The organism is Streptomyces sp. NPDC085927, assembly GCF_044540975.1.
GTDB classification, from domain to species: domain Bacteria; phylum Actinomycetota; class Actinomycetes; order Streptomycetales; family Streptomycetaceae; genus Streptomyces; species Streptomyces hirsutus.
In genome coordinates this window covers 98,268-155,085 of record NZ_JBITSN010000015.1, presented here as the reverse complement: position 1 = coordinate 155,085, position 56,818 = coordinate 98,268, and the positions used below count along the sequence as shown (strand labels likewise).

49 protein-coding genes (1 of these 49 running past the window's edge) are annotated in these 56,818 nt (G+C 71.8%); 28 read left to right on the top strand and 21 right to left on the bottom strand.

Translation table 11 applies throughout. The annotated features are described in order from the left end of the window. From ACIF80_RS30445 to ACIF80_RS30435, 3 genes are all read left to right on the top strand, one after another. Positions 1-808, top strand: partial view of a DUF2252 domain-containing protein gene (locus tag ACIF80_RS30445; protein ID WP_399810460.1) — the 3' portion only. It extends 656 nt beyond the left edge of the window; only the last 808 of its 1,464 coding nucleotides appear in the window; its start codon lies beyond the left edge, outside the window; it ends in the stop codon at positions 806-808. Between the two features lie 251 nt (positions 809-1,059). Further along, positions 1,060-1,914, top strand: a complete 855-nt coding sequence (locus ACIF80_RS30440; protein WP_399810459.1) for a hypothetical protein — start codon at positions 1,060-1,062, stop codon at positions 1,912-1,914. Positions 1,915-1,987: 73 nt separating this feature from the next. Further along, on the top strand, positions 1,988-2,317 hold the full coding sequence (locus ACIF80_RS30435; protein ID WP_055630269.1) for a rhodanese-like domain-containing protein: 330 nt from the start codon (positions 1,988-1,990) through the stop codon (positions 2,315-2,317). Between the two features lie 356 nt (positions 2,318-2,673). Here the strand turns inward: ACIF80_RS30435 and ACIF80_RS30430 are convergent, their stop codons facing one another. The 5 genes from ACIF80_RS30430 to paaA are packed head-to-tail and all read right to left on the bottom strand — an operon-like array spanning position 2,674 to position 6,299. Next, complete coding sequence (locus tag ACIF80_RS30430) at positions 2,674-3,732, bottom strand: 2Fe-2S iron-sulfur cluster-binding protein (protein ID WP_399810457.1); 1,059 nt, start codon at positions 3,730-3,732, stop codon at positions 2,674-2,676. Then, a complete protein-coding gene (paaD, locus tag ACIF80_RS30425; RefSeq protein WP_399810455.1) occupies positions 3,732-4,292 on the bottom strand; it encodes a 1,2-phenylacetyl-CoA epoxidase subunit PaaD in 561 nt (186 codons plus the stop codon). Before paaD ends, ACIF80_RS30430 begins: the two co-directional genes overlap by 1 nt. Next, positions 4,286-5,020: a 1,2-phenylacetyl-CoA epoxidase subunit PaaC gene (paaC, locus tag ACIF80_RS30420; protein WP_399810453.1), complete on the bottom strand. Its 735-nt coding sequence runs from the start codon at positions 5,018-5,020 to the stop codon at positions 4,286-4,288. The genes paaD and paaC overlap by 7 nt, the downstream gene beginning before the upstream one ends. Continuing rightward, positions 5,017-5,304: a 1,2-phenylacetyl-CoA epoxidase subunit PaaB gene (gene paaB / locus ACIF80_RS30415; protein ID WP_399810452.1), complete on the bottom strand. Its 288-nt coding sequence runs from the start codon at positions 5,302-5,304 to the stop codon at positions 5,017-5,019. The genes paaC and paaB overlap by 4 nt, the downstream gene beginning before the upstream one ends. After that, positions 5,301-6,299, bottom strand: coding sequence for a 1,2-phenylacetyl-CoA epoxidase subunit PaaA (paaA, locus tag ACIF80_RS30410; RefSeq protein ID WP_399810451.1), 999 nt, complete (start codon positions 6,297-6,299; stop codon positions 5,301-5,303). The genes paaB and paaA overlap by 4 nt, the downstream gene beginning before the upstream one ends. Positions 6,300-6,675: 376 nt before the next feature. Here paaA and ACIF80_RS30405 point away from each other — a divergent pair, with 376 nt between their 5' ends. Genes ACIF80_RS30405 through ACIF80_RS30395 form a run of 3 tightly spaced genes read left to right on the top strand, consistent with a single transcriptional unit; the run spans position 6,676 to position 9,846 of the window. Further along, complete coding sequence (locus tag ACIF80_RS30405) at positions 6,676-7,638, top strand: DUF5819 family protein (protein ID WP_399810450.1); 963 nt, start codon at positions 6,676-6,678, stop codon at positions 7,636-7,638. After that, positions 7,635-8,999 carry an HTTM domain-containing protein gene (locus tag ACIF80_RS30400; protein WP_399810449.1) on the top strand — a complete coding sequence of 455 codons (1,365 nt, stop codon included), beginning with the start codon at positions 7,635-7,637 and terminating at the stop codon, positions 8,997-8,999. The genes ACIF80_RS30405 and ACIF80_RS30400 overlap by 4 nt, the downstream gene beginning before the upstream one ends. A gap of 10 nt (positions 9,000-9,009) precedes the next feature. Continuing rightward, a complete protein-coding gene (locus ACIF80_RS30395; protein ID WP_399810447.1) occupies positions 9,010-9,846 on the top strand; it encodes a TrmH family RNA methyltransferase in 837 nt (278 codons plus the stop codon). 22 nt (positions 9,847-9,868) lie between these two features. Here the strand turns inward: ACIF80_RS30395 and paaN are convergent, their stop codons facing one another. After that, a complete protein-coding gene (gene paaN / locus ACIF80_RS30390) occupies positions 9,869-11,560 on the bottom strand; it encodes a phenylacetic acid degradation protein PaaN (RefSeq protein WP_399810445.1) in 1,692 nt (563 codons plus the stop codon). A gap of 239 nt (positions 11,561-11,799) precedes the next feature. Between paaN and ACIF80_RS30385 the strand changes: the two genes are divergently transcribed. After that, positions 11,800-13,314, top strand: a complete 1,515-nt coding sequence (locus tag ACIF80_RS30385) for a 3-hydroxyacyl-CoA dehydrogenase (protein WP_399810443.1) — start codon at positions 11,800-11,802, stop codon at positions 13,312-13,314. Then, positions 13,311-13,901 (top strand): TetR/AcrR family transcriptional regulator, encoded by a 591-nt coding sequence (locus tag ACIF80_RS30380; RefSeq protein ID WP_399810441.1) that lies wholly within the window; start codon positions 13,311-13,313, stop codon positions 13,899-13,901. The genes ACIF80_RS30385 and ACIF80_RS30380 overlap by 4 nt, the downstream gene beginning before the upstream one ends. A 114-nt stretch (positions 13,902-14,015) precedes the next feature. Here the strand turns inward: ACIF80_RS30380 and ACIF80_RS30375 are convergent, their stop codons facing one another. After that, positions 14,016-14,501, bottom strand: a complete 486-nt coding sequence (locus tag ACIF80_RS30375) for an Lrp/AsnC family transcriptional regulator (RefSeq protein ID WP_399810439.1) — start codon at positions 14,499-14,501, stop codon at positions 14,016-14,018. A gap of 190 nt (positions 14,502-14,691) precedes the next feature. Between ACIF80_RS30375 and pdhA (ACIF80_RS30370) the strand changes: the two genes are divergently transcribed. The 6 genes from pdhA (ACIF80_RS30370) (at position 14,692) to ACIF80_RS30345 (ending at position 22,153) form a co-directional block, all read left to right on the top strand. Beyond that, positions 14,692-15,864, top strand: a complete 1,173-nt coding sequence (pdhA, locus tag ACIF80_RS30370) for a pyruvate dehydrogenase (acetyl-transferring) E1 component subunit alpha (RefSeq protein WP_399810437.1) — start codon at positions 14,692-14,694, stop codon at positions 15,862-15,864. Beyond that, a complete protein-coding gene (locus tag ACIF80_RS30365; RefSeq protein WP_399810435.1) occupies positions 15,861-16,865 on the top strand; it encodes an alpha-ketoacid dehydrogenase subunit beta in 1,005 nt (334 codons plus the stop codon). Before pdhA (ACIF80_RS30370) ends, ACIF80_RS30365 begins: the two co-directional genes overlap by 4 nt. After that, positions 16,865-18,400, top strand: coding sequence for a dihydrolipoamide acetyltransferase family protein (locus tag ACIF80_RS30360; RefSeq protein ID WP_399810433.1), 1,536 nt, complete (start codon positions 16,865-16,867; stop codon positions 18,398-18,400). Before ACIF80_RS30365 ends, ACIF80_RS30360 begins: the two co-directional genes overlap by 1 nt. Before the next feature lie 209 nt (positions 18,401-18,609). Then, a complete protein-coding gene (locus ACIF80_RS30355; protein WP_399810542.1) occupies positions 18,610-19,563 on the top strand; it encodes a DUF6457 domain-containing protein in 954 nt (317 codons plus the stop codon). Continuing rightward, complete coding sequence (locus ACIF80_RS30350) at positions 19,560-21,062, top strand: molybdopterin molybdotransferase MoeA (RefSeq protein ID WP_399810431.1); 1,503 nt, start codon at positions 19,560-19,562, stop codon at positions 21,060-21,062. Before ACIF80_RS30355 ends, ACIF80_RS30350 begins: the two co-directional genes overlap by 4 nt. Beyond that, positions 21,059-22,153, top strand: coding sequence for a potassium channel family protein (locus tag ACIF80_RS30345; RefSeq protein WP_399810430.1), 1,095 nt, complete (start codon positions 21,059-21,061; stop codon positions 22,151-22,153). The genes ACIF80_RS30350 and ACIF80_RS30345 overlap by 4 nt, the downstream gene beginning before the upstream one ends. Positions 22,154-22,245: 92 nt before the next feature. On the opposite strand, the gene ACIF80_RS30340 is transcribed toward ACIF80_RS30345, so the two are convergent. Next, positions 22,246-23,097, bottom strand: coding sequence for an ABC transporter permease (locus ACIF80_RS30340; protein ID WP_399810429.1), 852 nt, complete (start codon positions 23,095-23,097; stop codon positions 22,246-22,248). Continuing rightward, positions 23,094-24,158, bottom strand: coding sequence for an ATP-binding cassette domain-containing protein (locus tag ACIF80_RS30335; protein ID WP_399810427.1), 1,065 nt, complete (start codon positions 24,156-24,158; stop codon positions 23,094-23,096). Before ACIF80_RS30335 ends, ACIF80_RS30340 begins: the two co-directional genes overlap by 4 nt. A gap of 579 nt (positions 24,159-24,737) precedes the next feature. Between ACIF80_RS30335 and ACIF80_RS30330 the strand changes: the two genes are divergently transcribed. Beyond that, the gene (locus tag ACIF80_RS30330; RefSeq protein WP_399810426.1) at positions 24,738-25,559 is read left to right on the top strand and encodes a CAP domain-containing protein; all 822 of its coding nucleotides are present in this window, start codon (positions 24,738-24,740) and stop codon (positions 25,557-25,559) included. Between the two features lie 345 nt (positions 25,560-25,904). Then, a complete protein-coding gene (locus tag ACIF80_RS30325; RefSeq protein WP_399810424.1) occupies positions 25,905-26,885 on the top strand; it encodes an NAD(P)H-quinone oxidoreductase in 981 nt (326 codons plus the stop codon). Positions 26,886-26,914: 29 nt separating this feature from the next. On the opposite strand, the gene ACIF80_RS30320 is transcribed toward ACIF80_RS30325, so the two are convergent. Then, entirely contained in the window at positions 26,915-27,085 is a 171-nt protein-coding gene (locus ACIF80_RS30320; protein WP_399810423.1) for a hypothetical protein, read from the bottom strand. Positions 27,086-27,979: 894 nt separating this feature from the next. Between ACIF80_RS30320 and ACIF80_RS30315 the strand changes: the two genes are divergently transcribed. Beyond that, entirely contained in the window at positions 27,980-28,522 is a 543-nt protein-coding gene (locus ACIF80_RS30315) for a bacterial proteasome activator family protein (RefSeq protein WP_399810421.1), read from the top strand. A gap of 143 nt (positions 28,523-28,665) precedes the next feature. Here the strand turns inward: ACIF80_RS30315 and ACIF80_RS30310 are convergent, their stop codons facing one another. Next, the gene (locus ACIF80_RS30310; protein ID WP_399810420.1) at positions 28,666-30,342 is read right to left on the bottom strand and encodes a protein kinase; all 1,677 of its coding nucleotides are present in this window, start codon (positions 30,340-30,342) and stop codon (positions 28,666-28,668) included. 347 nt (positions 30,343-30,689) lie between these two features. On the opposite strand from ACIF80_RS30310, the gene ACIF80_RS30305 reads away from it, so the two are divergent. Next, on the top strand, positions 30,690-32,288 hold the full coding sequence (locus tag ACIF80_RS30305) for a protein kinase (protein WP_399810419.1): 1,599 nt from the start codon (positions 30,690-30,692) through the stop codon (positions 32,286-32,288). 79 nt (positions 32,289-32,367) lie between these two features. Here ACIF80_RS30305 and ACIF80_RS30300 read toward each other — a convergent pair whose 3' ends face one another. Further along, complete coding sequence (locus ACIF80_RS30300) at positions 32,368-33,399, bottom strand: phosphotransferase (protein WP_399810418.1); 1,032 nt, start codon at positions 33,397-33,399, stop codon at positions 32,368-32,370. A gap of 566 nt (positions 33,400-33,965) precedes the next feature. Between ACIF80_RS30300 and pdhA (ACIF80_RS30295) the strand changes: the two genes are divergently transcribed. Genes pdhA (ACIF80_RS30295) through ACIF80_RS30285 form a run of 3 tightly spaced genes read left to right on the top strand, consistent with a single transcriptional unit; the run spans position 33,966 to position 37,803 of the window. Further along, positions 33,966-35,285, top strand: coding sequence for a pyruvate dehydrogenase (acetyl-transferring) E1 component subunit alpha (gene pdhA, locus ACIF80_RS30295; RefSeq protein WP_399810416.1), 1,320 nt, complete (start codon positions 33,966-33,968; stop codon positions 35,283-35,285). 1 nt (position 35,286) lies between these two features. After that, positions 35,287-36,279: an alpha-ketoacid dehydrogenase subunit beta gene (locus ACIF80_RS30290; protein WP_381205006.1), complete on the top strand. Its 993-nt coding sequence runs from the start codon at positions 35,287-35,289 to the stop codon at positions 36,277-36,279. 15 nt (positions 36,280-36,294) lie between these two features. Continuing rightward, the gene (locus ACIF80_RS30285; protein ID WP_399810414.1) at positions 36,295-37,803 is read left to right on the top strand and encodes a dihydrolipoamide acetyltransferase family protein; all 1,509 of its coding nucleotides are present in this window, start codon (positions 36,295-36,297) and stop codon (positions 37,801-37,803) included. Positions 37,804-37,864: 61 nt separating this feature from the next. Here ACIF80_RS30285 and ACIF80_RS30280 read toward each other — a convergent pair whose 3' ends face one another. The 3 genes from ACIF80_RS30280 to ACIF80_RS30270 form a co-directional block, all read right to left on the bottom strand. Continuing rightward, positions 37,865-38,119: a type II toxin-antitoxin system RelE/ParE family toxin gene (locus ACIF80_RS30280; RefSeq protein WP_399810412.1), complete on the bottom strand. Its 255-nt coding sequence runs from the start codon at positions 38,117-38,119 to the stop codon at positions 37,865-37,867. Between the two features lie 368 nt (positions 38,120-38,487). After that, positions 38,488-39,486 (bottom strand): Bro-N domain-containing protein, encoded by a 999-nt coding sequence (locus tag ACIF80_RS30275; protein WP_399810410.1) that lies wholly within the window; start codon positions 39,484-39,486, stop codon positions 38,488-38,490. Positions 39,487-39,681: 195 nt separating this feature from the next. Then, on the bottom strand, positions 39,682-40,581 hold the full coding sequence (locus ACIF80_RS30270; protein WP_399810408.1) for a D-alanyl-D-alanine carboxypeptidase family protein: 900 nt from the start codon (positions 40,579-40,581) through the stop codon (positions 39,682-39,684). Positions 40,582-40,937: 356 nt separating this feature from the next. Between ACIF80_RS30270 and ACIF80_RS30265 the strand changes: the two genes are divergently transcribed. After that, positions 40,938-41,591, top strand: coding sequence for a GntR family transcriptional regulator (locus ACIF80_RS30265; protein WP_399810406.1), 654 nt, complete (start codon positions 40,938-40,940; stop codon positions 41,589-41,591). Next, the gene (locus tag ACIF80_RS30260; protein WP_399810405.1) at positions 41,588-42,904 is read left to right on the top strand and encodes a nitrate/nitrite transporter; all 1,317 of its coding nucleotides are present in this window, start codon (positions 41,588-41,590) and stop codon (positions 42,902-42,904) included. The genes ACIF80_RS30265 and ACIF80_RS30260 overlap by 4 nt, the downstream gene beginning before the upstream one ends. A 70-nt stretch (positions 42,905-42,974) precedes the next feature. Here the strand turns inward: ACIF80_RS30260 and ACIF80_RS30255 are convergent, their stop codons facing one another. Beyond that, positions 42,975-43,799: a maleylpyruvate isomerase family mycothiol-dependent enzyme gene (locus tag ACIF80_RS30255; RefSeq protein ID WP_399810403.1), complete on the bottom strand. Its 825-nt coding sequence runs from the start codon at positions 43,797-43,799 to the stop codon at positions 42,975-42,977. A 219-nt stretch (positions 43,800-44,018) separates the two neighbouring features. On the opposite strand from ACIF80_RS30255, the gene ACIF80_RS30250 reads away from it, so the two are divergent. After that, the gene (locus ACIF80_RS30250) at positions 44,019-44,837 is read left to right on the top strand and encodes a carbon-nitrogen family hydrolase (RefSeq protein ID WP_399810401.1); all 819 of its coding nucleotides are present in this window, start codon (positions 44,019-44,021) and stop codon (positions 44,835-44,837) included. A gap of 60 nt (positions 44,838-44,897) precedes the next feature. On the opposite strand, the gene ACIF80_RS30245 is transcribed toward ACIF80_RS30250, so the two are convergent. From ACIF80_RS30245 to ACIF80_RS30230, 4 genes are all read right to left on the bottom strand, one after another. Next, positions 44,898-45,389 (bottom strand): LURP-one-related/scramblase family protein, encoded by a 492-nt coding sequence (locus tag ACIF80_RS30245; RefSeq protein ID WP_399810399.1) that lies wholly within the window; start codon positions 45,387-45,389, stop codon positions 44,898-44,900. Positions 45,390-45,554: 165 nt separating this feature from the next. After that, complete coding sequence (locus ACIF80_RS30240) at positions 45,555-45,803, bottom strand: DUF6458 family protein (protein ID WP_386393832.1); 249 nt, start codon at positions 45,801-45,803, stop codon at positions 45,555-45,557. Between the two features lie 180 nt (positions 45,804-45,983). Beyond that, positions 45,984-47,357, bottom strand: coding sequence for a M18 family aminopeptidase (locus ACIF80_RS30235; protein ID WP_399810397.1), 1,374 nt, complete (start codon positions 47,355-47,357; stop codon positions 45,984-45,986). Between the two features lie 135 nt (positions 47,358-47,492). Next, positions 47,493-49,319: an acyl-CoA dehydrogenase gene (locus ACIF80_RS30230; RefSeq protein ID WP_399810540.1), complete on the bottom strand. Its 1,827-nt coding sequence runs from the start codon at positions 49,317-49,319 to the stop codon at positions 47,493-47,495. Positions 49,320-49,577: 258 nt separating this feature from the next. Between ACIF80_RS30230 and ACIF80_RS30225 the strand changes: the two genes are divergently transcribed. From ACIF80_RS30225 to ACIF80_RS30215, 3 genes are all read left to right on the top strand, one after another. Next, the gene (locus ACIF80_RS30225) at positions 49,578-50,057 is read left to right on the top strand and encodes an SseB family protein (RefSeq protein WP_388097988.1); all 480 of its coding nucleotides are present in this window, start codon (positions 49,578-49,580) and stop codon (positions 50,055-50,057) included. 215 nt (positions 50,058-50,272) lie between these two features. Continuing rightward, positions 50,273-51,253, top strand: coding sequence for a pirin family protein (locus ACIF80_RS30220; RefSeq protein WP_399810394.1), 981 nt, complete (start codon positions 50,273-50,275; stop codon positions 51,251-51,253). Between the two features lie 174 nt (positions 51,254-51,427). Further along, on the top strand, positions 51,428-52,516 hold the full coding sequence (locus ACIF80_RS30215) for an AI-2E family transporter (RefSeq protein ID WP_399810392.1): 1,089 nt from the start codon (positions 51,428-51,430) through the stop codon (positions 52,514-52,516). Between the two features lie 6 nt (positions 52,517-52,522). Here the strand turns inward: ACIF80_RS30215 and ACIF80_RS30210 are convergent, their stop codons facing one another. After that, positions 52,523-54,766 (bottom strand): SpoIIE family protein phosphatase, encoded by a 2,244-nt coding sequence (locus tag ACIF80_RS30210; RefSeq protein ID WP_399810390.1) that lies wholly within the window; start codon positions 54,764-54,766, stop codon positions 52,523-52,525. A gap of 156 nt (positions 54,767-54,922) precedes the next feature. Between ACIF80_RS30210 and aspS the strand changes: the two genes are divergently transcribed. After that, positions 54,923-56,686, top strand: coding sequence for an aspartate--tRNA ligase (gene aspS / locus ACIF80_RS30205; RefSeq protein ID WP_399810389.1), 1,764 nt, complete (start codon positions 54,923-54,925; stop codon positions 56,684-56,686). Positions 56,687-56,818 lie beyond the last annotated feature (132 nt).

The following is a 56,818-nucleotide window of genomic DNA, read 5'->3' as shown; positions in this document are numbered from 1 at the left end:
GGAGCTGGTCTCCCACACCGACGCACACGATCTGCTCGGCACGCTGGAGCGGGTCTACGCGAAGGCCCGTGCCAACACCAGCGGCCGTTTCGCGGCCAAGTCCACCGAGGCGACGGAGGACGGCGGGCGTCGCTTCGTCGACGCCGCGCCGGTGCTGCGTCGCGTCCCCGACGCCGAGGCCCTGGCGGTGGCCTCCTCCCTGGAGGAGTACGTCGGCACCCTCCAGCCCGACCGGCTTCCGCTGCTGGCCCGGCACGCGGTGCAGGACGTGGCGTTCCGTGTCGTCGGCACGGGCAGCGTGGGCACCCGCTCGTACGTCGTGCTGCTCCTCGACCACCGGGGTGAGCCCCTCGTCCTCCAGGTGAAGGAGGCCCGCGCCTCGGCGCTGGTGCCGCATCTGCTGACGGCCGGCTTCGACGTCCCCGACGCCGGTCACGAGGGCCGGCGCGTGGTCCTGGGCCAGAAGCGGATGCAGGTGGTCAGCGACAATCTGCTGGGCTGGACGACCGTCGAGGGGCGGCCCTACCAGGTGCGGCAGTTCCGCAACCGCAAGGGCAGCGTCGACCCCACGGCCCTGACCGCCGACCAGGTCGACGACTACGCCCGGATGACCGGCGCCCTCCTGGCCCGCGCCCACTCCCACAGCGCCGACCCCCGACTGATCGCGGGCTACTGCGGCAAGAACGACGAACTCGACGAGGCGATGGGCGACTTCGCCTTCCGCTACGCCGACCGCACGGAGGCGGACCACGCGGACCTGGTGACAGCGGTCCGCTCGGGCCGGATCGCGGCGGAGATGGGGGTCTGAGCACCGCTTCGCTTCTTCCGGAGGCTCTCCACCGGCCGGGTGAGGGTGTGGGGGGAGCCGGTGGGCCACGCGCCCTGGCCGCCCCCCCCCCCCCCGGCTGGTCCTTGGCCGGCTCCCGGTCGGTCTCTGGGGAGGGGCCCCGGTCGGCCGGGTGGGGAGGCCGGTCGGTCGGCTGCCGGGGGCAGGGCGGGCGGCGTCGGGAAGCAGGGTGGTGGGATTCGGGGGTGGCGGTGGTGGCCTACGCTGTTCGGGTGACGACCTCGGAGGGTGAGCAGAGCAGCGGCGGCGCCGGTGCGGGGCAGACGGTGGGCGGCAGTGGTCCGCAGCGGCCCGAGGCGCGGCTGGAGCAGGCCGTACGGGCCGCGGAACAGGCGCTGATCGAGTTCGAGATCGCGGTGGACACCTTCCGCATCGAGGTCGAGAACTTCTCCCGGCTGCACGAGCAGCGGCTCGGCCCCGTGTACGCCCGTCTCGAGGAGCTGGACGCCCGCATCCTGGAGGCCAAGGCCGCCCGCAGCGGCGATCTTGAGGACCGCCGGCTGGCCGACGACGCGCGCTCCCGGCTGCAGCCGATCCCCGGCGTGGAGGAGTTGCTGGGCGGTTGGATGGACGGCAGCGGTCTCTTCCCGGAGGCCGCGGCCATGCTCACCGACCAGCCCGTCCGGCCCCCGGAGCGGGTGCGGCCCAGCGAGGAGGCCCGCAAGCTCTACCGCGACCTCGCCCGCAAGGCCCACCCGGACCTGGCGCAGGAGGAGGCGGAACGCCGCCGCCGCGAGGAGTTCATCACCCGCGTCAACGCCGCCTACGCCCGTGGCAGCGAGGCCGAGCTGCGGGAACTCACCGCGGAATGGGCGGCGGGCCCGAAGCTGAAGGAGCGGGTCCCGAGCGCCGGCGAGGAGCTCTATGCCCGGCTCGAATGGCTCGCCCAGCGCAAGGAACTGCTCACGCTGGTCGCGAAGGAGCTCGAGGAGGGCGCCATCGGCTCGATGCTCCGGCTGGCCCCGGACGACCCGGACCGTCTCCTGGAGGAGATCGCCGAGCAGTTGCGCGCCGAGGTGGCCGAGCGCGAGGCGGAGCTGGTGGCCCTGGAGGCCCTGGAGAGCTGAGGTCCGGTCGGGTGGGCGTGAGCCCCGGGCCGGGGCTTCCGGTAGCGTCGGGGGCATGAGTTTTGCGACTGGGGTGCCCACGGTCGGGGTCTCGGACCTCAAGGACGGCGACTTCCTGCTGGACGTCCGCGAAAGCGACGAGTGGGCGTCCGGTCATGCCGAAGGGGCGCTGCACATCCCGATCAGTGAGTTCGTCGCCCGTTACGGCGAGCTGACCGAGGCGGCTCCGCAGGACGGCCGGGTGCATGTGATCTGCCGCTCCGGCGGACGTTCGGCCCAGGTCACGATGTATCTGGTCCAGCAGGGCATCGACGCCGTGAACGTGGACGGGGGCATGCAGGTGTGGGAGTCCGCGGGACGCCCCGTCGTCACCGACGACGGCCGGCCCGGACACGTCCTGTAGTACCGGAGAAGGGGTGGGCGGCCATTGCAGGCCGCGCATCGGGCACCGGGTATCGCGCATCGGGTCCGGGCCGGCGTCGCCGTACTCCGCTTCGAGCAACAGGCCGAGCAGGTCCGCGCCGGCCGGCTCGTCCCACGGGGCGCGGTCGAACGCGTCGGCGACGGGGCCCGAGGCGAGTGCCGGACCGGTCACCGCGTCCGGCGCGGCCCCGGAGAACATGCCCCGTGCCGCCGACGGCCCCGGAGCCCCCTGCCTTTCGCCGCCCTGACAGGGTGTCGAGACAGGACGGGTTCCGAGAGGCGGGGAACGGTCCGCACGGCGTGGACAGCGCTGCCGGGCCGGTGGCGGTGCGGCTGTCACCGGTCGAAGTCCAGCTCCACCCTCTCCGTCACCGGATGCGACTGGCATGCCAGTACGTAGCCCGCGTCGGTCTCCTCCGACTCCAGCGCGAAGTTGCGGTCCATCCGCACCTCGCCCGAGACGAGGAAGGCGCGGCACGTTCCGCACACCCCGCCCTTGCAGGCGTAGGGGGCGTCGGGACGGTTGCGCAGCACCGTCTCCAGCAGGGACTCGCCGTCCTGGACGGACCAGGTGCCGCCGCGTCCGTCGAGCAGGGCGGTGACGGTGCTGTGGGCGGGGGCCGGTGCCGTGGGGGCGGACGGTGCGCCGGTGTCCACGTGGAAGATCTCCTCGTGGATGCGGGAGCGCGCCACGCCCAGACCGCGCAGGGCCCGTGCGGCCCCCTCGACCAGCCCGTACGGGCCGCACAGGAACCAGCCGTCCACCTGCCCCACGGGCAGCAGGGCCGGCAGCAGGGCGGCGAGCCGCTCCTCGTCGAGCCGTCCGGACGGCAGCCCCGCCTGCTGCTCCTCCCGCGAGAGCACCGGAACCAGCTGGAACCGGTCGGGGTAGCGGTCCTTCAGGTCGGCGACCTCCTCCAGGAACATCGTCGAGGCGGCTGTCCGGTCGCTGCGGATCAGGCAGAACCGGGCCCCGGGCTCGCGCTCCAGAAGGGTCGAGACGATGGAGAGCACCGGGGTGATGCCGCTCCCGCCGACGATCGCCGCGTACCGGCCGGGTGCGGGCGGGAGGGTGAAGCGGCCCGCCGGGGTCATCACCTCCAGCTCGTCCCCGACGCCGATCTCCTTCAGGGCGTACGTCGAGAAGGCGCCGCCCTCGACCAGCCGCACCCCCACCCGCAGCGTGCCGGGCCCCGTGGCGTCGGGGGCCGGGGAGCAGATCGAGTAGGTGCGCCGGATGTCCTCGCCGTCGGTCCTGCGCCGCAGGGCCAGGTGCTGGCCGGGGGCGTAGCGGTACTCCTCGCGCAGGTCCGGCGGGACGGTGAGGGTGAGGGCGACGGAGTCGTCGGTGAGCCGGTCGACGGCGGCCACCCGGAGCCGGTGGAAGCGCGCCATCACAACTCCTTGAAGTGGTCGAACGGTTCACGGCAGTCCAGGCAGCGGCGCAGCGCCTTGCACGCGGTGGACGAGAAACGGCTGAGCAACTCGGTGTCGGCAGAGCCGCAGTGCGGGCACCGCACGGGATCCGGAGCGGGCTCGTCCACTTCGTTCGCCCGTGGGACGCGGGTGCGGGTCGGTCCGAGATCCACCGCGACCGCACCGGACGCCGGCCGTACGCGCGGCGGGGCGATGCCGAACTCCCGCAACTTGCGCCGTCCTTCGTCGGTGATGTCGTCGGTCGACCAGGCGGGCGCGAGCACTCTGCGGACGGTGACCTCGCGTACCCCGTGCTCGCGCAGCACCCGCTCTATGTCCGCCGACATCGCCTCGACGGCCGGGCATCCCGTGTACGTGGGGGTCAGCTCGACCTCGACGGTGTCCGTCCCGTGCGCGTGCACCGCGCGCACCACGCCCAGCTCGCGCAGGGTCAGCACGGGCAGTTCGGGGTCGGGCACCGAACCGGCCAGTTCGAGCAGCTCCGCCTCCAGCGGGGTGGTGGCCACCGGGGTCACCATGCCGCCCCCGGGTGGCTGCGGTGCAGGTGCTGCATCTCGGCGAGCATGCGGCCGAAGGGCTCGGTGTGCAGTCCCTGGCGTCCGGCGCCGGCCGTCCACGCGCCCGTGCGCGGGCCGTCGGGCACGGTGAGCGTGGCCCTGTGCAGCACCTGCGTGATCAGCTCCATCCAGGCCGTCTCCAGGGCCGGCCAGTCGACGCCCAGGCCCTCGACCGGCTGGAACATCTCGCCGGTGTACCGCCACAGCGCGTCCACCGCCCGCTGCATCCGGGTGTGGCCGGTGGCGGTGCCGTCACCGAGCCGCAGGGTCCATTGCTCGGCGTGGTCGCGGTGGTAGGCGACCTCCTTGACGGCCTTGCCGGCCAGCGGTGCCAGCGGGCCGTCCCCGGCGGCGAGTCCGGTGTGCAGGAGGTGCTGGTAGGTGGAGAAGTACAACTGGCGGGCGATGGTGTGGGCGAAGTCGCCGTTCGGCTGCTCGACCAGCTGGAGGTTGCGGAAGGCGCGCTCCTCGCGGAGGAACGCCAGCTCGTCCTCGTCGCCCGCCAGCGACAGCAGTACGCGGGCCTGGCCCAGCAGGTCCAGTGCGATGTTGGCGAGGGCGACCTCCTCCTCCAGCACGGGGGCGTGGCCGGCCCATTCGCCCAGGCGGTGGGAGAGCACGAGGGCGTCGTCACCGAGGGCGAGTGCGGCCGCCGTGAGGACGGTGTCCTGAGCGGGTGTCGTCGTCACAGGTGCTGCACCCCCTCGGGGATCTCGTAGAACGTCGGGTGCCGGTAGGGCTTGTCGGCGGCCGGGTCGAAGAACGGGTCCTTCTCGTCGGGCGAGGACGCGGTGACCGCGGACGACGGCACCACCCAGATCGAGACGCCCTCGCCGCGGCGGGTGTACAGATCGCGGGCGTTGCGCAGGGCCAGCTCCGCGTCCGGGGCGTGCAGGCTGCCGGCATGGGTGTGGGACAGTCCCCGGCGCGAGCGCACGAAGACCTCCCACAGGGGCCAGTCGGTGTCGGTCATGCGCGGATCGCTCCTGTCTCGCCGGTCGTGTGCTTGGCCGCGTAGGCGGCCGCCGACTCCCTGACCCAGGCGCCCTCTTCATGGGCGCGCCTGCGCCGGGTCAGCCGCTCCTCGTTGCACGGGCCGTTGCCCTTGAGGACGTTCCGGAACTCCGTCCAGTCGATCGGGCCGAAGTCGTGGTGCCCCCGGTCCTCGTTCCACCGGAGGTCCGGGTCGGGGAGGGTGAGGCCGAGCGACTCGGCCTGGGGGACGCAGATGTCGACGAAGCGCTGGCGCAGCTCGTCGTTGGAATGCCGCTTGATCTTCCAGGCCATCGACTGAGCGGAGTGCTGGGACTCGTCGTCGGGCGGGCCGAACATCATCAGTGACGGCCACCACCAGCGGTCCACCGCGTCCTGGGCCATCGCGTGCTGCTCGGGGGTGCCGCGGCTCAGGGCCAGCAGCAGCTCGTAGCCCTGGCGCTGGTGGAAGGACTCCTCCTTGCAGATGCGCACCATCGCGCGCGCGTACGGGCCGTACGAACAGCGGCACAGGGGCACCTGGTTGGTGATCGCGGCCCCGTCCACCAGCCAGCCGATCGCGCCGACGTCGGCCCAGGTCAGCGTGGGGTAGTTGAAGATCGAGGAGTACTTCTGGCGGCCGGAGTGCAGTTTGTCCAGCAGCTCGTCGCGCCCCGTGCCGAGGGTTTCGGCGGCGCTGTAGAGGTACAGGCCGTGTCCGGCCTCGTCCTGCACCTTGGCCATCAGGATCGCCTTGCGGCGCAGCGAGGGCGCGCGGGTGATCCAGTTGGCCTCCGGCTGCATGCCGATGATCTCGGAGTGGGCGTGCTGCGCGATCTGCCGGACGAGTGTGGCGCGGTAGGCGTCGGGCATCCAGTCGCGCGGTTCGATCCGCTCGTCGGCGGCGACGGCCGCGTCGAAGGCGCGCTCGTACTCCGTGCTGTCACCCGCGCCGTCGCCCGCGTCGGCGCCGACGCTGTCGACTGCTGTCGCCATGAGGTCCCCCTCGACCTGGGTTCTTCCTGGGTTTTCTCGGGTTCTTCCCGGAACACGCTCCCGACCGATCGTTCGGTTCGTGCGAGTCCATGGTGAGACGGGCACCGCGAGGTGTCAACAGCTGTGGATAACCTGCGGAGCGGCATCACTGGCGGGGTGGGATCGCCGGCGGGCCGCCCGGTGGGCGACCGGGCCGGCCGTGGATGTGGTGACGGCCACGGAGCGCGCGGGCCGCTGGGGCTGTGCCGCGACGGCCGGTGCTGAGTACCGTTCCCGTGCGACGCTGCGAAGCGGTGCGCGGGCGGCACGTCACCCTCGCACGCCGGACGGCGGCGAGCGGCCGGAATTCGGACCGGGACTGTGGGGACGGGGCGGGATGGACGCGTACGACGAGGGCTCGCACGCCCGGCACGGGGGGACCGGGCCGGGCGTACCGAGCGACCCTGCCCCGCCCTCCGTCCCGCCCGCTCGCGCACCGGCGCCCGCCGGCCAGGACGATCCCCGGCCTTCGGACGCCCCACCACCCTCCACCGCCCCACCGGCCCCGGATGTCTCCCCGCCACCCTCCACCGCCCCACCGGCCCCGGATGTCTCCCCGCCACCCTCCACCGCCCCACCGGCCCCGGATGTCTCCCCGGCCCCGGACGCGGACCCTCCGCCCCCGGACGCGGGCCCCCCGCCCCCCGAACCCCGTACCGGCGTGGCCGCCCTCCCTCTCCGGCACCAGATCGCCGCCGCCGTGGCGCTCGGGATCGTCGCTGTCGTCGTCTGTGCGCACATAGGCATGACGTTCCTCCACGTCGCGCCCGCGAACACGGTCTCCAAGGAGCACGCCGAGACGGTCGAGGACTGGATCTACCCGGAGTTCGAGCAGAACTGGAAGCTGTTCGCGCCGAACCCGTTGCAGCAGAACATCTCCGTCCAGGTCCGTGCCGAGGTCCTGACCCCGGACGGGGGAGTGCGGACCACCGGCTGGTACGACCTGTCCGCCGAGGACGGCCGGGCCATCGACGGCAACCTCCTGCCCAGCCACACCCAGCAGAACGAGCTGCGCCGCGCCTGGGACTTCTTCGTCGCCACGCACGACGGTGAGGCCCGGCCGGTGGGGATGCGCGGCACGCTGGCCGAGTCGTATCTGCGCCGGATCATGGTGATGCGTCTCGACCGGTCGGACGCGGCCGGGCCGGGCGGCGTCGTCGACCGGATCCAGGTCCGCTCCCGCACGTCCAACGTGCCGCCGCCGGAGTGGAGCGAGGAGGAGGTCTCCACGAAACCGGTGTACCGCACGCTGCCCTGGTGGCCGGTGCCGAAGGACGAGGCCCGGGGAGGCATCGGGTGAACCCCTTCCTGCTCAAGGTCTCCGGCGCCGTCGCGCGGGTCACCGATTCCGCCCTCGGCCCCCATCAGACCGCGGTGATCCGGATCGGCTTCAGTGCGACCTGGCTGCTGTTCCTGCTGCGCGAGTTCCCCCACCGCCAGGAGCTGTACGGGCCCGACGGCCCGTGGGACTGGGACCTCGCCGATCAGCTCGTCGGGTCCAACGGCGCCTTCACCGCGCTGCTGTGGTCGGACGGCCGGGGCTGGTTCGAGGCCCTCTATCTGCTCGCGGTGGTGTGGAGCGTCCTGCTGCTGCTGGGCTGGCGCACCCGCACCATGTCGGTGCTGTTCATGGTGGGCGTGCTGTCGCTGCAGAACCGCAGCGTCTTCATGGGCGACGGCGGCGACAACGTCCTGCACCTGATGGCGGTCTACCTCGTGTTCACGCGCTGCGGCCAGGTGTGGTCCCTGGACGCGAGGCGCGCCCGGCGCGCGGACGAGGCGCGGGCGCGTGAGGAGCGGCCGCGGGACCGGACGGGCCCCGCCCTGTGGGGGGTGCTGGGTTTCCTGCTGCTCCTGGCGACCTTGGCCGGCCGGATGGACGGCGACCGGTTCGTCCCGGCGCTGCTGTGGGCCGTATGGCTGGCGCAGGCGCTGTGGTGGCTGGTGGGGCGCTACGCGAGGACCCCGCATCCGCGCGGCCTGCTGGACGTCGTCGCCAACATCGTGCACAACGGCGCCCTGCTGGTGGTCATGGCCGAGGCCTGTCTGATCTATGCCACGGCCGGCTGGTACAAGATCCAGGGCTCCCGCTGGCAGGACGGCACCGCGGTGCACTACCCGCTGCACCTGGAGTACTTCTCCCCCTGGCCGGCCCTCGGCGACCTGCTGACCGCCAGCGGCACCCTGGTGATGCTGGTGACCTACGGGACGGTCGCCGTACAGGTCGCCTTCCCGTTCACCCTGTTCAACCGGCGGGTCAAGAACGTGCTCCTGGCGCTCATGATCACCGAGCACGCGGTGATCGCCGTCGTCCTGGGGCTGCCCTTCTTCTCCCTGGCGATGATCGCGGCCGACGCGGTCTTCCTGCCGACGTCGTTCCTGCGCCGCCTGGGCAACGTCTCCGGGCGCGCCCACGGGTGGGTACGCGTCCGGATACTCCGTCTCCTGCCACCGCGTACGCGCGCGGACGGTGTGCCGGTGCCCGTTCCCAGGACCGGAAGCCCGGGAGAGCCGGTGGATCACGCGGACCGGATGGATCACGCGGACCGGATGGATCACCTGGATCACGTGGATCGCGAGGACCGGGAGGACCGGGAGGAGCAGGCCGGTCAGGGGCCGACCGTCCCCGCGCCCGGGAAAGCACCCGGCACGCGCCCGTAGGCTGCACGTCATGGCCGCCCCCGACCGCGACATCGCCTCCGACCGCGACGACACCTCCCCCGCCGGCGACTCCGTGCCCCCCGCGACCCCCGCCCGGGACACCGCCCCCGTGACCCGCTGGTACCGGCACAGCGGTGGTGCGGTCCTGCTCGACGGCTTCCACGCCCTCAAGCACGCCGTGCGCTTCGGGGCCGAGGTCGAGGTGGCGGTGACCGCGGACCGGGCCGCCGCGCTCGCCCTCGCCGACGAACTGGCCCCGGACGTCCGGGAGGCGCTGGCGGCGCTGCTGGCCGAGGTGCCGTACGAGACGTACGCCTCGCTCGTCCCGCGCCCGCACCCCACCGCCGTCGCCGCGCTCGCCGTACGGCCCTCCCGCGAGGGCAACCTGGCCGGGCTGGCGCGCACCCCGCGCACCGCGCCCGTGGTGGTCCTGGACCAGCCGCGCAACCTGGGCAACGCGGGCGCCGTGATCCGGCTGGCCGCCGGTTTCGGGGCGACCGGGGTCGTCACCACCGGCACCCTCGACCCCTGGCATCCCACGGTCGTGCGCGGCGGGGCCGGGCTGCACTTCGCGACCGCCGTGGAACGGCTGTCCGTCGACGAACTGCCCTCCGGCCCGGTGTTCGCACTCGATCCGGAGGGCGAGGACATCCGCGCGCTGGAACTTCCGGACGACGCGCTGCTCGCCTTCGGCTCGGAGCGCAGCGGGCTCTCGCCCGAGCTGCGCGCGCGTGCCGACCACCTGGTGGCGCTGCCGATGCGCCCCCAGGTCTCCAGCTACAACCTCGCGACCAGTGTGGCCATGACGCTGTACCACTGGAGCGCCACCGGGGGCGCACCCGCCTGAGCGCCTCCCGCGCCGGCCGGGTCTACGCCTCCCGGCGCACCTCGACCACCCGGAAGCGGTTGGCCACGAACGCGGCGTCGGTGAGGGCCGCGTTGGCCGCCGGGTTGCCGCCGGAGCCGTGGAAGTCGGAGAAGGCGGCCGTCTGGTTGACGTACACCCCGCCGGTGAGGTTGAGGGAGAGCTGGGCGGCCTCCTCCAGGCAGACCTCCCGCACCTCCTCCTCGAACTCCGGGGAGGTCGTGTACGCGCCGACGGTCATCGCGCCCTTCTCACGGACGGTGCGCCGCAGCAGTTCCGCCGCGTCCGAGGCGGAGTCGACGGCGACGGCGAAGGAGACCGGGCCGAAGCACTCGCTCATGTAGGCGGCCTCGTCGTCCGGCTTCGCACCGTCCAGCTTCACGATCACCGGTGTACGGACCACCGCGTCCGGGAATTCCGGGTGGGCGATCCCGCGGGAGGCGAGGGCGACCTCGCCGAGGCCGGCGGCGGCCTCCAGGCGCTCCTTGACGCCGGGGTTGACGAGCGCGCCGAGCAGGCCGACTGCGCGCGTGTCGTCGCCGAGCAGGCCGTCGACCGCCTGCGCCAGGTCGGCGACGACCTCGTCGAAGGACTTGGGGCCCTGGTCGGTGCTGATGCCGTCGCGCGGGATCAGCAGGTTCTGCGGGGTGGTGCACATCTGGCCGCTGTAGAGCGACAGGGAGAACGCCAGGTTGGCGAGCATGCCCTTGTAGTCGCCGGCCGATTCCACGAGCACCGTGTTGACGCCGGCCTTCTCCGTGTACACCTGCGCCTGGCGGGCGTTGGCCTCCAGCCAGTCGCCGAACTCCGTGGAGCCGGTGTAGTCGACGATCCGGATCTCCGGACGGGTGGCCAGGGTCTTGGCGATGCCCTCGCCGGGCCGCTCGGCGGCCAGCGCCACCAGGTTCGGGTCGAAGCCGGCCTCGCTGAGCACCTGGCGCGCGACCTGGACGGTGAGCGCGAGCGGCAGCACCGCACGGGGGTGCGGCTTGACCAGGACCGCGTTGCCGGTGGCGAGGGAGGCGAACAGGCCCGGATAGCCGTTCCACGTCGGGAAGGTGTTGCAGCCGATGACCAGGCCGATGCCGCGCGGGACCGGGGTGAACCGCTTGGTCAGCGCCAGCGGGTCGCGCTTGCCCTGCGGCTTGGTCCACTCCGCGGTGCCGGGGGTGCGCACCTGCTCGGCGTACGCGTACGCCACCGCCTCCAGGCCGCGGTCCTGCGCGTGCGGGCCGCCGGCCTGGAACGCCATCATGAACGCCTGGCCGGAGGTGTGCATGACCGCGTGGGCGAACTCGAGCGTCCGGTCGCTGATCCGCTTGAGGATCTCCAGGCAGACCATCGCACGGGTCTCGGCGCCCGCGTCCCGCCAGGCCCGCATTCCGGCCCGCATGGCGGGCAGCAGCACGTCGAGGTCCGCGTGCGGGTAGCCGACGCCCAGTTCGACGCCGTACGGCGAGGTCTCGCCGCCCACCCAGTCGTCGGTGCCGGGCTGGCCGAGGTCGAGGCGGGTGCCGAGCAGCGCGTCGAAGGCGGCCTTGCCCGCCGCGAGGTCCAGACTGCCGTTCTCGCCGTAGGTCTTGGGGTGCTCGAGGTGCGGGGACCAGTACGCGCGCGTGCGGATCGCTTCCAGTGCCCGGTCCAGGGTGGGCCGGTGCTGGGCGGTCAGCTGCTGCGCGGTGAGTTCGGCGGCCATCGGGGACCAACTCCTCGTCGAGTTCGGGGACCGGGCAAAGCCTGGGGCAGGAGGCGGGGGCGGGGGCATCGGAAGCCGACGGTGCCGGACGGCGGGGACGGCGGCGATGCCGGAGGGAAGGGCGTCGGAGGCAAGGGATGTCGGAATTCGGGCGGTCGGAGTTAGAGTAACCGAACGATCGGTCGGGACAAGGGGGTCCGCCGCATCTGTGGACAAGCCCGTGCGGGAGGATCGCGCACATGACAGCACTCGACCTCAGCAGCCCCGTGGCCGTCGTCGGCACCGGCACCATGGGCCAGGGCATCGCCCAGGTCGCCCTCGTCGCGGGTCATCCCGTGCGGCTGTACGACGCCGTCCCCGGCCGGGCCCGGGAAGCGGCCGAGGGAATCGTGACCCGGCTCGACCGGCTCGTGGCGAAGGAACGGCTCACCGCCGCCGACCGGGACGCGGCCCGCGCCCGGCTGCTGCCCGCCGACGACCTGACCGCGCTCGCCGACTGCGCCCTGGTCGTCGAGGCCGTCCTGGAGCGCCTGGACGTCAAGCAGGAGCTGTTCCGCGCGCTGGAGGACGTCGTCTCCGACGACTGCCTGCTCGCCACCAACACGTCCTCCCTGTCGGTCACCGCCATCGGCGGCGCCCTGCGCGTCCCCGGCCGCTTCGTGGGTCTGCACTTCTTCAACCCGGCGCCGCTGCTGCCCCTCGTCGAGGTCGTCTCCGGCTTCGCCACCGACGTCACCTGCGCCACGCGCGCGTACGAGACGGCCCGCGCCTGGGGCAAGACGCCGGTCGCCTGCGCCGACACCCCCGGTTTCATCGTCAACCGCATCGCCAGGCCCTTCTACGCCGAGGCCTTCACGGTGTACGAGTCCCAGGCGGCCGATCCGGCCACCGTCGACGCGGTGCTGCGCGAGTGCGGCGGCTTCCGTATGGGGGCCTTCGAACTGACCGACCTCATCGGGCAGGACGTCAACGAGTCCGTCACCCACTCGGTGTGGCAGTCCTTCTTCCAGGACGTGCGCTTCACACCGTCCCTGGTCCAGCGCCGGCTGGTCGAGTCCGGCCGCCTGGGCCGCAAGAGCGGCCGGGGCTGGTACGACTACCGGGACGGTGCCGAGCGCCCCGAGCCGCACACCGCGGAACAGGCCGGGCCGCCCGCGTACGTGGTCGCCGAGGGCGGTCTGGGGCCCGCCTCGGACCTGCTCGCCCTGATCCGCGAGGCCGGGATCCAGGTCCGCGCGGAGGACGAGGACAACGGCACCCGTCTGGTGCTGCCCAGTGGCGGCCAGCTGGTGCTCGCCGACGGCCAGACCTCCGTGGAGTACCGCGACGTCGTCTACTTCGACCTCTCGCCGGACTACCGCGGGGCCACGCGCATCGCCCTGTCCCACTCCCAGGACACCTCCGCGCAGACCGTCGCCGAGGCCACCGGGCTGTTCCAGGCGCTCGGGAAGAAGGTCAGCGTCATCGGGGACGTCCCCGGAATGATCGTCGCGCGCACGGTGGCGCGGATCATCGACCTGGCGCACGACGCCGTCGCCAAGGGGGTGGCCACCGAGCAGGACATCGACACCGCGATGCGCCTGGGCGTCAACTACCCCCTCGGCCCCTTCGAGTGGAGCCGCCGCCTCGGCCGCGGCTGGGCCGGCTCCCTCCTGGAGGACCTGCACGAGCGCGATCAGTCCGGCCGCTACGCGCCGTCCCTCGCGCTCTACCGGCACGCGTGCGCCACCGAGAAGCGGGAGGACACCCCATGACCACCGCCAGGCGCGACACGTACACCCCGGAGTCCCTGCTCTCCGTCGCCGTCCAGGTGTTCAACGAGCGTGGCTACGACGGCACCTCCATGGAGCATCTCTCCAAGGCCGCCGGCATCTCCAAGTCGTCGATATACCACCACGTGGCGGGCAAGGAGGAACTGCTGCGGCGCGCGGTGAGCCGGGCGCTGGACGGGCTCTTCGGCATCCTCGACGAGGAGCAGGCGCGCGTGGGACGTGCCGCCGAGCGCCTGGAGTACGTCGTACGGCGCATGGTCGAGGTCCTGATCGCGGAGCTGCCGTACGTGACGCTGCTGCTGCGCGTGCGCGGCAACACGGGCACCGAGCGGTGGGCCCTGGAGCGGCGGCGCGAGTTCGACCACCGGGTGGCGGCACTGCTGAAGGCCGCGGCGGCGGACGGGGACGTGCGCGGCGACATAGAGGTGCGCCTGGTGACCCGGCTGGTCTTCGGGATGATCAACTCGATCGTCGAGTGGTACCGGCCGGACGGGCGCGGCATGAGCGAGCGCGAGGTGACGGACGCGGTGGTCCAGCTGGCCTTCGGCGGGCTGCGCAAGGCGTCCTAGCCCCGGGAACGGCCCGGGGCGGTCCTCGCGGGGGCGCGGGGGACAGCTCCGCGTGGGGCTGTCCGGGGGCGGCCCCGGGCTCGTCCGGGAGCGGCCCCGGGCTCGTCCGGCGGTTCACCCCTGTGGTTCCAGGTCCTCCTCCTCGAACACCAGCAGGGTGCGGGTGCTGAGCACCTCGGGGATCGCCTGGAGCCGGGTCAGTACCAGCTCGCGCAACGCCCGGTTGTCCGGGGTGTGCACCAGGAGCAGCACGTCGAAGTCGCCGCCCACCAGGGCGATGTGGGAGGCGCCGGGGAGCTGCCGGAGCTGCTCGCGGACCGTGCGCCAGGTGTTCTGGACGATCTTCAGGGTGATGTACGCCGAGGTGCTGTGACCGGCCCGTTCGTGGTCGACGCGGGCGCCGAAGCCGCGGATGACGCCGTCCTCCACGAGCCGGTTGATCCGGGCGTAGGCGTTCGCGCGCGAGACGTGGACCCGGTCGGCGACCGACCGGACGGACGCACGGCCGTCCGCCTGGAGCATGCGCAGGATGTCCTGGTCTATGGCGTCCAGGGGGCGCGCGGGCGGCAGCGGCCCGCTCCCTCCCGGACTCTCGGCCATTTGTTCAGACGACACCCGGTCCCGCCTCTCCGCCATGGACGTAATGCGTCCATCACAGGCTGTGGACAACCGTTTGTCCACAGCCTGGTGCCACCCGTAGCCAAAATGTGCCGACGACCGAACAATCGGTTGGTGAGGCGCGTCACAGACGCCGCGTCTTCACAAGCCGCTCCCACGAGGAGGTGCCGTCATGACGGTCATGGAGCAGCGGGGCGCTTACCGGCCGACCCCGCCGCCCGCCTGGCAGCCGCGTACCGACCCCGCGCCGCTGCTGCCCGACGCGGAGCCGTACCGGGTGCTCGGCACCGGACGCGCCGACGCGGCCGATCCGGAGCTGCTGTGCCGGCTGTACGCGGAGCTGGTGAAGGGCCGCCGCTACAACGCGCAGGCCACCGCGCTCACCAAGCAGGGCCGTCTCGCGGTCTACCCCTCCAGCACCGGTCAGGAGGCCTGCGAGGTCGCCGCCGCGCTGGTCCTCGAGGAGCAGGACTGGCTCTTCCCGAGCTACCGCGACACGCTCGCCGTCGTCGCCCGCGGGGTCGACCCCGTCGAGACCCTCACCCTCCTGCGCGGCGACCGGCACACCGGGTACGACCCCCGCGAGCACCGGGTCGCGCCGCTGAGCACGCCCCTCGCCACCCAGCTGCCGCATGCCGTCGGACTCGCGCACGCCGCCCGCCTCAAGGGGGACGACGTGGTCGCGCTGGCCATGGTCGGTGACGGCGGGACCAGCGAGGGCGACTTCCACGAGGCGCTGAACTTCGCCGCCGTGTGGCGGGCACCGGTCGTCTTCCTCGTCCAGAACAACGGCTTCGCGATCTCCGTCCCGCTCGCCAAGCAGACCGCGGCCCCGTCGCTGGCCCACAAGGCCGTCGGCTACGGGATGCCCGGCCGTCTGGTCGACGGCAACGACGCGGCCGCCGTGCACGAGGTCCTGGCCGACGCCGTACGCCACGCGCGCGCCGGCGGCGGCCCGACCCTGGTCGAGGCGATCACCTACCGCGTGGAGGCCCACACCAACGCCGACGACGCGACCCGCTACCGGGGCGACGCCGAGGTGGAGACCTGGAAGGGGCACGACCCCGTCGCGCTCCTCGAACAGGAACTGACCCGGCGCGGTCTGCTCGACGACGACCGTATCGCCGCCGTCCGCCAGGACGCCGAGACCATGGCCGCCGACCTGCGGGCCCGCATGAACCAGGACCCGGTGCTCGACCCCATGGACCTGTTCGCCCACGTCTATGCCGAGCCCACTTCCCAGCTGCTGGAGCAGCGGGAGCAGTTGCGTGCCGAACTGGCGGCCGAAGCGGAGAGCGAGGCCGGGCCCGGGGCCGGCTCCGGACCGGGAGGGACGCAGCGATGACCACCGTCGCCGCCAAACCGGCCACCATGGCGCAGGCGCTCACGCGCGCGCTGCGCGACGCGATGGCCGAGGACCCGTCCGTGCACGTCCTGGGCGAGGACGTCGGCACCCTCGGCGGGGTCTTCCGCATCACCGACGGCCTCGCCGAGGAGTTCGGCGAGGACCGCTGCACGGACACCCCGCTGGCCGAGGCGGGCATCCTCGGGACGGCCGTCGGCATGGCGATGTACGGGCTGCGGCCGGTCGTGGAGATGCAGTTCGACGCGTTCGCCTACCCGGCGTTCGAGCAGCTGGTGTCGCACGTCGCGAAGATGCGCAACCGCACGCGCGGGCGGATGCCCCTGCCGCTCACCATCCGCATCCCCTACGGCGGCGGCATCGGCGGCGTCGAGCACCACAGCGACTCCTCCGAGGCGTACTACATGGCGACTCCGGGGCTCCATGTCGTCACGCCCGCGACCGTCCCGGACGCCTACGGGCTGCTGCGTGCCGCCATCGCCTCCGACGACCCGGTCGTCCTCCTCGAACCCAAGCGGCTGTACTGGTCGAAGGACTCCTGGAACCCGGAGCGGCCGTCGGCCGTTGAACCCCTGGGCCGTGCGGTGGTGCGGCGCTCCGGCCGGAGCGCCACGCTCATCACGTACGGGCCGTCCGTTCCCGTCTGCATGGAGGCGGCCGAGGCGGCCCGTGCCGAGGGCTGGGACCTGGAGGTCGTCGACCTGCGCTCGCTGGTGCCGTTCGACGACGAGACGGTGTGCGCCTCGGTGCGGCGGACGGGACGCGCGGTCGTCGTCCATGAGTCGGGCGGCTTCGGCGGTCCCGGCGGCGAGATCGCGGCCCGGGTCACGGAGCGCTGCTTCCACCATCTGGAGGCGCCGGTGCTGCGTGTGGCAGGGTTCGACCTCCCGTATCCACCGCCGATGCTGGAGCGTCACCACCTGCCCGGCGTGGACCGGATCCTGGATGCCGTGGGGCGTCTGCAGTGGGAGGCCGAAAGCTGATGGCACAGGTGCTGGAGTTCAAGCTCCCCGACCTCGGTGAGGGGCTCACCGGGGCGGAGATCGTGCGCTGGCTGGTCGAGGTCGGCGAGGTCGTCGCCGTGGACCAGCCGGTCGTCGAGGTCGAGACGGCCAAGGCGATGGTGGACGTGCCCTGCCCCTATGAGGGCGTGGTCACGGCCCGCTTCGGCGAGGAGGGTGCCGAGGTGCCGGTGGGCGCCCCGCTGATCACGGTCGCGGTGGGCGGCCCGGCCGACGACGACGGCCGTCCGGCGGGGGAGCAGCGTTCCGCAACGGACGGCTCCCGTGCCGACGGCTCGCGGACGGAGGACTCGCGGACGCAGGGCCCGCGCTCGGAGGGCTCCGGCAATGTGCTGGTCGGTTACGGCACTTCGGAGGCACCGGCCCGGCGTCGCAGGGTCCGGCCGGGGCAGCCGGCGCCGGGCGCGTCGGCGACGCCCGCCACGCCCGCCCCGTCCACGGTGAACGGTTGGGCCGCCGCCGGACCGGCACCCGCTGCCCGGAAGGCCCGTACCGCCGAGGTGATGGACGGGCCGGTCCCCGTGATCTCGCCACTGGTGCGCCGGCTGGCCCGGCAGAACGGTCTGGACCTGCGGGAGATGGCCGGTTCCGGGCCCGAGGGGCTGATCCTGAGGGCGGACGTCGAGTACGCGCTCCAGGCCGCCGGAACGCGGGCCGGCAAGGGCCGGACGCCCACCACCGAGCCGCACCCGCGCGTGCCGCCGACGCCGGCGCCGGCGCAGGTACGGGAACCGGCGCCGGCGCACGCGCCGACCGTCGGTGTCCCGGCCGCCCCGGAGGTCACCCGCATCCCCCTCAAGGGCATCCGCGGTGTCATGGCCGACAAGCTCTCCCGCAGCCGTACCGAGATCCCCGACGCGACCTGCTGGGTGGACGCCGACGCGACCGAACTGATGCGGGCGCGGGACGCGATGCGGCGCTTCGCCGAGGAGCGCCCCCAGAGCCCCGTGGCCGGCGGGCCGAAGATCTCCGTGCTCGCCCTGCTGGCCCGGATCTGCACCGCCGCGCTGGCCCGCTTCCCCGAGCTCAACTCCTCCGTGGACATGACGGCCAGGGAGGTCGTCCGGCACACGGCCGTGCATCTCGGCTTCGCCGCGCAGACCGAGCGGGGACTCGTCGTCCCCGTCGTACGGGACGCGCACACGCGCAACGCGGAGTCGCTGACGGCGGAGTTCGCCCGGCTGACCGAGGCGGCCCGCACGGGAACGCTGACGCCGGCGGAACTCACGGGCGGCACGTTCACGCTGAACAACTACGGCGTCTTCGGCGTCGACGGCTCCACCCCGATCATCAACCACCCGGAGGCGGCCATGCTCGGCGTCGGCCGCATCGTCCCCAGGCCCTGGGTGCACGAGGGCGAGCTGGCGGTGAGGCAGGTCGTGCAGCTCTCGCTCACCTTCGACCACCGGGTCTGTGACGGCGGGACGGCAGGCGGCTTCCTGCGGTACGTGGCGGACTGCGTGGAGCAACCGGCGGTGCTGCTGAGGACGCTGTGACGTCCTGTTCCCCCTGACCGTGTTGTCCGTGCCCCCGCGTTCCCCGTGCTCGCGGGGGCACGCATACTCGGGGGGTGACCGAGTACGAGCTCCCGGGTGCTCCCGGAGCCGCTGGCGACCGCACCCGTGACCGCGACCCCGCGCCGGACCGGGCGGCGCCCGCCGCGTACGACGGGCCCGCCGCGCCCTCCACACGTCCCACGCCCGCCGTGCCCCCCGCCTACGACGCCCTCGTGCTGGCCGGCGGGGGTGCCCGGCGGCTCGGGGGCGCGGACAAGCCCGGGGTGCGGGTGGGCGGCCGGTCGCTGCTCGACCGGGTGCTGGCCGCCTGCTCCGGTGCCCGCTCCACCGTCGTCGTGGCCGACCCCCGGCCCACCTCCCGGCCCGTGTCCTGGGCACGGGAGGAGCCGACGGGCGGCGGACCGCTCGCCGCGCTCGACGCGGGGCTCCGGCTGAGCACCGCGGAGTACGCCGTCCTGCTCTCCGCCGACCTGCCGTTCCTCGACGCGCCCACCGTCGACGAGCTGCTGACCACCCTTCGGACGAGCACGGCGGACGGGGTCCTGCTGACCGACGCCGACGGCCGGGACCAGCCGCTCGTGGCCGCGTACCGGACGGCGGCCCTGCGTCGCGGACTGGCGGTGCTCGCCGAACGGCACGGCGCGTTGGCCGGGCTGCCGCTGCGCCGGCTGACCGGCTCGCTCGACCTCACCCGAATCCTCGGCCCAGTGGCGTCGTTCGACTGCGACACCTGGGACGACATCGCCGCCGCCAGAGCACGCATCAGGGAGCATGGACACGTGTTGGATGAATGGATTTCCGCAGTCAAGGACGAGCTGGGCATCGATCTGGACGTCGACACCGGCCTCCTCCTCGACCTCGCCCGCGACGCCGCCCACGGTGTGGCCAGGCCGGCGGCGCCGCTGACCACCTTCCTCGTCGGCTATGCGGCCGCCCGCGCGGGCGGTGACCAGGAGGCCGTCGCCGAGGCCGCGCGCAAGGCCGCCGCCCTCGCCGCCCGCTGGGCCGACGAGGACACCACCGGCGCCGCGTCCGGGCAGCCCACGGACCAGCAGCCCACGGACCAGCAGTCGGACGCCACCGGCACAGCCCCCGGAGGGGCCCCCGACCCGGCCCCCGGCACGCGTCCGGACGCCGGATGAACGCGCCCGAGGCCCGAGCCGGCAAGGGCACCGAGGCCACCGACGAGGCCGAGGATCCCGATGATCTCGACGTCGAGGAGGCTCTCGCCCTCGTGAACGACGCCTTTGGCCGCACCCCCGGCGACCCCGCGCGCGCTCGTGCCCGCGACCCCCGGCGGGACGGGCCCCGGTCCGCCCCGGACGGCCGGAGCCCCGTCACCCGCCCCTCGCACCACGACGACCGCCACGCCCTCCTCTCCTGGACCGAGGCCCGCACCGTCGCCGAGCGCGCCGCACGCCGGGGCACCGGCAGCCGGGCCGCCCACCGCGCCCCGGTCCCCGTGCCGCTCGACGCCGCCCTCGGCCTCACCCTGGCCGCCCCCCTCACGGCCCTCACCGACCTGCCCTCCTTCGACACCTCGGCCATGGACGGCTGGGCGGTCTCCGGGCCCGGACCCTGGGCCGTACGGGAGGAAGGCGTCCTCGCCGGGCACGCCGAGCACCCACCGCTCACCGACGGCGAAGCCGTCCGGATCGCCACCGGCGCCCGTGTCCCCCCGGACACCACCGCCGTTCTGCGCAGCGAACACGGCCATACCGACGACAACGGCCGGCTGCACGCCACCCCGCCCCGGTCCGCCACCGCATCCCGGCCGCCGGGCGCATCCCGCGCCGGGTCCGTCTCCACGGTCGCGCACGGTCAGGACATCCGCCCGCGCGGCCAGGAGTGCCGCAGCGGCGAGCAGCTGCTGTCCGTCGGCACCCTGGTGACCCCGGCCGTGCTGGGCCTCGCCGCGGCCGCCGGGTACGACACGCTCAGTACCCTCCCCCGCCCCCGCGTCGAGGTCCTCGTCCTCGGCGACGAGCTGCTCACCGGAGGCCTGCCGCACGACGGACTGATCCGGGACGCCCTCGGCCCGATGCTGCCGCCCTGGCTGCGCGCACTCGGTGCCGAGGTCACCGCCGTCCGCCGGGTCCGCGACGACGCGCAGACGCTGTACAGGGCGATCACGAGGTCCGAGGCCGACGTCGTCCTCACCACCGGCGGTACCGCCGCGGGCCCGGTCGACCACGTCCACCCGACGCTGCGCCGCATCGGCGCCGAACTCCTCGTGGACGGGGTCGAGGTGCGCCCCGGCCACCCCATGCTCCTGGCCCGCACCAAGGAGAACCAGTACCTCGTCGGCCTGCCCGGCAACCCCCTTGCCGCTGTCTCCGGGCTGCTCACGCTCGCCGAACCCCTGCTGCGGACCCTCGCGGGCCGTCCCGCCCCCGAGCCGTACACGATGCCGTTGCGGGACGCGGTGCAGGGACATCCGCACGACACCCGGCTCGTCCCGGTCGTGCTGCGCGGTGACGCAGCCCTGCCGTTGCACTACAACGGTCCCGCCATGCTGCGGGGCGTCGCGGCGGCCGACGCCCTCGCGGTCGTCCCCCCGGGTGGTACGCGGCCCGGCCAGGAGACGGAACTGCTGGATCTGCCCTGGGCGTCCGGGGGAATCGGGGTGTGTTTCACGTGAAACTTTCGGGCGAGGATGTCATGGCCCGTCAGGCGGACGAGCACTTGGTGACACACCGGGTGAAACTGCCGAGGAAGGTGGTCGAGCACCCGATCCGCCAGGTCGCCAAGCGGCTCTCCATGGCGTTGCTCCTCCTCGTGGTGACGGCGTTGATCGTGTACGTCGACCGCGACGGTTACACCGACAACTCCGACGGCACCCTCGACTTCCTCGATGCCTTCTACTACGCGACCGTCACCCTCTCCACCACGGGGTACGGCGACATCACCCCGGTCAGCGACGCTGCCCGGCTGACCAACATCTTCGTCGTCACGCCGTTGCGCGTGATGTTTCTGATCATCCTGGTCGGCACCACCCTCGAAGCCCTCACCGAACGTACGCGGGAGGAGTGGCGACTGAACCGCTGGAGGTCCACATTGCGTGATCACACCGTCGTCGTCGGATACGGCACGAAGGGCAGGTCCGCGATCAAGACCGTCTGCGCGACGGGGCTCCGCAAGGAGCAGGTCGTGGTGGTCGACCCCAGCAGCAAGGCGATCGAGGCCGCGGCGGCCGACGGATTCGCGGGCGTCATAGGCGACGCGACGCGCAGTGAGGTGCTGAAACGGGCCGAGGCCTACCGGGCGAAGCAGATCATCATCGCCACCCAGCGCGACGACACGGCCGTGCTGGTGACGCTGACGGCCCGCCAGCTCAACCGCGGCGCGAAGATCGTGGTCGCGGTGCGCGAGGAGGAGAACGCTCCCTTGCTGAAGCAGTCGGGTGCCGACGCGGTCATCACCAGTGCCAGCGCGGCCGGCCGGCTGCTCGGTCTGTCCGTGCTCAGCCCCGCGGCCGGCATGGTGATGGAGGACCTCATCCAGCAGGGCACCGGTCTCGACATGGTCGAACGACCGGTCATAAAGGCCGAGGTGGGCAAGTCGCCGCGCGAGGTCGACGATCTGGTGGTGAGTGTCCTGCGCGGGCACCGGGTGCTCGGCTACGACGACGCGAACGTCGGGACGCTGGAGCTGACGGACCGGCTGATCACCATCGTGCGGGCGACGCCGGGCCGTCAGGTCGCTCCCGACATCCGCCCGCTCCACGACTGACACCACCGGGACACGCGGGAGACGACGTGGCGCCCTGGAGTCGTCCGGCTCCAGGGCGCCACGCCGTCTCCCGCGGCGTTCGCCGGCCCGCCTCACTTGCGGTTGTAGAGCCGCATCGTGACCGGTCCGAAGACCAGGATGAACAGGACGGACCAGCCCAGTGACCAGGCCACCTCGTCGGCCGGCCAGTCCCCCGCCATCAGTCCGCGCACCGCGGACGCCAGGTGCGTGACGGGACTGTTGTTGACGAAGGCCTGGAGCCAGCCCGGCATGGTGCGGGGGTCGACGAAGACATTGGACAGGAAGGTGAGCGGGAAGATCACCATCATGCTGACGCCCATCACGGACTTCTCGGTGCGCAGCATCAGCCCGAACATCGTCCAGATCCACGAGAACGCGAACGCGAAGACCACCAGCAGCGCGATCCCGGCGAGCACACCGGCGACCCCGCCGTCCGGCCGGTAGCCGAGGATGATGCCCACGGTGAGCATCACGACGGACGCGATGGTGTAGCGCAGGGCGTCCCCGAGCAGATAGCCGACCATCGTCGAGGGCCGCCAGATCGGCAGGGTGCGGAACCGGTCGAAGACGCCCTTCTCGATGTCCGTGTTGACCGAGACACCGGTGTACATCGTGATCATCACGACCGACATCACCAGGATGCCCGGCAGCAGGAACTGGATGTACTCCGTCGGCGAGCCGGCCAGCGCCCCGCCGAAGAGGTACGTGTACATCAGCACCATCATGATCGGGAACGCGGTGACGTCGAAGAGCTGCTCCGGCACATGCTTGATCTTGAGGATCGCGCGCCAGCCGAACGTCAGCGAGGCCGACCACGCGCTGGGCCGCGGCGGGCGCTCCTTGGCGACCAGCAGCTCGGCGAGGGAGTCGGTGCGGACCGGGGCGAGTTCCGCGCTCTCGGTGGTCGTCGTCACGGTGCTCATGCCGCCACCTCGTCCTTCGGGTCGGAGGAGTCGTCGGCGCCGGCGTTGGCCCCGGCCCCTGTCCCGGAACCGGCCCCGGAGCCCGATGCCTGGGTGTCGTGGCCGGTGAGGGCGAGGAACACCTCGTCCAGGCTCGGCTGGCCGAGCGAGAAGTTGTCGACGGTGATGCCGGCCGTGGCCAGTTCGCTCAGCGCGCGGGCGGCCTGTTCGGCGGCGGTGTCCTGGCTCGCGGCCGCGCCCAGACGGGCGGTGAGCGTCACCGGGTCGGGGTCGGGCTGCACCTGTGCGTCGAGCAGGCGGCGCAGCAGGTCCGCGGCGAGCGGCCGTTGATCCGGATCGCGCAGCCGTAGATGTACGGTGCCGGCGCCGACGGACGCCTTCAGCTCACCCTTGGTGCCCTCGGCGATCACCTTCCCGCGGTCGATGACGGCGATCCGGGACGCCAGCTGGTCGGCCTCGTCCAGATACTGCGTGGTCAGCAGCACGGTCGTGCCCTGGGCGACCACCGCGCGCACGATGTCCCACACCTGGTTGCGGCTGCGCGGGTCCAGGCCGGTCGTCGGTTCGTCGAGGAACAGCAGGTCGGGGGTGTTGAGGATGGACGCGGCGATGTCGATACGGCGCCGCATTCCGCCCGAGTAGTGCTTGACCTGCTTCGCCGCCGCGTCCGTCAGGCCGAACGCCTCCAGGAGCTGGGCGGCACGGCTGCGGGCGCCCGGTTTGCGGTGGCCGAGGAGCCGGGCCAGCAGAACCAGGTTCTCGGCACCGGTGAGATCCTCGTCCACGGACGCGTACTGCCCGGTGAGGCTCACCAGGCCGCGCACCGTGTCGGCCTCGCGCACGATGTCGTGGCCGAAGACATGGGCGTCGCCGCCGTCCGGCCTCAGCAGGGTGGCGAGCATCTTCACGGTGGTGGTCTTGCCTGCGCCGTTCGGTCCGAGGACGCCGTACACCGTGCCGGCCGGGACGGCGAGATCGACTCCGTCGACGGCCCGTGTCTCACCGAAGGTCTTGACCAGGCCGGCGGTTTCGATCGCCAGGCCGGACGTCTGCGTGCTCATGCTTCGGGTCCTTCCGCGTGCTTGGGCTACGCATGGGAGACCTTCACGGTCGCGTAAATTCATCGCTCCCGCACAGGGGTTTTCCGCGAACCGGACCAATGACGGACCCCGCCCTCCGCCCATGGACCGAGGCCGGTCCCCGGATCGGTCCCCGGGCCGCACCTCAGGCCGGGCTCCGGGCCGCACCTCAGGCCGGTCTCCGGGCCGCACCTCAGGCCGGGCTCCGGGCCGCACCTCAGGCCGGTCTCCGGGCCGCACCTCAGGCCGGTCTCCGGGCCGCACCTCAGGCCGGTCTCCGGGCCGCACCTCAGGCCGGTCCCAGGGCCGGTCCCCGTCGGGCCTCGTCGGTTCCTGAATCGAGCCGGGCCGTACGTGGAGCGGGCCGCCGTTCCGGCCGGCCGGGCACTCCCCGTCCCCGAGGAGCCGCACGCGGGGCGGGAGAAACGATCACCGAGGCACCCCCGATGAGCCGTGCCGGACATTCGGCGTCACGAAAAGGTAACGCCGCGGGATGGGTGGGACATCCTCCGCTCCTCCTCCGTGCAACACCTTCTTCGAGAAGAACTGGAGCTTCCCTCGATGTCTCAGCACCGTAAATCGCACGGCAGGACCCACGCGAAGACCGGCGGTCCGCGCAAACGGATCATGATCGCGTCCGGAGTCCTCCTGGCGCTGGGCGGGGTGATGACGCTGACGCTGCAGGGCGGCTCGGACGACACCGACCGTGCGACCTCCGCGAAGACCCAGGTGCAGCAGTCCGCCGGCGATCGTGCCACCGAGGGGGACGCGGGCGCCCGGGGGAGCCGTGCGGAAGAGCTGAAGGCCACGCGGCGGGAAGCCCAGAAGATGGACCAGGCCACCGACGCGGAGGAGCGGGCGAGCCGCGCACGAGCCGCGAAGACGGCACAGACGGAGCGGAAGCGGGCCGAACAGAAGCGGGAGGCCGGGCAGAAGAGCGAAGCCGCAGCGGAGGAAACCCGTGAGAAGACGGCGGCGCCGGAGAAGCAGCGGCAACAACAGGAGGAGACCCGGGCCGCACAGGGGAACAGCGGCGGCGGCTCCTCCGCCGGCATGTCCGCCGATGAGCGCAAGCTCATATCCCTCCTCAACGAGCGCCGCAGCAGCATGGGGCTTCCTCCCGTCGAGGCGAGCGACGACCTGGCGAACCAGGCCGAACAGTGCTCCGCGCGCAGCCTCGCGAAGAACGCCCTCGAGCACTGCGGCCACGAGGTTCTCTTCTCGGGCGGTTCCGGCAACACGCCCGAGGTGATGATCGAGGCCTGGTTCAACAGCCCGGGGCACAAGACCGCGCTCACCTACGGCAGTTCGACCAGGGCGGGCGCAGCGATCGTCACCAACGGCGAGGGCCGGCTCGTCGCGGCCATCAACATCGACTACTGAACGGCCCGACCCCGGGGAGGCCGCCGCCGGGACGGACCCCGGCAGCGGCCTCCTGTCCGTGGCCGCCGCCCGGCCGGGAGGACGGAATCCCGGGGACGAGGCCGCCCACCGCGCGTTCCGTTCGACGGCCGGGCCCGGGGACACCGGTGGCGCCGGCGTCGCGACAGCGCAGATCATGTCGATCGGAGGGGTGGGGCTCGGTGGAGCCGCACCGAGCCGGGCCCCGCCCGTGCGTCCCGCGCCCCCGGTGGGGTGCGGGCGGTACCCCGGCACCATCACCGTGGCCGACGCCACGGTGGCACGGGTAGGGCCCCCACCGTGCGACAGGAGGTAGCGTCGGGCCCCATGAAGGCAGTCACCATCACGCAGCCGGGCGGTCCCGAAGAGCTCACGTGGGCGGAGGTGCCGGACCCCGTGCCCGGACCGGGCGAAGTCCTCGTCGATGTTGCCGCGAGTGCCGTGAACCGCGCGGACATCCTCCAGAGGCAGGGCTTCTACAACCCGCCACCCGGCGCTTCCCCGTACCCGGGCCTGGAGTGTTCCGGGCGGATCGCCGCCTGCGGGTCCGACACGGCCGGCTGGGCCGTGGGAGACGAGGTGTGCGCGCTGCTCGTGGGCGGAGGCTACGCGGAGCAGGTCGCCGTCCCGGTCGGCCAGTTGCTCCCCGTCCCCCAGGGGCTCGACCTCAAGCAGGCAGCCGCGCTCCCGGAGGTCGTCTGCACGGTCTGGTCGAACGTCTTCATGGTGGCCCACCTCCGTCCCGGCGAGACGCTGCTCGTGCACGGCGGCTCCAGCGGCATCGGCACCATGGCGATCCAGCTGGCCAAGGCCGTCGGTGCCAGGGTCGCCGTCACGGCCGGTACGAAGGAGAAGCTGGAGCGCTGCGCCGAACTGGGTGCCGACATCCTGATCAACTACCGCGAGCAGGACTTCGTGGCCGAGCTGGAGCAGGCCACCGACGGCGCCGGCGCGGACGTCATCCTCGACAACATGGGCGCCAAGTACCTGGACCGCAACGTCAAGGCCCTCGCCGTCAACGGCCGGCTCGCGATCATCGGTATGCAGGGCGGCGTCAAGGGCGAACTGAACATCGGCGCCCTCCTCGGCAAGCGTGCCGCCATCAGCGCGACCTCGCTGCGCGCCCGGCCGCCGGCGGAGAAGGCGGCGATCGTCGCGGCCGTGCGGGAACACGTCTGGCCGCTGATCGAGGGCGGTCATGTCCGTCCCGTCGTCGACCGTGAGATCCCGATGCAGGACGCGGCCGAAGCCCACCGGTTCGTGGAGGCCAGCGGCCACATCGGCAAGGTGCTGCTGATCGCGCCGTAGGACTTCGGGAGGTCCGTGGGCTTCGTGCTTCAGCTCCGCCTCAGCCTGAGGCCCACGAACGCCAGTCCCAGTCCGAGCCCCATCAGGACCAGTCCGCTGCCCAGCGGCAGGATGCGCAGCATGGGCCCGGTGGAGCGCCCGGTGCCGGCGACGGTGTCCGCCGTGGGCTGCCGCGACACCTCGGAGGACGCCGTGGCCACAGCCTCCTGCGACGGGGGAGCCCGATGGACGGTGCCGGCCCCGGACTCCTCGGATCCGTCCGTACCGTCTCCGGAGTCCGGGACGGATCCGGGGTCCTCCGCACCGACGGGTGCCCTGCCCGGCTTCTCGGGGACGCCGCTCGCGCCGTCGCCCGGGCGGGAGGGACGAGGCACGGGGCTCGCGCCGTCGCCGGTGCCCGGCCCGTCGTCCCGTCCCTCCCCCGGGTCCGCCTTCCCGGTCCCTTCGGTCCCTTCGGACCCCTCGGGCCTCTCGCTCCTCTCCTCCGGTCCGGTCACCTCCCGCCCCGGCCGCTTCCGCCCCTCCCCGGGACGGCTACCGGCCCTGGAGGGCTGGGCGGAGGGTGAGAGCGACGGCGTCACAGCCGCTGCCGCTGCCGCTGCCGAACGGAAGGAGAAGGGGAGGGGGAGGGGGAAGGGGAAGGGCACGGAGGAGGAAGCAGGAGACGGAGAGGATGAGCGGGCGGGCACGCCGAACCGTCCGCCCACCGCCTCCTGACGCCCGCCCACAGCTCCTTCGGCGCCGTAGGCCACCGCCGTACCGAAGGGCGCCACGGCAGCGCTGTACGGCATCGCCACCCCCGCTCCCGTCCCGGCCGCGGTCACCGCGCCCGTCAGCACCCCGAGGGCGATGCCCGCTCGCAGGGCGAGCCCCGCCCTCGATGCCCTTACTGCACACATCCCTGGAGCCACGACGGTGACCTCCCGCACCGGCCGGTGCCCGTTCGCACCGTCGGCAAGATGGACCGGATGAACCCCCATAGGCTCGCATTCCCGCGCACCCCCGGCATTCCGGATTCCCCCAGACAGGGGGCGGCAGGGGAGGCAGTCAGGGGGCCCCGGAAGTGTGCGGCGGGTGTGCGAGAGAATGGCCTTATGGAGATGCCGAGGAACGAACGGTCGCCGGACAACCCGCAGGTTCTGGTCGTCGGCCAGGACGGGATGGCGCTCGGCGGGGGCACGGGGGACGAGGATTCCCGCGAGGTCCCGGTGACGGAGCAGGTGGAGCAGCCCGCGAAGGTCATGCGGATCGGCAGCATGATCAAGCAGTTGCTGGAGGAGGTGCGCGCGGCTCCTCTGGACGAGGCCAGTAGGGTCCGGCTCAAAGAGATCCACGCCAGCTCGGTGAAGGAGCTGGAGGACGGACTCGCGCCCCAGCTGGTCGAGGAGCTGGAGCGGCTCTCGCTGCCCTTCACGGACGAGGCCACCCCGAGCGACGCCGAACTACGGATCGCGCAGGCCCAGTTGGTGGGCTGGCTGGAGGGCCTCTTCCACGGCATCCAGACCACGCTCTTCGCCCAGCAGATGGCCGCGCGCGCCCAGCTGGAGCAGATGCGCCGGGCCCTTCCGCCGGGCGCCGGTGACGGCGGAGCCGAGGAACACCCGTTGGGCGGCCGCTCGGGCGGTCCGTACCTGTAAGCGTCCCTGACCCGCTGGGGCAGGACAGCTCGAAGGGGCCCGGCTTCGAAGCCGGGCCCCTTCGAGCTGTCCTTTGTTCCTTGCCCTGTGTCCTGGGGCGCTCAGGTTTCCCCAGGAGCCCAGGAGCCCAGGAGCCCAGGAGCTCAGCCGGCCGGCGGGTTGCCCGTGGAGACGTCGAGCTGGATCCTGGGCATGTCCTCGGGGTCGGCGGCCGTACCGGGGGCGGGGAACTGGTTCATGACCGTTCCCTCGCCGTACGTGTTCTCGTCGACGTTCCGCACCTCCAGGTCCCAGCCGGCGGCCTGGAAGCACTCCTTGACCGACTTGATGTACTTGAACTTCAGCTTCGGGACCTCGATCTTGTCCTCGTCGTTGTAGGACTCCTCCGGGTCCGTGCAATCCTCCGGGTCGATCGTCCTGGACGGGTCGGGCCCGCGGTAGCCGGCCGCCTTGGAGGCCGACACCGACGCGCTGACGCCCGGGTCGCCGCCCTTGTCGTTCTCGTCGCCGCCGCCGTTGGCCAGCAGCGCCGCGACCAGGCCGCCGACGGCGAGGACGGACACGACGACCGAGCCGATGATCACCGGCTTGTTGTTCCTGCCGCCGCCCGGGCCGCCCGAGCCCGGACCCTGGGGCGACAGGTGGTACGGCGGCGGCGTCGACGGACCGCCCTGGGGCACGCCGTACGGGGAATGGGGTGTCGCGTAGCCGCCCTGCGGGGCGCCCTGCTGCGGGTAGCCGTACGACGGGGCCGGGCCCGGCGCTGCCGGGGTGCCGTACGGGTTCGGGGTGTGGTGCTGGGGCGGGCCCGGCGTGTACGGCGTCTGGACGCCGCCCGGGGCCGCCGGTGCCGACTGGTCGACGGGCGGGAAGACCGCGGAACCGACGCCCGAGCCGCTCTGCCCGTGCGTGCCGGGGACGATGCTCGGCGGGGCCGCCTGGAAGGACTGGCTCACCCGCAGGCACTCGCCGCGCATGGCTTCGGCGCTGGGGAAACGCTCGTTCGGGTTCTTCTTCAGCGCGCGGGTGATCAGCGCGTCCACGGCCGGGGGCAGCGAGCGGTTGACCGAGGAGGCGAGCGGCGGCTCCTCCTGGACGTGCGCGTACGCGATGGCCAGCGGCGAGTCGGCGTCGAACGGGATCCGTCCGGTGACCAGTTGGAAGAGCATGATGCCGACCGAGTACAGGTCGGAGCGGGCGTCGACGCCCCGCCCGAGCGCCTGCTCGGGCGAGAGGTACTGCGGGGTGCCGACGACCATGCCGGTCTGCGTCATCGAGGTCACGCCGGACTGCATGGCGCGGGCGATGCCGAAGTCCATCACCTTGACCACGCCGCGCTTGGTCATCATCACGTTGCCCGGCTTGATGTCCCGGTGGACCAGGCCCATCTCGTGGCTGATCTCCAGGGCGGCCAGCACGTCCGCGGTGATCTTCAGCGCTTTGTCGGCGGGCATCGCGCCCTGCTGCCGTATGTCCTCGTCGAGCACGGAGCCCAGCGGACGGCCCTCGACGTACTCCATGACGATGTACGGCGTCGTCATGCCGTCCACATCGTCCTCGCCGGTGTCGAAGACCGAGACGATGTTGGTGTGCGTGAGCTTCGCCACGGACTGGGCCTCGCGGCGGAAGCGTTCGCGGAAGGCCTGCTCCCTGCCGAGTTCCGTGTGCAGGGTCTTGATCGCGACCTGACGGTCGAGCACGCTGTCGTACGCGAGGTGGACGGAGGCCATGCCACCCTGGCCGAGCAGGTCCCGCAGTCGGTAGCGGCCGCCGGCGAGCGCCCGCCCCGCGTTGTGGCCCTGTGCGCCGTCCTGGCTCATGTTCAGCGTCCCCCGTAGCCTCTCCGGCCCTGCCGTCGGCGACCGATTCCTCGTAGATCCAATGCGCTATACCCGGCCAAGTCTGCCCCAGGCCACCGACACGTCAAGCGTGGGGCCCGTTCCGTGACCGTACGGGAGAGAAGCGTCGCGGAAGCGTTACAGGGGACGTGAGGACGGTGCACGGAATTTGCACGACGATATGGATTGCGGGTTTCATGGCCGGTCCGTCTCATGCTCGTTCCTGGCAACCCGTCCCGGACCGGAGGTCGGCGTGAAGGCTGTAGCGTGGCCGACGGAGACCGTGACAACACCGCGCGCACCGCGGGCAGAAACGACGGCGAGGACTGATGGCACAGCAGCAGCGCGCTCAGGGCCCGTCCGACCCCGAGGCGACTGGCGGCGGCATGTCGGACGCGCCGGACAACTGGGGTAACGGCGGACTGGTCGGTGACGGACGTTACCGGCTGACGCACCGACTCGGCCGGGGCGGTATGGCCGAGGTGTTCGCCGCCGAGGACGTGCGGCTCGGGCGGACGGTCGCCGTCAAACTGATGCATGCCGATCTCGCCGAGGACCCGATCGCCAAAGCGCGGTTCACGCGCGAGGCGCAGTCGGTGGCCGGTCTCAACCACCACTCGATCGTCGCCGTGTACGACTCCGGTGAGGACGTCGTGGGCAGCCAGTCCGTGCCGTACATCGTCATGGAGATCGTCGAGGGCCGCACGATCCGCGATCTCCTGATCAACGCCGAGGCGCCCGGCCCCGAACAGGCGCTGATCATCGTCTCCGGCGTCCTGGAGGCGCTGGCCTACTCGCACCAGCACGGCATCGTGCACCGCGACATCAAACCCGCCAACGTCATCATCACGCACAACGGTGCCGTGAAGGTCATGGACTTCGGCATCGCCCGCGCGCTGCACGGCGCGTCCACGACGATGACGCAGACCGGCATGGTCATGGGCACCCCGCAGTACCTCTCGCCCGAGCAGGCGCTCGGCAAGGCCGTCGACCACCGGTCCGACCTGTACGCGACCGGCTGCATGCTGTACGAACTCCTGGCGCTGCGGCCCCCGTTCACCGGTGAGACGCCGCTGTCCGTGGTCTACCAGCACGTGCAGGACATCCCCACGCCTCCGTCGGAGGTCTCGGACGCCAGCCCCCCGGAGCTGGACGGGCTTGTCATGCGCTCACTCGCCAAGGAACCGGACGACCGGTTCCAGACGGCCGAGGAGATGCGTGGGCTGATCCAGTACGGGCTGCAGATGCTCTACGACCAGGGCGGCCACACCGGCACCTGGAACACCGGCCCGGTCGACATGCACGAGGGCCGGCACACCCCGGCGGCGGGTTTCGCGGGCACGACGGCGATGCCGCACCCGGACGCCTCCGGCACCGCGGCCATTCCGAAGCCGATTCTCCCCAACCGGTACGGCAACGGGGACGACGGCGGTTTCGAGGGCGGCGACAACCAGGGCGACGGCCGCGGCAAGCTGTGGATCCTCGCGGTGCTCGCGGTGATCGCCGTCGTCGCGGGCGTCGCGCTCGCGCTGAGCAACGGCGACGGCGAAAAGAACGACAAGAAGCCGACCGAATCCCCCTCCTCCTCGCAGACCAGCGAGAAGGAGAAGCCCAGCGCGTCACCGGACGAGGACGACACCAGCGAGGAACCGGAAGTGCCGAACACGGACCCCGGCACCGGCACCGGCTCCGGAGGCGGCGGCTTCGTCCCGTCGTACAACCCGACCCCGGCCCCGACGCAGAGCCAGCCGCAGCCCGAGGAGCCGACGGGCGAGCCGACGGACGTCCAGACGACGCCGACGGAGACCGAGCCGGAGAACCCGCCGGAGTCGCCGTCGGTGCCCGACCCGGAGTCGGGTGGCGCCGACGGCGGCGTGGACGGCGGCGTGGACGGCGGCGTTGACGGCGGAGCTGTCACCGGCGGCTGAACACGGACCCCACGTACGGACCACGGGGCGGGCGCTCGGCGTCCGCCCCGTCCCGCGTCCGCCCCGCCGGGCGCCCGCCTCACCCCGTGAACGCCGCGCGCACCGCGTCGTACTCCCGGCTCCACCACACCACCAGGGCGGCCGTGGCCGGGAACTGGGAGTCCGCGCGGGTGTCGTCGCGCTCGTAGTGCCAGCGGAGCATCCAGAAGTCGTTGAGGCGTTCCCACCACACCCGGTGCACCGCCGCGGCGAGCTGGGCGGACGTGGCCCCCGCGCCGCGCCGGTACGCGCGCGCGTAGGACCGTACGCGCGGCAGGTCGAGGGTGCCCGAGGGCCGCACGAAGAAGATCGCTGCGGCGCGTACGGCCTCCTCCGCGCGAGGCTGGACGCCGAGCCGGTCCCAGTCGACGATCGCCGCGGGCGTGCTCCCCCGGTACAGCACGTTGAACGGGTGGAAGTCGCCGTGCACCCACCCCACCGCGCCCCCGCGCGGAGGACGCCGGCCGGCGTGCCGCTCCAGAAGGGTCCGCCGTTCCAGGAGCCGGCGGCGGGCGAGGGCGTCGAAGGAGTCGGCGGGGTGGTGCCGGCGGACGCGGCCGAGCAACTCGTCGATGAGGGTGAGGGTGTCGGACGGGTCGGCGCTCTCCGCCGGAGCGCCGTGGGCCCGCGTGGGGGCCGGCATCACGCGTTCCAGACCGGCGTGCACCGCACCGAGCAGTGCCCCGAGCCGTGCGCACTGTCCCGGCGTGAGCTGTCCGCCGTGCCGGTGCCGGCCGTCGATCCAGGGATGCAGGGCGTACGCGTGGCCGCCGACCACGGTGACCGTGCGCCCGTCCCGGGCGGGCAGCGGCGGGGCCACCGGCACGCCCAGGCCGGCCAGGCGCCGGGTGGCCCGGTGCTGGCGGACGATCGCGGCCGGATCGGCGGTCTCGGGGTCGAAGTGGTGCTTGAGGAAGTAGCGGCCGTGGGTCGTACGCAGGCGGTAGCCGCGGTTGAGCAGGCCCTCGTCGACGGGCTCGCAGGTCACCGCGGAACCGGCGGCGTACCGGCGCAGCAGGGCGCCCAAAGGGAGCGCGCAAGGAACAGGGGGTAGTACACGTAAGGGCGACACGCGCCAGATGCTAGGGCACCGCGCGGGCCCGTGAGCTGTGCGTTGTCACAGCCAGTCATTTCCGGTCGCACTATGTGCTCGATCTGCCCGGGGCGGTAGCCGGACGGAGTGCCGGAAGGGATGCCGGGCAGCCGCCCGCTGGAAGTGGGGCAGGAGTCCGGTGGAAGTGCGGCAGGAGTCCGGCGGGACGCCGGCCCGCCGCCGGACGGTACGCCGGGCGCGCGCGGGACACGACCCTTCCCGAGTCCGGGGTCGGCGGGATAACGTGCCGTTGCTCCGGCCTCCTGCAAGGCTGTGACCAGCGCGCCTTTCCAGCCTTTCCGATTTACTTGGAAATCCAAGCAAAATCCCAGGTCAGGAATGGTTTCCCAGAAATGTGGCGCACTGGGTAACGTGCTATGTGCAGGTCGCTCGCCGGGGCACCTGTCACGCCTGTTCCCGGCCGAGCGGCACCCACCCCGTGCCCGTGGTCGAGAAGAGGTGAGCCTCCCCCAGGCTTCGACGAGCTGGAGGGGGACCCCAGACCTACCGGCAATCCCGGGGGTCGGACCGACGGAGGAGCACACGTGACCGTGGAGAGCACTGCCGCGCGCACACCGCGACGCAGCGCCGGAAGTGATGCCGGCGCCACTGGCGCCCAGCGCACCACCAGCACCACCGCCAAGAAGGCGGTCCCGGCAAAGAAGGCGACCGCGGCCAAGAAGGCACTCGCGGCCAAGAAGGCACCCGCCGTGAAGAAGGCACCCGCCGTGAAGAAGACCCCGGCGGCCGGGAAGACCGGCGGCACGAAGCCGCGGGGCGCCGAACCCCACCTCGTACAGCTGCTGACGCCCGAGGGCGAGCGGGTCCGGAACGCCGAGTTCGACCAGTACGTCTCCGGTGTCACCCCCGAGGAGTTCCGCGGCCTGTACCGCGACATGGTGCTCACCCGCCGCTTCGACGCCGAGGCCACCGCGCTCCAGCGCCAGGGCGAGCTGGGCCTGTGGGCCTCGCTGCTGGGCCAGGAGGCGGCGCAGATCGGCTCCGGGCGCGCGCTGCGCGACGACGACTACGTCTTCCCCACCTACCGCGAGCACGGCGTCGCCTGGTGCCGCGGGGTGGACCCGACCAACCTGCTCGGCATGTTCCGCGGCGTCAACAACGGCGGCTGGGACCCGAACAGCAACAACTTCCACCTGTACACGATCGTCATCGGCTCCCAGGCGCTGCACGCCACGGGCTACGCGATGGGTGTCGCCAAGGACGGCGCGGACAGCGCGGTGATCGCCTACTTCGGCGACGGCGCCTCCAGCCAGGGCGACGTGGCCGAGGCCTTCACCTTCTCCGCGGTCTACAACGCCCCGGTGGTGTTCTTCTGCCAGAACAACCAGTGGGCGATCTCCGAGCCGACCGAGAAGCAGTCCCGCGTCCCGCTGTACCAGCGCGCGCAGGGCTTCGGCTTCCCGGGCGTGCGGGTGGACGGCAACGACGTGCTGGCGAGCCTCGCCGTGACCCGGTGGGCCCTGGAGCGGGCCCGTGCCGGTGAGGGACCGACGCTGGTCGAGGCGTTCACCTACCGCATGGGCGCCCACACCACCTCCGACGACCCGACCCGCTACCGCCACGACGACGAGCGGGCCTCCTGGGAGGCCAAGGACCCGATCCTGCGCCTCCGCCGCTACCTGGAGTCCGCCCACCACGCGGACGAGGGATTTTTTGCGGAACTGGAGACCGAGAGCGAGACGTTGGGCAAACGAGTGCGCGAAGCGGTCCGTGCCATGCCGGATCCGGACCACTTCGCCATCTTCGAGAACGCGTACGCGGACGGACACGCCCTCGTCGACGAGGAGCGGGCCCAGTTCGCCGCCTATCAGGCGTCGTTCGCCGACGTGGACGGGGGCAAGTGACATGGCGGAGACCGTGACATTCAAAAACATGGCCCTGGCCAAGGCGATCAACGAGTCGCTGCGCCGCGCCCTGGACACGGACCCCAAGGTCCTCGTCATGGGTGAGGACGTCGGCAAGCTCGGCGGCGTGTTCCGGGTGACGGACGGGCTGCAGAAGGACTTCGGCGAGAGCCGCGTCATCGACACCCCGCTCGCCGAGTCGGGCATCGTCGGCACGGCGATCGGCCTCGCCCTGCGCGGCTACCGCCCGGTGGTCGAGATCCAGTTCGACGGCTTCGTCTTCCCGGCGTACGACCAGATCGTCACGCAGCTCGCGAAGATGCACGCGCGTTCGCTGGGCAAGGTGAAGCTCCCGGTCGTCGTGCGCATCCCCTACGGCGGCGGCATCGGCGCGGTGGAGCACCACTCCGAGTCCCCGGAGTCGCTGTTCGCGCACGTGGCGGGTCTGAAGGTGGTCTCGCCGTCGAACGCGTCGGACGCGTACTGGATGATGCAGCAGGCCATCCAGAGCGACGACCCGGTGATCTTCTTCGAGCCCAAGCGGCGCTACTGGGACAAGGCCGAAGTCAACACCGAGGCGATCCCCGGCCCGCTGCACACCGCGCGCGTGGTCCGTGAGGGCACCGACCTGACGCTGGTGGCGTACGGCCCGATGGTGAAGCTCTGCCAGGAGGTCGCGGACGCGGCCGCCGAGGAGGGCCGCTCCCTGGAGGTCCTGGACCTGCGCTCGGTCTCCCCGCTCGACTTCGACGCGATCCAGACGTCGGTGGAGAAGACCCGCCGCCTGGTCGTCGTCCACGAGGCACCGGTGTTCTTCGGTTCGGGCGCGGAGATCGCCGCGCGGATCACGGAGCGCTGCTTCTACCACCTGGAGGCCCCGGTCCTGCGGGTGGGCGGCTACCACGCCCCGTACCCGCCGGCCCGCCTGGAGGAGTCCTACCTCCCGGACCTGGACCGGGTGCTGGACGCCGTCGACCGCTCGCTGGCGTACTGAGGGAAAGGGAGGGTCGTGACGACGATGACGCAAGCGCCCGTCCGTGAGTTCAAGATGCCCGACGTGGGCGAGGGGCTGACCGAGGCCGAGATCCTCAAGTGGTACGTCCAACCCGGTGACACGGTCACCGACGGCCAGGTGGTGTGCGAGGTCGAGACGGCGAAGGCGGCCGTGGAGCTTCCCATCCCCTACGACGGGGTGGTCCGCGCGCTGCACTTCCCCGAGGGCACCACGGTGGACGTGGGCACGTCCATCATCGCGGTGGACGTCTCGGGTGGTGCGGCCCCGGAGCCGGAGGCCCCCGCGGCCGCCGCTGCCGTACCCGCCGCTGCCGCACCCGCCGCTGCCGTACCCGCCGCTGCCGTACCCGCCGCTGCCGCACCCGTCGAGCAGCTGGCGGAAGCCGAGCCGACGGCGGTGGGCTCGGGCCGCCAGCCCGTGCTGGTCGGCTACGGAGTGGCGACGTCCGCCACCCGCCGCCGCCCGCGCAAGACCGCCCCGGACGGCTTCGTCCAGCAGACGGTGGCAGGGGACCGGGCGGAGCTGAACGGCCACGCCCCGGCCGCCCAGGCGCCCCCCGCCGGTCCGGTGGCCGGCGCGCAGCGCCCGCTGGCCAAGCCGCCGGTGCGCAAGCTGGCGAAGGACCTCGGCGTCGACCTGGCCACGGTCACCGCGACCGGCCCGGACGGCATCGTCACGCGCGAGGACGTCCACGCGGCCGTGGCGGCAGCGCCGAAGGCACCGGAGGAGCCGGCGGCCGTCCCCGCGCCGGTGACCGCTCCCGCCCCGGCGGCCGCTCCCGCGCCGGTGTCGTACGACACCGCCCGCGAGACCCGCATCCCGGTCAAGGGGGTGCGCAAGGCGACGGCGGCGGCGATGGTCGGTTCGGCGTTCACCGCGCCGCACGTCACCGAGTTCGTGACGGTCGACGTGACGCGCACGATGAAGCTGGTGGAGGAGCTGAAGCAGGACAAGGAGTTCACGGGTCTGCGGGTGAACCCCCTTCTGCTGATCGCGAAGGCCCTGCTGGTCGCGATCAGGCGCAACCCCGGCATCAACGCGTCCTGGGACGAGGCGGCCCAGGAGATCGTGGTCAAGCACTACGTCAACCTGGGCATCGCCGCGGCCACCCCGCGCGGTCTGATCGTCCCGAACATCAAGGACGCCCACGCCAAGACGCTGCCGCAACTGGCCGAGTCCCTGGGCGAACTGGTGTCCACGGCGAGGGACGGCAAGACCTCCCCGTCCGCGATGCAGTCCGGCACGGTCACCATCACCAACGTCGGCGTCTTCGGCGTCGACACGGGCACGCCGATCCTCAACCCCGGCGAGTCGGCGATCCTGGCGGTCGGCGCGATCAAGCTCCAGCCGTGGGTCCACAAGGGCAAGGTGAAGCCCCGTCAGGTCACCACCCTGGCCCTGAGCTTCGACCACCGCCTGGTCGACGGCGAACTGGGCTCCAAGGTGCTGGCCGACGTGGCGGCCGTCCTGGAACAGCCGAAGCGCCTGATCACCTGGGCGTGACCGACACACGTCGGCGGCCCCCACCAAGCGGGTGGGGGCCGCCGACGTGTACGGACGCCCGTCACAGAGCGGTGCTGCCCACCATGGGGATCTTGATGGCAACAGTGCCGCCGTCGATCTCACAGGTGGCCCGGTGGTCGCCGACCCGTAAGCGGCGGAGGCCGGTCCCGCCGAGCTTGCTGCTGGACGGTGGTTCCGGATCGGTGGCCGGCGCGTTGATCGCCTTGACCAGCGGTTTGACGGCGTCGCCGTCCCGTGTCCGGAGTCTCTTGAGCCCTTCGAAGGCCGTCCGTTTCCAGATGATCGTGTAGCTCACGAGGCTTCCGTCCCTCTGACGAGGGTGGTGATCTCGGCCTGGGTGACCGTGAGGTCGCCCACGGCCCGTGAGTGGAGGGACACGGAGGTGTCCCACGAGCATGGCCTACGCGCCTGATGCGGACCTGCCGCTCCTGCTCGGCAAGATCGCAGAATCGGGGTCGCCATCACACTCGGGATGACCGGTGTGCACTACCGCGAGCCCGCCGATCTCCACAAGGCGCTGGGCTTCGTGTTCGGCTGCCCCACGAGCCCGGAGAACCCGGAACGGTTGATCGGCTGGGCGTGAGACCCGACGAACCACTAGGTTCATCACAGGAGGGGCGCCGCAACTTCGGATTGCGACGCCCCTCCCGCTGTACCGGCCTCTCAGACCTGATGGAGCACGTACACCGGAGCCCCGCCCTTGGTCCCGCCCCGCGAGCGGATGCAGGCGTGCTTGTGCAGCAGCCGGAGGCACTCGTTGACGCGGTGCGCGGAAAGCCCCGTACGGGCGGCGATCACCTCCAACGGTTCGCGCAGCTCACCCGATGCGACGAGTACCGGGGCGATGACCACGGCCACCGTCCACACGTCCTCCGTCACGGACAACCGCTGCCGCCAGTCGGCCAGGACCGACTCGGTGGTGGGTGGCGCGGTGAGGGCGGCCTCGGGCGGCCGGCGTTCGAGGACGAGGGTGTCGAACCGGTCCGCGATGCGTTCCATGGCCCGGACCATGGCCTGCTGCACGGCGAGGGTGGCCTGTTGTACGGCGAGGGTGCCCTGCTGCGCGGCCAGCATCTGCCTCTGCAGGGCCAGCATCTCCGTGTGCAACGCGATCGAATCGCGCTGCCCGTTGGCCAGTTCCTCATCCACTCGAAGGTTGTGCGCTTCCAACCGGACGATGGCCTCGGCGACCTGTTCCGGCATGGCGTAGGCGAGGGGAGCACCTGGTTCGGGTGACTGCACCTCGGCTTCGTCGAGAGAGTAGGAACCCTCGCGCTGCACGGTCTCGACGACTTCGGCGACCCACTGCTTGAAGGGCGCGCAGGCCGGCTTCGTGCAGGCGTTGACGAGCAGGATCAGACCTTGGAGATCGATGAGTTGCAAGTCTCGTCGCCAGCTCCTACCTGCGGGAATGCTGAGACAGTGACTTCCAGTCACTGTCTCGAGATTGTCTCGATGCTCCTCCGGGACATGGTCGAGGAGCGCCTTTCGGGGCGTGGTGTAGCCCAATCGCTTGCAGACATCCACCGCCGGGAACCAGTGGCTTCCGTCCGGCATCGTCAGCCTTCGCACCCGGGCGCCGGTCGCCGCGTACACGAAGTCGCTGACGTCGATCGCCTCATGCCGCTCGGCATGCTTCGGTTGTTTGCCGGGTTCGTTCATGCGAACCACCTCCGCTGCGGAACGTAGAGCGGGGCGGAGTGAATATGCCAGCCAGTTCGAGGATGTTCACGACTGCGGGTGAAGAAGATCGAAACCGCTGTACTGGCTGGTGGGAGTGTGGAGGGCGGACGGCGGCGTTGAGGCATGGGAAAGGGGCCCGCCTGGGACTGCGGGCCCCTTTCGTGTTCCAAGGCGTCAGATCTGGCTGAAGCCGTAGTTCAGGAGCTTCTTGGCGTCCGTCTCGCGCTGGGCGGACGAGGTCGAGGTCAGAACCGTGCCGACGACGGTCTTGCCGTTCTTCGTCGCGGCGAAGACCAGGCAGTACTTGGCGGCCGGGCCCGAACCGGTCTTCACGCCGGTCGTGCCGCTGTAGCTGCTGAGCAGACCGTTGGTGTTGGTCCACGGCGCCATCGTGCGGGTGCTGCCCGTCTTCGTGACGGTCTTCGCCGTGTACTTCTTCGTCTTGACGATCGCGCGGAAGTTGGCGCTCTTCATCGCGCTGCTCGTGATCTTCGTCAGATCACGCGGCGTGGAGTAGTTCTTGCCCTTGCCGATGCCGTCGAACGAGTCGAAGTTGGTGTTCTTCAGACCCAGCTTCTTCGCGTCGGCGTTCATCTTGCCGATGAAGGACTTCACGCGGGCGGCCCGCGTCGAGCCCGTACCGAACTTGTCGGCCAGCGCGTACGCCGCGTCGCAGCCGGACGGCAGCATCAGCCCGTACAGCAGCTGACGCACGGTGACCTTGTCGCCGACGATCAGCCGCGCGGACGACGCGTTGTTCGCCACGATGTAGTCGCTGTAGGCCATCTGGATCGTGACCTTGGCGTCCAGGTTCAGGTTCTTCTGCGCGAGCACGACCTTCGCGGTCATGATCTTCGTCGTGGAACCGGTCGAACGGCGGGTGTCCGCGGCCTTGGTGTAGAGGGACTTGCCGTTCGCGTTGTTCATCACGAAGCCGCCCTTGGCGGCGATCGTGGGCTTGGCGGCGGCCTGCGCGGGCGCGGCGTAGAGGGCGCCGGAGGCCAGCACGGCGCCGGTGGTGACGGCGACGCCGACGGCTCTGCGGACCCGGATGCCCTGAATAGCGATATTCAAGTGAGGTACCCCGATTGTGTTGAATGCCCCATTGCTGTGGCCGAGTTGAGGCGCGGCCGAGAGCGGCCGCACGAGTCTGACGCTCGGATGGCGCGGATGGTTGTGCGCCGGAGCGGAGGGATTTCCGATCCGTACGGCGGGAGGGCTCGGCGGTGCGGCAGACGGATGCGGCAGGGCGGTTCGACGGGATGGTCCGGTGGCGCGGTTCGGCGGCGCGGCTCGACGGGACGAACCGGTGGCGCGGTTCGGCGGCGCGGCGGAGGGATGCGCCGGGACGGGGCGGGGCCGGGTGACGTGGTCGGTCCGGATGGTGGACGGATGCATCCACGCGTACGTGTTGTATCTATCCTGTCGCCATGAGTCCGGCTCCCGTGAAGCAACCCCCCGCCGCCGAGCGCGTCTACGTCCACGTCAAGCAGGGTGTCCTCGAGCGCCGTTACGAGGGCGGCACGCTGCTGACCGAGGGGGAGCTGGCCGACGCCGCCGGGGTCTCGCGCACACCGGTGCGCGAGGCGCTGCTGCGACTGGAGGCCGAGGGCCTGATCCGGCTCTACCCGAAGAAGGGCGCCCTCGTCCTGCCCGTCTCCGCGCAGGAGATCGCCGACGTCGTCGAGACCCGGCTGCTCGTCGAGGAGCACGCGGTGCGCAAGGCCGTCCCCGCGCCCCCCGGGCTCATCGAGCGCCTGGAGGAACTGCTCGCCCGGCAGAGGGAACAGGCCGCCGCGGGCGACTTCGCCGCCGCGTCCGTCACCGACCGCTGTTTCCACGCGGAGATCGTCCGCAGCGGCGGCAACGAGATCCTCTCCCGCCTCTACGACCAGCTCCGCGACCGCCAGCTGCGGATGGGAGTCGCCGTCATGCACTCGCATCCCGACCGCATCGCGAAGACCCTCTCCGAGCACCAGGAGATCCTCGAGGCGCTGCGCTCGGGGGACCCGGAGGCGGCCGCCGGGGTCGTCAACCGGCACGTCGGCTGGTTCTCCCACCTGGCCCGGGGGGAAGTGCGATGACCGGTGCGAGCGCGATGCGCGGCGGGAGTGCCCTGCCCGGGGATCCTCCGGGCGGGCGGCGGGCCCTGATGGTGTGGGGGATCGGGGTCTCGGTCTACTTCGTCGCCGTCATCTTCCGTACGTCCCTGGGGGTGGCCGGCCTCGACGCCGCCGACCGCTTCGGTGTCAACGCCTCCGCCCTGTCCACCTTCTCCATCCTCCAGCTGCTGGTCTACGCGGGCATGCAGATACCCGTCGGCCTGCTCGTCGACCGGCTCGGCACCAAGAAGGTGCTGGGCATCGGCGTCGTGCTGTTCACGGTCGGGCAGCTCGGCTTCGCCCTCTCCCCGTCGTACGGCATGGCGCTCGCCTCCCGCGCCCTGCTCGGCTGCGGGGACGCCATGACCTTCATCAGCGTGCTGCGGCTGGGCAGCCGGTGGTTCCCGGCCCGGCGCGGGCCGCTGGTCGGACAGCTCGCCGGCCTGGCCGGCATGGCGGGCAACCTCGTCTCCACCCTGGTCCTGGCCCGGCTGCTGCACGGCATCGGCTGGACGGCGGCCTTCGCGGGCAGCGCGCTCGCCGGCGTCGTGGTGTTCGTCCTGCTCCTGCTGTTCCTGAAGGACCATCCCGAGGGCCACGAGCCGGACCCCGTCCCGCACCAGGGCGCCGCCTACGTACGCCGGCAGATCGCCGCCTCCTGGCGCGAACCGGGGACCCGGCTCGGCATGTGGGTGCACTTCACCACGCAGTTCCCGGCGATGGTGTTCCTGCTGCTGTGGGGCATGCCGTTCCTCGTCGAGGCGCAGGGGCTGTCCCGGGCCACCGCCGGTGAGCTGCTCACCCTCGTGGTGCTGTCCAACATGGTCTTCGGGCTCGTCTACGGCCAGCTGATCGCCCGCCGGCACGGCGCGCGGCTGCCGCTGGTCCTCGGGACCGTGGGGGTGACGGCCCTGCTGTGGGCGGTCACGCTGGTCTACCCGGGCGAGACGGCGCCGATGTGGCTGCTGGTGGTGCTGTGCACGGTGCTGGGTGCCTGCGGCCCGGCCTCGATGATCGGCTTCGACTTCTCCCGCCCGGTGAACCCGCCGGAGCGGCAGGGCACGGCGTCCGGCATCACCAACATGGGCGGCTTCATCGCGTCCATGACCACCCTGTTCGCCGTCGGCGTGCTGCTGGACGCCACCGGCGGGGACTACGGCGTCGCCTTCGCCGCCGTCTTCGTCCTCCAGGCCCTCGGGCTCACCCAGATCCTGCGGCTGCGCGGGCAGGCGGCGCGCAGGGAGCGGGAACGGCTGGTCGCCAGCCGGGTGGAGAGCGTGCACGTGCCGGTGTAGGGGCGTGGGCGGGCGCCGGGGCCCGGGTGCCGTCCAGGGCCGCCCGGCGCCCCGCTCCCGTCGGCCGGTCCTACCGGGTCACCGCGAAGTGCCGCAGGATCGCCGCCGCCAGGTCCGGGTCGCCCTCCGTCTTCACCCGGTCCGACACCGCGTCCGGCGTCACCCGGCCGCACGCCAGGCGGACGTACGTCTCCCAGTCGAGGCCGAGCGTGACGGCCGGGCCGAGCGCCGGGGCGGTCTCCAGCGTGCCGCGGCCCTGGATGTCGACGCGGATGGTGCGCAGGAACTCCACGGGCCCGTGGACGTCGATCACCACGGCCGAGCTGCGCGGTGCCCCCGCCTTCTCGGCGACCACCCGCGGCAGCTCCGCGAGCAGCACGTCGCGGGCGACGTGCGCGCCGGGGGAGTCGAGGTTGCCGGGGCGGCCGAGGGCCGCGCGCAGGTCCTGCTCGTGCACCCACACGTCGAACGCGTGCCGGCGCATGGACTCCTCCAGCGTGAGCTCCGAGCCGAGCGGGCCGCGCACCGTCCTGCCCGGCTCACGCGACTCGTTCCGCAGCTGGCGGTTGCGGCGGATGATCGTGTACTCCAGCTCGGAGGTCATCTCCGGCGCCGTGTGGTGGCGCCGCACGTCGACCTGTATCTCCATGTAGCGCTGCTGGTCGTTGGTGACGTGGAACAGGTCGCGTGGCAGGGTGTGGATCGGGCGCGGGTCGCCCAGCATCTCGCAGTCCAGACCGATGACGTGGGAGACCACATCGCGGACCGACCACCCCGGGCACGGCGTCCGCCGGTTCCAGTCGGCCTCCACGAGCGGCTGCACCAGCTCGGATATCGCCTCGACGGAGTGGTCCCAGGCGTCGGCGTAGGGCTGGAGGGTGGGATGCAGACTCACGGAACGGGACCCCTCGGCGGTCGGTACACGGGCAGGTTGTGGCGGCGGTGCCAGTGGGCGGTGGCTGCGCTCGGCGGGCGTCTCGGGACTCCCCCCGGTTCTCGACTACGCTCGAACCGGGAGGGCCCCCAAGTTACGCTGCTGTGAGGCACCCCGGCAGTGCTTTCGTGTGACGATCGTAGGCCGTGCCGACGAGTCGAATGCCAGGACGGTGGTATTGTGCGCGCTTCGTTGCTCCAAGTCGCCGTGAACGAGGGCGAATCGGTCGAATCCCGTCGGCGCAGGGTCGCCGCTCTGGTACGGGAACAGGCCGGGGCCGACCTCGTCGTCCTGCCGGAGCTGTGGACGACCGGCGCGTTCGCCTACGAGGACTTCGCGCGCGAGGCGGAACCTCTCCACGGGCCGACCCTCGAGGCGATGGCCGCGGCCGCGCGCGACGCGGGGGTGTGGCTGCACGCGGGTTCCGTCCCGGAGCGGGCCGCCGACGAGGGCGGTTCCGCCACGGGTGACGGGCCGCTCTACAACACCTCGCTCGTCCTCTCCCCCGCCGGAGACCTGGCCGCCGTCTACCGCAAGATCCACCGCTTCGGCTTCGACCAGGGCGAGGCCGTCCTGATGAGCGCGGGCGACGCGCTGGTGACGGTGCCGCTGCCGCACACCACGCTCGGTGTCGCGACCTGCTACGACCTCCGCTTCCCCGAACTCTTCCGCGGTCTTGTCGACGCCGGTGCCGAGACGCTCGTCGTCCCGGCGGGCTGGCCGGACCGCCGCCGCTCCCACTGGACGCTCCTGGCGCAGGCGCGGGCCGTGGAGAACCAGGCGTACGTCCTCGCGTGCGGAACGGCCGGGACCCACGCCGGGGTTCCGCAGGCCGGTCACTCGATCGTGGTCGACCCGTGGGGAGAGGTCCTGGCGGAGGCCGGCCGGGGGGAACAGGTCCTCACGGTGGACTTCGACCCGGCGAAGGTGGCGAAGACCCGCGAGCAGTTCCCGGCCCTCAAGGACCGCGTCCTCGGCCTGGGCCGCCCGCACCGCTGAGCCTCCGCCCCGAGGAACGGACCCGGGGCGGGCACCGGAGCGGGGGCCCTGGAGCAGGCTCTAGCCCTCCCGCTCCTTCTCCGCCAGGTGGATCACGCACACCGCCACCGCGATCAGCAGCGCCGGGTCCGCGTCGTCCCGTACGACGTCGACGCCGTACGTCTCCCGGACGTGCCGCCAGCGCCGTGAGATCACGGCGAGCAGCTCGCCGTCGTACTCCACGGCGAACTCACGGTCGAGGATCTTGCCGCTGACGTCCAGTTCGGTGCCGTCGGCCAGAGTGACCCGGTAGTGGTTGCGCAGCAGGGACAGCCGCTTGCGCCGGATCGCCGCCAGCGCCTCGCCGTCCCGCTCGATCACCATCGTGTCGCGCAGGGCGAACATCTTCTTGCGGATGTCGATGAGCACACGGCCCCGGACGTCCTTCAGTTCGAAGGTGTCCCGCAGCCGCATGGCCTTGCCGTCGACGAGGAAGACCTTGTTGCCCTGGTCGTCCTCGATCCAGTAGTCGTCACCGATTCCGAGGATCCGGTCGCGTACGAGGAATCTCATGCCATCACGGGTGCCCCGCCGCCCGCCTCCCGACGCCGTCACTAGGCCGATTGTCGGCATACGGCGTCCCCGGCACCTGCGGTGTACATGGCACCTGCGGTGTACCCGGCCCATGCGGTCGGTGTCCCCGCACGCCCGCGGTGCAGGAGCACCGGTGACGTTCGGTCAGACCCCGTACCCGTCGCTGTAGCCGTCGCGGCTGCGCGGGCGGGTGTCGTCGATGACGGGCGTGGCCGGCGGAACGACGACGCGCCTGCGCCGGGCGATGCTGCTGAAGGTCGCCACGCCGATCAACCCGACGATCATGAAGATGACGCCGACCAGGTTCAGGTTGACCCCCTGCATGTCCCAGTCGGTCGCGAAGGTGAGGATCGCCCCTACGGCGATCAGGATGATGCACCCTCCGAGTCCCATGAGTGCCGCCTCCCTATCCGGTTCTTCCGGTTCTTCCCCGGTCCTTCCGGTTGCCTCCAGGTACCCGGACAGCCATCACTCATGCGTCGGGGGTGAGTTGACCTCCCGTCGGGAGACGCGGATCTCCGACGGGAGGCCGGCCGGCCCCCGGCGTGCCCGGCCGGTGACGGGGCGGGCGCCCTATCCCTCCAGGAACGCCGTCAGCGCGTTCGCCAGGAGGAACGGGTCCTTCGCGCCGCACAGTTCGCGCGCGCTGTGCATCGACAGGATGGCCACGCCGATGTCGACGGTCCTGATGCCGTGCCGGGCCGCGGTGATCGGGCCGATCGTGGTGCCGCACGGCATGGAGTTGTTGGAGACGAACGACTGGAAGGGCACGCCCGCCTTCTCGCAGGCCGCCGCGAACACGGACCGGCCCGAACCGTCCGTCGCGTAACGGTTGTTGACGTTGACCTTGAGGATCGGGCCGCCGTCGACGCGTGGGTGGTGCGTCGGGTCGTGCCGCTCCGCGTAGTTGGGGTGGACGGCGTGTCCGGTGTCCGAGGAGAGGCAGACGGTGCCGGCGAAGGCGCGCGCCCGGTCCTCGTACGAGCCGCCGCGGGCGAACACCGAGCGCTCCAGCACCCCGCCGAGCAGCGGCCCGTCCGCACCGGTGTCGGACTGGGAGCCGTTCTCCTCGTGGTCGAAGGCGGCCAGGACGGGGATGTAGGGCAGCCCGGCCCCGTTCGCGGCGACCGCCGTCAGCGCGGCCGTACCGGCGTGCACGGACAGCAGGTTGTCCATGCGGGGGCCGGCCAGCAGCTCCTCGTCGCGGCCCAGGTATGCCGGCGGCTCCACGGAGTGCACCATCAGGTCCCAGCCGGTGACCTCGCCGGACGGGACCCCGGCGGTGTCCTCCAGGAAGGCGATGAGGTCGCCGTCACGCACGTCCTCACCCAGGCCCCAGACCGGCTGCATGTGGCGCTGCTTGTCGAGCTTGAGGCCGTCGGCGTTCACCGAGCGGTCCAGGTGGATGGCGAGCTGCGGGACGCGCAGCAGCGGCCGGTCGACGTTCACCAGCCGGGTCGAGCCGTCCCGCAGGGACAGCCGGCCGGCCAGACCGAGGTCGCGGTCGAGCCAGGAGTTGAGCAGCGGCCCGCCGTAGATCTCCACGGCCACCTGGCGCCAGCCCTGCGTCCCGCTGTCGGGCCGCGGCTTCACCCGCAGGTTGGGGGAGTCGGTGTGGGCGCCGACGATCCGGAACGGCGTGTGGGGCGCGGTGCCCTCGGGGACGTACCAGGCGATGATCGCGCCGCCGCGCAGTACGTACTTGCCGCCGCTGCCCGCGGCGGGAGCCGCTGATGTCCCGGCGTCCCAGGCGTCCGTCTCCATGACCTGGCGGAAGCCCGCCTTCTCCAGCCGCTCGGCGGCGTTCGCCACCGCGTGGTACGGCGTGGGGGAGGCGGCGAGGAACGTCATGAGGTCGTCGGTGTGGCCGCGGTCGAAGGTGAGGGGGGCGCGCTCAGCGCTCCGTGGAGGGGCGGCGGCGGGAGACGGGCGGACGGGTTCGCTCATGGGTTCACCTTAACGAGGACGAGGGCCCGCTTCCCTGTGCGGAAGCGGGCCCTCGTACGGGTTCGGACGGACTCGGAGAGGAGCGGACGGGATCGGGCGATCCCGTCCGCTCGCGCGCGATCTGCGCCGGGAGGCCTAGAAGGCCGCCTCGTCCAGCTCCATCAGGTCCAGCTCGACGCCCTCGGCGACCTTGCGGGCCAGGGTGACCCCGGGCAGGACGTTGGCCGCGAAGAACTTCGCCGCGGCGATCTTGCCGGTGTAGAAGGGGACGTCCTTGGCGGAGGCCGTCTGGAGCTTCTCGGCGGCGACCGCGGCACCCCGCAGGAGCAGGTGGCCGACGATCACGTCACCGGAGGCCATCAGCAGGCGGGTGGTGTTCAGGCCCACCTTGTAGATGTTCTTGACGTCCTGCTCGGTGGCCGCGAGGTCGGTGAGCATCAGACCGACGATGGCCTCCAGCTCGACGGCGGCCTTGGCCAGGTGCTCGCGGGCGCCCGCCAGCTCCTCGCCGCCGGTGCCGAGGGCGAGGAACTGCTTGATGTCCTCGGCGACCGAGTTCAGGGCCGCGCCCTGGTTGCGGACGATCTTCCGGAAGAAGTAGTCCTGCCCCTGGATCGCGGTGGTGCCCTCGTACAGGGTGTCGATCTTGGAGTCGCGGATGTACTGCTCGATCGGGTATTCCTGCAGGAAGCCGGAGCCGCCGAACGTCTGCAGCGACTGGGCGAGCTGCTCGTAGCCCTTCTCGGAGCCGTAGCCCTTGACGATGGGCAGGAGCAGGTCGTTGAGCGCGTGATCGGCCGTGGTGTCCTCGCCCGCGGCCGTCTTGACCGCGATCGTGTCCTGCACCGAGGCGGTGTGCAGGACGAGCGCGCGCATGCCTTCCGCGTACGCCTTCTGCGTCATCAGCGAGCGGCGCACGTCGGGGTGGTGGGTGATGGTGACCTTGGGCGCGGACTTGTCCATGAAGTTCGCGAGGTCCGGCCCCTGGACGCGCTCCTTGGCGTACTCCAGCGCGTTGAGGTAGCCGGTGGAGAGGGTGGAGATCGCCTTCGTGCCGACCATCATGCGGGCGAACTCGATGATGCGGAACATCTGGCGGATGCCGTCGTGCTTGTCGCCGATCAGCCAGCCCTTGGCGGGGTGCCGGTCGCCGAAGGTCATCTCGCAGGTGTTGGAGGCCTTCAGACCCATCTTGTGCTCGACGTTCGTGGCGTAGACGCCGTTGCGCTCGCCCAGCTCGCCGCTCTCGGCGTCGAAGAGGTACTTCGGGACGAGGAAGAGGGACAGGCCCTTGGTGCCGGGTCCGGCGCCCTCGGGACGCGCGAGCACGTAGTGGAGGATGTTCTCCGACATGTCGTGCTCACCCGAGGTGATGAACCGCTTCACGCCCTCGATGTGCCAGGAGCCGTCCTCCTGCTGCACGGCCTTGGTGCGGCCGGCGCCCACGTCCGAGCCGGCGTCCGGCTCGGTGAGGACCATGGTGGAGCCCCACTGCCGGTCGACGGCGATCTGCGCCGTCTTCTTCTGCTCGTCGTTGCCCTCGTCGTACAGGATCCCGGCGAAGGCGGGGCCGGAGGAGTACATCCACACGGCCGGGTTGGCGCCCAGGATCAGCTCGGCGTACGCCCAGATCAGCGACGGGGGAGTCGTCGTGCCGCCGATGGCCTCGGGCAGGCCCAGACGCCAGTACTCGGAGTCCATGAAGGCCTGGTAGCTCTTCTTGAAGGACGCGGGAACCGGTGCGGTGTTGGTCTCCGGGTCGAAGACCGGCGGGTTGCGGTCGGCGTCGGTGAAGGACTCGGCCAGCTCGTTCTCCGAGAGGCGGGTCAGCTCCTCGAGGACGCTCTTCGCGGTGTCGACGTCCATCTCTTCGAACGGCCCGGTGCCGTACAGCTTGTCGCGCCCGAGGACCTCGAACAGGTTGAACTCGATGTCGCGGAGGTTGGACTTGTAGTGCCCCATGGTGACGGCTCCCGGTCCGTAGAGAGATCGGCGAGGCACTTGATTCCTCGCACAGGTTTGCATTCCAACAAGTGGCTACGATGATGCTACCCGCCAGTAATAAGAAGCAAGCCCGATCCGGCCATCTGTGACGAGATCCGCCCCCCGAGGGCTTTCCGGGGCGTCCGGCCGCGGATCACCGGAAAGGACGCCCCGTCCGTCGGGCCTTACCGGCCCGTACCCGCCCGCCCCTCCGGTGCCCTCGGTACGCTTGCGCGCATGTACGGCTACGACCAGAACGTAGGGGCACAGCAGGGGTATGTCCCGCCGCAGCAGCAGATGCCGGGCGGCTACGGACAGCAACAGCAACAGCAGCAGCCGCCGCTGTACCCGGAGCCGTCCGCACCGTCGCTCGCGGACGCGGTGCGCGCCTTCACCACGGGTCAGGTGACCGCCGAGGACTTCCAGCAGGTCTTCGCGACGTCCAAGGTGTACTGCCCGCGCGGCGACAACCCGGGGTTCCTCGCCCTGCACAACACCCAGCAGCCGGTGATCCCGATGTTCACCTCGCTGAAGGAGCTGCGGCGGTACGCGGGCAAGGAGTCCAAGTACTTCGTGATCACCGGCGCCGAGGTGATCGACCTGCTGCCGACCGGCTACGGCTTCGTGCTGGACATGGAGGGCGAGCACCGGATGGTGTTCGACGCGAAGGCCGTGGAGCAGATGGTCGAGTTCGCGATGCGGCGCATGTATGGCTAGGGCCCGCCCCGGACGCCCCGGACGCCCCGGCCGCCCCGGCCGCGGGCACGTCCGGTGCCGTCGCCGGCGTCACCGCCGTCGCGTGACGGGCGGGTGAGCTCCGCCCGCCCCGGAACCTGCCGAGCCCGGAGGGAATGCCCTCCGGGCTTTCTCCGTTGCTGCTGGCGGAAAGTTCAATGCTCAACTAAAATGGCCGTACAAGAGGAGGTACCGACATGCCTGCAGTGACTGTCGAGAACCCGCTGACGCTCCCCCGGGTGACCGCTTCGGCCGACGCCGTGGCACGCCCCGTGCTCACCGTCACGACCGCGCCGAGCGGTTTCGAGGGCGAGGGCTTTCCGGTGCGCCGGGCGTTCGCCGGGATCAACTACCGTCATCTCGACCCGTTCATCATGATGGACCAGATGGGCGAGGTGGAGTACGCGCCCGGCGAGCCCAAGGGAACGCCCTGGCACCCGCACCGCGGATTCGAGACCGTCACCTACATCATCGACGGGATCTTCGACCACCAGGACTCCAACGGCGGTGGCGGCACCATCACCAACGGCGACACCCAGTGGATGACGGCCGGGTCCGGGCTGCTGCACATCGAGGCGCCGCCGGAGCAGCTCGTCATGTCGGGTGGCCTCTTCCACGGCCTCCAGCTGTGGGTGAACCTGCCGGCCAAGGACAAGATGATGGCGCCGCGCTACCAGGACATCCGCAGCGGCAGCGTCCAGCTGCTCACCTCCCCCGACGGCGGCGCGCTGCTGCGCGTCATCGCCGGTGAGCTGGACGGCCACGAGGGTCCCGGCATCACGCACACGCCGATCACGATGGTCCACGCGACGCTGGCTCCGGGTGCCGAGATCACCCTGCCCTGGCGCGAGGACTTCAACGGGCTGGCCTACGTGATGGCCGGCCGCGGCGCGGTCGGCACCGACCGCCGTCCGGTCCACGTGGGGCAGACGGCCGTCTTCGGCGCCGGTGGCTCGCTGACCGTCCGCGCGGACGAGAAGCAGGACTCGAACACGCCGGACCTGGAGGTCGTCCTGCTCGGCGGACAGCCGATCCGGGAACCGATGGCGCACTACGGGCCGTTCGTCATGAACACCCGTGAGGAGCTCCAGCAGGCCTTCGACGACTTCCAGAAGGGCCGTCTGGGCTCCGTCCCGGCCGTGCACGGCATGTCGGCCTCGGGCCCTCAGGAGTCCTGACCCGGGAACCCCGAGGGTCCTGGGGCCCTGCCCCGGGAGCTCGGGTCCTGACCGGCCGAGCGTGTGGTGGCCCCGTCCGATTCCGGGCGGGGCCACCCGCCGTTCCCGGTGCGGTGACCGGGGACAGGCGGCCGGCGGCTGGACAGGGTGTGCCGGGCGTGATCGGCTGAGACGATGCAGGACTCCTCGTCATCTCCGTTGCTGCCCGAAGCCGTTCGGCGTTTCGCCGCCTGGTGTGTCGTCATCCTGCTCACCTGCGGGGTCGGTTACGTCGGGGTGCTGCTGTGCGTGCAGTTCCGGACGGCCGTGATTCCCATACTGCTCGCCCTGCTCGGGACGGCCCTGCTGCGGCCGCTGCACCGGTGGATGGTGCGGGCCGGCGTGCAGCGGTCCCTTTCGGCGGGGCTGACCTGTGTCGCCGTCGTCGCGGTGGTCGGCGGTGCGGTGTACATCGTCGTGTCCGCGCTGATCGACTCCGGGGACCAGATCATCGCCTCGCTCAGGGTCGCGGCGCGCGATCTCGGCAAGCACTTCGGGGCCGACGTCTCCCTGGACGCCATGGCGGGGAACGCGCGCGATCTGCTGTCCAAGTTCGGTGGTACGGCCGCGTCGGGCGTCATCAGCGGGGTCGGCGTGGTGGGCCAGGCGCTCGCCATGGCGGTGCTCGCGCTGCTGCTCGTCTTCTTCTTCCTGCGCGACTCCGACCGGGCCGCCGGCGCCCTGCGCGGGCTCGTGCCGGGCGACTCCGGGGACGTGGTGCTGGCCATGGCCCGGCGGGCCTTCGGGGGGGTCGAGGGCTTCATGCGGGGGACCACCCTCATCGCCCTCATCGACGCCGTCTGCATCACCATCGGGCTGCTGGTCCTCGGGGTGCCGGGCGCCGTCGGGCTGGGCGCGCTGGTCTTCGTCGGGGCGTACATCCCCTACCTCGGGGCGTTCATCTCCGGGGCGGTGGCCGTCCTGGTGGCGCTGGCCGACCGGGGGTTCCTCATCGCACTGTGGGTGCTCGGCGTGGTCCTCGCGGTGCAGGTGCTGGAGGGGCACGTGCTCCAGCCGATGATCCAGAGCCGTACCGTGCAGATGCATCCGGCGGTCATCCTGATCGCCATCACCGCCGGTGCCTCGGTCGCCGGGATCGTCGGCATGCTGATGGCGGTGCCGGTGACGGCGGCGGTCCTCGGAACCCTGGACGAACTGCGCCAGCGCCACACCGGGCCGGCGGAACCGCCCTCGACGTCGTCCCCGGAGCCCGAACCCTCGTGAGGGCCTTCACGGGGTGGTGCGGCTCTCGCGGGGCTTGCGGCCCACGGGGGGCTTGCGGCCCACGGGGGGCTTGCGGCCCTCGTGGGTGGTGCGGCCCTCGGGAGGCTTCGAGACAGCGACCCCGTCGGCCCGGTCCGGCGGGATCTCCGACTCGTCCAGTTCGAACCAGATGCTCTTGCCCTTGCCGCGCGGGGCGACGCCCCAGGTGTGGGCCAGGAGTTCGATCAGGAGCAGGCCGCGGCCGGAGGACGCCAGCTCGCCCGGTGCGCGCAGGTGCGGAAGGTCGTCGCCCGAGTCGGTGACCTCGATGCGCATCCGGCGGCCCTGAGGCCCGTCGGTGATCTCGGCTTCGAGCAGGGCGGCGGCGTCGGTGTGCACGAGGACGTTGGTGAGCACCTCCGACAGGAGCAGGACCGCCGAGTCGACCTGGTCCGGCGAGCACCAGTCGTGCAGCAGCTCGCGCAGTTGCTGCCGGGCCTCCGCGACCCGTTCCGGCTCGGCCTGCTCCACCGTCAGCATGATGCGGCGCAGTGACGCCCGTACCCCGTCCAGGCCCGTGCCGGCGCCGCGGCCCTCGGTCCGGCGGGAGAGCAGCAGCAGGGCGATGTCGTCCTCGCGGCGGTCGATCAGAGGGCCGGTGGTGTGGTGCGAGGAGGGGCCGTGGACCGCCTGGACCAGGGCGTCGGCCAGTTCCTCCAGGCTGCCCTCGTGGCGTTCGAGGATGCTGCGCAGCCGCTGCCAGCCGGTGTCCAGGTCATGGCCGCCGGTCTCGATCAGACCGTCCGTGCAGACCAGCAGGGTCTCACCGGGTTGCAGGGCCATACGGGTGGTGGGGTAGTCGGCGTCCGGGTCGATGCCCAGCGGAAGCCCGCCGGCCGTCTGCCGGGTCAGCACGGTCGTGTCGGGCATCCGGACCGCCGGTTCGGGGTGTCCCGCGCGGGCGACGTCCAGCACTCCGCCGACGGGGTCGACCTCCACGTACAGGCAGGTCGCGAAGCGCGGATCGACGGGGTCCACCTCGTTGATCCCGTACAGGAAGCGGGAGGCGCGGGAGAGTACGGCGTCGGGCCGGTGCCCTTCGGAGGCGTACGCCCGCAGGGCTATCCGCAGCTGACCCATGAGTCCGGCGGCCCGTACGTCGTGGCCCTGCACATCCCCGACGACCAGGGCGAACCGTCCGTTCGGCAGGGGGATCACGTCGTACCAGTCGCCGCCCACCTGGAGGCCGCCGCCGGTGGGGATGTACCGGGCGGCGAGGCTCATGCCGGGGATGCGCTGAGGGCCGAGCCTCGGCAGCATCGAGCGCTGCAGGCCGTCGGTGAGGGCCCGCTCGCTCTCGGCGGTGCCCGCGCGGGTCAGCGCCTGGGCCAGCATCCGCGCCACGGTGGTCAGCACCGACCGCTCGTCGGGGGTGAAGGCGACCGGGTAGGCGAAGGCCGCCATCCAGGTGCCCATCGTGCGGCCGGACACGGTCAGCGGCAGGAACGCCCAGGAGCTGCGGCCGAAGCGTTCGGCGAGCGGCCAGGTGAGGGGATAGCGGGCCTGGTACTGCTGCGGGGTGGACAGATAGATCGCGCGGCCCGTCCGTATCACCTCGGCGGCCGGGTAAGCCGTGTCCAGTGGCATGGAGAACGAGTCTTCGGTGTCGGACTCCTGCCCGTGGTGGCCGATGATGGTGAGCCGGTCGCCCGCCACGCCGAACACCGCGAGTCCGTCCGGTGAGAAGCCCGGCATCGAGAGGTTCGCCGTGACCCGCAGCACTTCCTGTGTCGACCGGGCCTCGGCCAGCGCCCTGCCCGCGTCCAGCAGGAACGCCTCCCGGGACCGGCGCCAGTCGCCGGTGACCGTCCTGCGGCCGGCGGGGGTGCCGGGCGTCGGATCGGTGACCTCCTGAAGGGTTCCGATGAGCAGGTACGCCTTGCGCAGGGGGTCGAAGGTCGGCTTGGAGCGGCTGCGCACCACCCGTACGACCCGTCCCCGGTCGTCCATGATCCGGATGCGCACCTCGGCGAGCGTGCCTTCGGCGACGGCGAGCTGGACCACCCCGGTGATCTCGTTCCAGTCGACCGGGTGCAGTCGGGCCCGGACCTGGGCCTCCGTGAGGGTGGCCTGCTCGGCGGGCAGCCCCAGGAGCCGTGCCGCCACCTCGTCGACCGTGACCAGCCCGGCTGCCGTGTCCCAGTGCCATCGGCCGGTGTCGACGAGGGCGAGGACGTCCCCCATGGAGGGCAGGGGCTCACCTGTACGCATTGCCCCACTTTATGGAGATTCGGAAGGAAAATGCTACCGGCGGTCCCGGCGGCACCGGCGGACAATCCTGGGGCGGCGATCTTGGACCGGCCGGTAGGCTTGGGGGAGTTTCACGTGAAACAAAGACCCCGATCCGCGAAGGCTGGATGAACGACGATGCATCGGTACAGGTCCCACACCTGCGGCGAGCTCCGCGCCTCTGACGTCGGCACCGACGTCCGGTTGAGCGGCTGGCTGCACAATCGGCGCGACCTGGGCGGCATCCTCTTCATCGATCTGCGCGATCACTACGGCATCACGCAGCTCGTGGCCCGTCCCGGCACGCCCGCCTACGAGGCCCTGGACCGGCTCTCCAAGGAGACCGTCGTCCGGATCGACGGCAAGGTCGTCTCCCGCGGTGCGGAGAACGTCAACGCCGAGCTGCCGACCGGTGAGGTCGAGGTCGAGGTCGGCGAGGTCGAGGTGCTGGGCGCGGCGGCCCCGCTCCCCTTCACGATCAACGCCGAGGACGGGGTCAACGAGGAGCGGCGCCTGGAGTACCGCTTCCTGGACCTGCGCCGCGAGCGCATGCACCGCAACATCCTGCTGCGGACGTCGGTGATCTCGGCCATCCGCCACAAGATGACGGCGCTGGGCTTCAACGAGATGGCGACGCCGATCCTCAGCGCGACCTCCCCCGAGGGCGCCCGCGACTTCGTCGTCCCGTCGCGCCTCAACGCGGGCAAGTTCTACGCGCTGCCGCAGGCTCCGCAGCAGTTCAAGCAGCTGCTGATGGTCTCCGGCTTCGACCGCTACTTCCAGATCGCGCCCTGCTTCCGCGACGAGGACGCCCGCGCGGACCGCTCGCCGGGCGAGTTCTACCAGCTCGACGTGGAGATGAGCTTCGTCGAGCAGGAGGACGTCTTCCAGCCCATCGAGAAGCTCATGACCGAGCTCTTCGAGGAGTTCGGCAACGGCCGTCACGTCACCTCGCCGTTCCCGCGGATCCCGTTCCGCGAGGCGATGCTGAAGTACGGCTCCGACAAGCCGGACCTGCGCGCCAAGCTGGAGCTCGTCGACATCACCGACGTCTTCGAGGGCTCGGAGTTCAAGGCGTTCGCCGGCAAGCACGTGCGCGCGCTGCCGGTGCCGGACGTCTCCGGTCAGCCGCGCAAGTTCTTCGACCAGCTCGGTGACTACGCGGTCTCGCAGGGCGCCAAGGGCCTGGCGTGGGTGCGGGTGGCCGAGGACGGCTCGCTGACCGGCCCGATCGCGAAGTTCCTGACCGAGGCGAACGTCGCGGAGCTGACCAAGCGGCTGTCCCTCGCCCCCGGCCACGCGGTGTTCTTCGGTGCGGGCGAGTTCGACGAGGTCTCCAAGATCATGGGCGCCGTCCGGGTCGAGGCCGCGAAGCGGGCCGGCCAGTTCGAGGAGAACGTCTTCCGCTTCTGCTGGATCGTCGACTTCCCGATGTACGAGAAGGACGAGGAGACGGGACGGATCGACTTCTCGCACAACCCCTTCTCGATGCCGCAGGGCGGCCTGGAGGCCCTGGAGACCCAGGACCCGCTGGACATCCTGGGCTGGCAGTACGACATCGTGTGCAACGGCGTCGAGCTGTCCTCGGGCGCGATCCGGAACCACGAGCCGGACATCATGATCAAGGCCTTCGAGATCGCGGGCTACGACCGTGAGACGGTCGAGGACAAGTTCGCCGGCATGCTGCGCGCCTTCCGCTTCGGCGCCCCGCCGCACGGCGGCATCGCGCCCGGCGTCGACCGCATCGTCATGCTCCTCGCCGACGAGCCCAACATCCGCGAGACCATCGCGTTCCCGCTCAACGGCAACGCCCAGGACCTGATGATGGGTGCCCCCACGGAGCTGGACGAGGCCCGCCTGAAGGAACTGCACCTCTCGGTGCGCAAGCCGCAGGCGAAGTAGAACCACAGCGGCAGGGGGGCGGGGGGGCGGGGGGGGGGCCCCGGGGGGGGGGGGCCCGCGCGGGGGGGGGGGGGGGTGGCCACAAGCGGGGGGGGTGGTCCCGGGGTGGGTTGACAGGGTGTTAGTTGAGGT

What these genes read in the sequence shown, in the direction of transcription:
- ACIF80_RS30275 (WP_399810410.1), bottom strand. Translation starts at nt 39,486, where the DNA reads ATGAACGAACCCGGCAAACAACCGAAGCATGCCGAGCGGCATGAGGCG.
- ACIF80_RS30245 (WP_399810399.1), bottom strand. Translation starts at nt 45,389, where the DNA reads ATGAGATTCCTCGTACGCGACCGGATCCTCGGAATCGGTGACGACTAC.
- ACIF80_RS30305 (WP_399810419.1), top strand. Translation starts at nt 30,690, where the DNA reads ATGGCACAGCAGCAGCGCGCTCAGGGCCCGTCCGACCCCGAGGCGACT.
- ACIF80_RS30430 (WP_399810457.1), bottom strand. Translation starts at nt 3,732, where the DNA reads ATGGCGCGCTTCCACCGGCTCCGGGTGGCCGCCGTCGACCGGCTCACC.
- ACIF80_RS30365 (WP_399810435.1), top strand. Translation starts at nt 15,861, where the DNA reads ATGACCACCGTCGCCGCCAAACCGGCCACCATGGCGCAGGCGCTCACG.
- ACIF80_RS30230 (WP_399810540.1), bottom strand. Translation starts at nt 49,319, where the DNA reads ATGGGGCACTACAAGTCCAACCTCCGCGACATCGAGTTCAACCTGTTC.
- ACIF80_RS30240 (WP_386393832.1), bottom strand. Translation starts at nt 45,803, where the DNA reads ATGGGACTCGGAGGGTGCATCATCCTGATCGCCGTAGGGGCGATCCTC.
- ACIF80_RS30375 (WP_399810439.1), bottom strand. Translation starts at nt 14,501, where the DNA reads ATGGCCGAGAGTCCGGGAGGGAGCGGGCCGCTGCCGCCCGCGCGCCCC.
- ACIF80_RS30350 (WP_399810431.1), top strand. Translation starts at nt 19,560, where the DNA reads ATGAACGCGCCCGAGGCCCGAGCCGGCAAGGGCACCGAGGCCACCGAC.
- ACIF80_RS30315 (WP_399810421.1), top strand. Translation starts at nt 27,980, where the DNA reads ATGGAGATGCCGAGGAACGAACGGTCGCCGGACAACCCGCAGGTTCTG.
- ACIF80_RS30340 (WP_399810429.1), bottom strand. Translation starts at nt 23,097, where the DNA reads ATGAGCACCGTGACGACGACCACCGAGAGCGCGGAACTCGCCCCGGTC.
- ACIF80_RS30225 (WP_388097988.1), top strand. Translation starts at nt 49,578, where the DNA reads ATGTACGGCTACGACCAGAACGTAGGGGCACAGCAGGGGTATGTCCCG.
- pdhA (WP_399810437.1), top strand. Translation starts at nt 14,692, where the DNA reads ATGACGGTCATGGAGCAGCGGGGCGCTTACCGGCCGACCCCGCCGCCC.
- aspS (WP_399810389.1), top strand. Translation starts at nt 54,923, where the DNA reads ATGCATCGGTACAGGTCCCACACCTGCGGCGAGCTCCGCGCCTCTGAC.
- ACIF80_RS30260 (WP_399810405.1), top strand. Translation starts at nt 41,588, where the DNA reads ATGACCGGTGCGAGCGCGATGCGCGGCGGGAGTGCCCTGCCCGGGGAT.
- ACIF80_RS30220 (WP_399810394.1), top strand. Translation starts at nt 50,273, where the DNA reads ATGCCTGCAGTGACTGTCGAGAACCCGCTGACGCTCCCCCGGGTGACC.
- ACIF80_RS30265 (WP_399810406.1), top strand. Translation starts at nt 40,938, where the DNA reads ATGAGTCCGGCTCCCGTGAAGCAACCCCCCGCCGCCGAGCGCGTCTAC.
- ACIF80_RS30385 (WP_399810443.1), top strand. Translation starts at nt 11,800, where the DNA reads ATGACAGCACTCGACCTCAGCAGCCCCGTGGCCGTCGTCGGCACCGGC.
- ACIF80_RS30405 (WP_399810450.1), top strand. Translation starts at nt 6,676, where the DNA reads ATGGACGCGTACGACGAGGGCTCGCACGCCCGGCACGGGGGGACCGGG.
- paaD (WP_399810455.1), bottom strand. Translation starts at nt 4,292, where the DNA reads ATGGTGACCCCGGTGGCCACCACCCCGCTGGAGGCGGAGCTGCTCGAA.
- ACIF80_RS30335 (WP_399810427.1), bottom strand. Translation starts at nt 24,158, where the DNA reads ATGAGCACGCAGACGTCCGGCCTGGCGATCGAAACCGCCGGCCTGGTC.
- ACIF80_RS30235 (WP_399810397.1), bottom strand. Translation starts at nt 47,357, where the DNA reads ATGAGCGAACCCGTCCGCCCGTCTCCCGCCGCCGCCCCTCCACGGAGC.
- ACIF80_RS30290 (WP_381205006.1), top strand. Translation starts at nt 35,287, where the DNA reads ATGGCGGAGACCGTGACATTCAAAAACATGGCCCTGGCCAAGGCGATC.
- paaB (WP_399810452.1), bottom strand. Translation starts at nt 5,304, where the DNA reads ATGACCGACACCGACTGGCCCCTGTGGGAGGTCTTCGTGCGCTCGCGC.
- paaA (WP_399810451.1), bottom strand. Translation starts at nt 6,299, where the DNA reads ATGGCGACAGCAGTCGACAGCGTCGGCGCCGACGCGGGCGACGGCGCG.
- paaN (WP_399810445.1), bottom strand. Translation starts at nt 11,560, where the DNA reads ATGGCCGCCGAACTCACCGCGCAGCAGCTGACCGCCCAGCACCGGCCC.
- ACIF80_RS30215 (WP_399810392.1), top strand. Translation starts at nt 51,428, where the DNA reads ATGCAGGACTCCTCGTCATCTCCGTTGCTGCCCGAAGCCGTTCGGCGT.
- ACIF80_RS30360 (WP_399810433.1), top strand. Translation starts at nt 16,865, where the DNA reads ATGGCACAGGTGCTGGAGTTCAAGCTCCCCGACCTCGGTGAGGGGCTC.
- ACIF80_RS30210 (WP_399810390.1), bottom strand. Translation starts at nt 54,766, where the DNA reads ATGCGTACAGGTGAGCCCCTGCCCTCCATGGGGGACGTCCTCGCCCTC.
- ACIF80_RS30380 (WP_399810441.1), top strand. Translation starts at nt 13,311, where the DNA reads ATGACCACCGCCAGGCGCGACACGTACACCCCGGAGTCCCTGCTCTCC.
- ACIF80_RS30395 (WP_399810447.1), top strand. Translation starts at nt 9,010, where the DNA reads ATGGCCGCCCCCGACCGCGACATCGCCTCCGACCGCGACGACACCTCC.
- ACIF80_RS30330 (WP_399810426.1), top strand. Translation starts at nt 24,738, where the DNA reads ATGTCTCAGCACCGTAAATCGCACGGCAGGACCCACGCGAAGACCGGC.
- ACIF80_RS30310 (WP_399810420.1), bottom strand. Translation starts at nt 30,342, where the DNA reads ATGAGCCAGGACGGCGCACAGGGCCACAACGCGGGGCGGGCGCTCGCC.
- ACIF80_RS30325 (WP_399810424.1), top strand. Translation starts at nt 25,905, where the DNA reads ATGAAGGCAGTCACCATCACGCAGCCGGGCGGTCCCGAAGAGCTCACG.